The organism is Streptomyces sp. NBC_01283 (assembly GCF_041435335.1).
Lineage (GTDB): Bacteria > Actinomycetota > Actinomycetes > Streptomycetales > Streptomycetaceae > Streptomyces.
The window spans coordinates 1-57,671 of record NZ_CP108430.1 but is presented as its reverse complement, the minus strand read 5'-3'; the positions used below and the strand labels follow the sequence as shown (position 1 = coordinate 57,671).

The following is a 57,671-nucleotide window of genomic DNA, read 5'->3' as shown; positions in this document are numbered from 1 at the left end:
ACCAGGACGAGAGCGATCGTCACAGAGTCGGACAGAGTGCGGCCGGTGAGCACCGCGCCGCGTGCCATCGGCAGCGAACGGAACCGGTCGACAAGTCCCTTGCGCATGTCATCGGCGATGCCCGCGGCGGTCGCGATGACCGAGAAGATGACGGTCTGGGCCATGATGCCGACCACGTTGAACTCGCGGAATGCCGCGCGGTCGGTGGTGCCGCCGATGTTCACCGAGCCCGCGAACACATAGGTGAACATCACGATGAAGATGGTCGGCTGGATCAGCATGAACAAGATCATGCCCGGAGCGCGCTTGACCCTGATCAGCCCGCTCTTGGCGATGATGAACGAGTCGCGCACGGACTGGCCGACGGCGCCCCCGGTGGGCGGCCGGACGGCGGGTGGCGGTGCCAGGGCGGTCACTTGGCGGTCTCCTTCACTCGAAGGTCCTCACTGTCCTTAACGGTCTCGGCAGCGCGACCGGTAAGGGAGAGGAATACGTCGTCCAGGGTCGGACGGCGCAGGGCGATGTCATCAAAGGGAATGCCCAGCTCGTCCAGTCGGCGAATGATGCCGCCGAGCGAGCGGGAACCGTCCGAAACCGGCACGATCAGTTTGCGGGTGTGCTCCTCGACGGATACCTCGCCCCGCCCCTCCGAGGCCATCACCAGACCGGCGCCGGTGAGGTCCTCGCCCTCGGGAAGGATCATCTCGACCCGCTCGTTCCCGACGCGTGCCTTGAGTTCGTCACTCGTGCCGTGGGCGAGCACCCGGCCGTGGTCGATGACGCAGATCGAATCGGCGAGTTGGTCGGCCTCTTCCAGGTACTGCGTGGTCAGCAGGAGCGTGGTGCCTTCGGCGACCATCGCGCGGATGACGTCCCACAGCACCCGCCGACTGGTGGGGTCCAGGCCCGAAGTCGGCTCGTCGAGGACCATCACCGCCGGCTTCATGAGCATGGCCGCCGCGAGGTCGAGACGGCGCCGCATGCCGCCGGAGTAGGTCTTGGCAGTTCGGTCGGCGGCGTCGGTGAGGTCGAACAGCGTCAACAGCTCATCGGCGCGGGCTGCCGCGTCGCGTTTCCTCAACTGATAGAGGCGGCCGATGAGTTGCAGATTCTCCCGCCCCGTGAGGAACTCGTCGACCGCGGCGAATTGCCCCGCCATGCCGAGCGAACGGCGCACCGTGTCCGGGTCCTTGACGACGTCCGCTCCGAGTACGGTCGCATGCCCGGCGTCAGGCATGAGCAGGGTGGTCACTATCCGTACGATGGTGCTTTTGCCGGCGCCGTTGGGGCCGAGCAGGCCGAGCACGGTTCCTTTGGCGACGTCCAGGTCGACACCGTCCACCGCCCGTACGTCGCCGAAGTGTTTCACCAGGCCCTCAGCATGGATGGCCTCTGGCATAGAGCACTCCTGTGGTCAAAGGGTTGGGGACGTGTGTGGGCACTCGGCGACACAGGCTGGACAGGTACCTGCGGCCGAACCCTGTCCTCGGACTGTGGCACGCGATATAACGCGTGTCAACCATTGAGATATATCTTGATTGGCCGAATCTCTCCGGGCATCCGGCGGCGGCCGGGCGTACATGCCGGAGGGGGCTGCAGGTGGCGGTGCCGTCAGCTGGTAATCGGACACCTCCGGGGTGGCGGGCGGGTGTGGCGGTGCCGCGGATATGGAGTGCCGGTGGACTGACGGTGCGTCAGATCGCTTGCCTGGTGGCGACGAAGGCGAAATCGGGCCATGCCGCGCCCTCTCAGGCGAGCAGGTCTCGCGCCGGGCGCCGCGAGACGAAGGCGGACACGTCCCGCAGAATGCTCCGGGCCACGTCCTGCACCTGGTCCTCGATGTAGAAGTGGCCGCCGTCGAAGACCTGGACGGTGAATTCCGCCGTCGTGTGCTCGGCCCAGCGGAGGAAGCCGTCGTGCGGCACATGCGGATCGTGGTCCCCCACGTAGCCGCTGATGGGGCACCGGACCGAGCTGCCCTCCGGGTGGCGATACGTCTCCAGCGCCGTGAAGTCGCCACGCAGGGCGGGGACGATGGTGGCCAGGAGCTCCTTGTCCGCCAGCACGGCCGGCGGCGTACCGGCGAGGTCCGACATCCATGCCATGAGTTCCTCGTCGTCCAACCGGTGGACGCCTTGGTCCCGCTCGACCGACGGTGCCATGTTGCCCGAGACGATGATCCCGGCCGGACCGGGGCCCGGTCCCCGCTCCAGTCGTTGTGCGACCTCGTAGGCCACGACGGACCCCATGCTGTGCCCGAACAACGTCAACGGGCGGCCCGTCCAGGGCTCCAGAGCCGCGACGGCTCCGTCCGCCAACTCCCCCAGATCCGTCAGCGCGGGCTCGTCCAGGCGGTCCTGCCTTCCGGGGTACTGCACGATCAGCACCTCGGCTCCCTCGGAAAGGGCAGCCGACAGGGCGAAGTAGGCCGATGCGGAACCCCCGGCGTGCGGGAAGCAGACGAGGGTGGGGGCATCGCCCCTCGGGGGGTGGTACTGGCGTATCCAACCGCCGCGGGCGGCGGCGCCTCGGCTGCGCGTGTTCGTCACTCCATGCTCCTTCTTCGGCCGATGGATTCGGGGCCATTGCGCAGATCTCAACGTCACGCGATCGAGTCGTTCTTGGTCTTCCGGCGCCACGGGGCCGGATCCAGCGCGTCGATCATGGGAATGAGCTGATCGTCCAGCAGCCTGCGGACGGCGACACGTTCAGCACCCGGCACTCGCAGAGGGCGCTCGCGAGGCTCGTCGGGGCTTTCGTGGTGCTGGTACTTGCTCGCGAAGCAGCTTAGACCGACCGGCAAATGGATCACTTGGGGCGGCGTGTGGTGGGACGCCGATCTCAGCGGTAGTGAATGCTGGCGTGGCGGATCAGTATGCGGAGAGTGACGAGTGCTGCGGCCAGGAGGAGGCAGAACTCGACGACGGTGCTGTTCTTCTCGGTGCAGCGTCGTAGTTTGCCGTAGCTGTCCATCCACGAATGCGTTCGTTCCACGACCCACCGCTTGCCGACCTGGATCGGGGCGGGCACGCCCTTGCGGGCGATCTTGCCGGTGAAGCCCAACTCCCGGAGCGGAGCGCGGGACGTGGTGCTGCCCGGCCCCGTTCGAGGTCGACGTTCACGTCGTCCGGCAGGGGCCCGACCGGTCCGTGGCCGCTTGGAGAGCCGGTCCGAGCAGGGGCGAGTCGTGGCGGGTGGCTCTCGCCACGACCAGGCCGAGCGGGACGCCGCGGGTATCAATGGCCACCGAGCGTTTCATGCCCTGCCTCCCGCAGTCCACCGGAGGGCAGCCGCAACTGTGGCCGCCACAGGGGGCCTTCGTGATGCGCCATCCACGTCGGGGACACGACGGCGGTGACAGCCAACTCGGGTGGCCCGCAGCGAACTCCTCCCGAGCGGGCGGAAGTGCCACGAACTGCGCCCAGAGCAGGGGAGATGGCAGCGCGGGCAAGGCGGCCCTTCGTGATCACCGGGCGTAGAGAACTCCGTGATCACGTGGACTCGTGGTCGTTCCGATGCCCACGCCACGCCCCGGGCCGCGATGGCCGCTCGGTCTCCAGCAGGGTCAGCCCGGAGCGGATCACTGATGTGCCGCATGTGATCGTCAGCCTCAATCGGCATGAGGCGCTGTCCTGTCGACTGGACAGCCCCAGGGAGCCCCCGAGATGCGGCTGCAAAGGCTTCACGTTGCCGATCGGGAATCCCGATTGACAGCGGCTGGCTGAAGTTCCCACGTACGGCCAGTTGCAGAGTCACGCTCTGTTGCCCTGCGGCAGGGTTGGAGGCTTCCCCCTCGGCCGCGGCATCCGAGGGCAGGCATCGCTCACTCTCCGAGCGCGTAAGTGATGCAGATCACGGCGAGGGTCGCGCTATGAGCAAGATCATCCACTTCGTCCACACTTCGCTGGACGGCGACGTGGAAGGCGCCAACGGCGAGTTCGAGTGGCCAGCCATGGGGCCGGAGCTGTCCGCCTGCTGTTCGGCCTGATGGAGCGCGCCGACACCCTCCTGTACGGACGTCCGCCTGGGAGATGACGGCCGGCTTCTGGCCGAACGCCGAGTCCATGTCCGATGGCCCGCACGATCTGTAATTCGCCCCGATCTGGCGCAGTACCCCCACGGTGGTGTTCTCCCGAACTCCGGCCGAGCCCGGCTGCGATGGGCGGCGCATCCTTGGCTGCCAGCCCGCCTCACCATGACGTAGCCGCAAGAACGTCCACGCAACGTCACCGCTGGCGGAGTTGCAGGGACGGGGCCGGCCGATCGAGGAGAAGCCGCGCCGGTTCACATTGCCCGCGCATCCGGACAAGAGACTGGCGCCGGGCTCCGAGAGTGTCGGTCAGCAAGTGCCGCTTGCGGCCGTTGACCTTCATCCTGACTCGGCCGTTGTCGACGAGGCAGCGCACCGCGTCGATTCGACAACAGGCCCCTTGGTTCTCGCTGGACTCGACATCCGCGAGTTATCAGAGGCCCTTCCTTCATGCCTCCACACCGATCAACTCATCCGATCCAGGGACCCGTTCGAAGCAAGCCGAGCACGTGCGGGGGCGGTCAGCGCGTCCACGCCCCGGCCGTGGGTGAGGAACGGCGCGGCCTACGGCGCTTCGCGCGGGGGCCAGGGCAGGGCAAGATACAGGTCATGCAGGAGGGGCTCGTGTTGTTTCCGCCCGGGCCGACCGATCATGCCCGGGCGTCTCACCTGACGATGTCAGGCAAGCCCTTGCCCGGACACAACCCATTGGGCTCTACTTGTCCATCGTCTAAAGGCGTCGCGCCAGGCTGGAACACGTTTGAGTCGCATGTTTCAGCGCGGCACGGGATTCACCTGACTCGCACGCAGAACGTTCGGTAGGGGGAATGGAATGTCTATTTCGCGATCCGATACCAGAACCACGTTACGTCGCCAGAGCGATGCCGAGACGGTCGTCGGGCAGCGGGGGCCCATCGACAGTCCGCATCGCAGCCAGGTACTGACGACGAATGTCGGCCTTCAGATCCCTGCCGGACTGACCTTCGAGAACTGGGAGAACACCGGAAGAAGGCTTTCGGGAATCATAAATTCCTCTTCCTGGTGGCTCGGGGACTGGCTCATATACGGGAAGGACCACTACAGCGATCGTTACGAGCGAGGAATTCGCACTGTCGGTCTCCGCTATCAGACGCTTCGTAACTACGCCTGGGTATCCCGTCGTTTCGCCATAGACCGGCGACGGGCCGCACTCAGCTTTCAGCACCATGCCGAGGTGGCCTCACTGTCGCTGGCGGAACAGGATCACTGGCTCGACCAGAGCGAGGCGGGCGACTGGAGCACCAAGCAATTGCGCAAGGCCGTGCGTCTTGCGCAGGAGAACGAGATCGCCGGCGAGGACCAGGACACCAAACCGACCGAGCGGCTCGCCGTTCCGATCGGCCATATGCGGCGGTGGCACAGCGCCGCATCGCACGCGGGGATCGATCTCGAGGAGTGGGTGCTCGTCACGCTCGACAGCGCGGCCGAAGAGATCCTGGCGGGGTAGACACCGCACCGGAACCGGCGTGGGGCCTGTGGCCGGCGAGGATGGGTGCAGATTCTTTGAAGTGACGGTCGGAACCTGGGCAGAGGCGTTGGTGGCTGCCCAGGTCCCGGCCTCGCGGCTGCCGACCGGGTGGAGCAGGAGGTGCGGGCGGAAGCGGCGGGCGGCTTCGTTCTGGATCAGGTCGACCACTTCTGCCCCGCTTTCGGGCGTCCGCGCGCAGGGCTTCGGGGCGCATCACCACGCCCTTGCCGTCGACCTGGATGATCAGCCGCAACTCGCAAGTGCACGGAGTGGGGATCTTCACCGTGCAGTAGGCGGCGTTGTCGACAGCGCAGGCGAGGACTAGTTCTTTGAGGCGGCGCCTGCCAGGACCTTCCCGTAGCGTCGCTCGACCGCGGCGGCGGCCTGGTCGAAGGAGCTGCGGACCGCTTCGAGGCCGCGAGGCGGGCCAGGCCGCGCGAGTGCCGGCCGACGGGCAGCGACAGCTGGGCATCGGCCAGGGACACGTTGGTGACACCCCGCCGCGATGGCCGATCCGGCTCACCCGCACCGGACCGAACACGCAGGTCAGCAGGCGACGATGCCCCGTCTCCCGCCAGGGGCACGGCTGCTGTCCTGCACCACCTGCCGCAGCACCTCGCACCCCAACTGCTTGATCTGCACGTCGAGTTCGTCATGGCTCAAGGCGGCGGCTAGCCAGTGTCGAGACGAGGCGTTCGAAGCGGCTGTCCTCTCTTCGCCTTGCCTTGGCGGACGTTGAGCATGCCGTACCGGCCGAACTGCGGCGCCAAGCGGGTTCCGCCCCCCCGTCGGTCACGTCCAGCTTCGACGTATCGGTCCGCCGCGGCCCCCACGTAGATGGTCGCATCCCGATACGCGGCCCAGGCCTCCTCGCGGGTGAACGCCTTGCCTCAGGGCTGCCCTCGCAGCCCTGCAGGTGCACCAGGGCGTTCCACTCGTGGGCGATCGCCACCGGATAGGCGCCGAACGCCTCCTCGCATGCTGGCACCCAGCCGTAACGGCCGAGGGCGCTGCAGCAGCGGGCTGCGGCGCTGATAGCGCACGGTCAGCCCCTCCACCTGCTCAACGAACGTCCTCCGACCACGGTCCGGGCCGTCGCAGAACAACCGCCGCGGCCGCAGACAGCGCCATCGGCCGGCGTGCGGCAATAGCGACTGTGCGTCCGCGCGGAACCGCGACCGGAGTCCGGACAAGCCACCACGTGGGGACGTCTACGCGGGCAGACCGCCAAGAGGCCCCGTGACCGCCGCCCGTTCTCCCGGGCCCGCGCTCTGGCGACGCTTGAGCGGTTCCCACCAGTCGCGGTTGTCGCGGTACCAGGCGAAGGTCTCGGCCAGCCCGGATTCGAAGTCGTGGCGCGGACTGTAGCCCAGCTCGGTCCGCATCCTGGTGCAGTCGATCGCGTAGCGCCTGTCGTGGCCCTTGCGGTCCGGAACATGGAGCACCTGTGTCCAGTCCGCGCCGCAGGCCGCGAGCAGCCGGTCGGTCAGTTCACGGTTGCTCAGTTCGATGCCGCCGCTGATGTTGTAGACACGGCCCGCGCCGCCGCCGGCACGGACCAACTCGATGGCCGCGCAGTGGTCCTCGACGTGCAGCCAGTCGCGCCGGTTCAGCCCGTCGCCGTACAGCGGGACGTCACCACCGTCGAGCAGCGTCGTGAGGAACAGCGGGATGATCTTCTCGGGGAACTGCCGCGGCCCGTAGTTGTTGCTGCACCGGGTGACCCGCACGTCCAGGCCGTGGGTGCGGTGGTACGACAGGGCCAGAAGGTCCGAGGCCGCCTTGGAGGCGGCGTAGGGCGAATTGGGGTCGAGGGGGTCCTGCTCGGTGCGGGAACCGCTCTCCACCGAGCCGTAGACCTCGTCCGTGGACACGTGCACGAAGCGGTCGACGTTGTGCCGCAGCGCGGCGTCCAGCAGGGTCTGGGTGCCCGTGACGTTGGTACGGACGAAGGCGTCGGCGGAGGCGATCGAGCGGTCCACGTGGGACTCGGCGGCGAAATGTACCACCTGGTCGGCCTGTTCCATCAGCTTGTCGACGAGGGGGGCATCGCAGATGTCGCCCTGGACGAACGTCAGCCGGGGATCGCTGAGATCGAGGTTGTCGAGGCTGCCGGCGTAGGTCAGGCTGTCCAGCACCGTGACCCGGGACACCCCGGAGTCCTGCGCTGTGTCGGCTGCGAGCAGCATCCGTACATAAGCGGAGCCAATGAATCCGGCGGCGCCGGTGACCAGCAGATTCACAGCGCCTCCAGAGGGAGCGGGGGCAGCATGCCCGCCTTGCAGAGGCGGGCCCGCTCCATGACGTAATCGCCGTAGGGCGAGTTGCCCATGCGCGACCCCAGCGCTTGGCAGTCGTCCGGGTCGATGTACCCCATGTGCATGGCGATCTCCTCGATGCAGCCCAGCCGGATGCCCTGTCGGCGCTGCGTGTCCCTCACGAATGTGCCTGCTTCGAGCAGGGACTCATGGGTGCCCGTGTCCAGCCACGTGACGCCCCTGCCCAGCCACACCAGCTCGGCGGTGCCCATCTTCAGATAGACGCGCAGCAAGTCTGTGATTTCCAGCTCGCCCCGGGGGGACGGCTCCAGGTCTCTGGCGATGTCCGTGACCTGGGCGTCGAAGAAGTAGATCCCCGGGATGGCGAGGTTCGAGCGCGGCTGCCGGGGCTTCTCCTCGATGGAGACGAGTTCGCCCAGCGAGTCGATCTCGGCGACGCCGAACCGCTCCGGGTCGGCCACCTCGTGGCCGAACAGCACGCAGCCACCCATCTTGAGCGCGGTGCGCCGCAGCATGGTGGGCAGGTTGGCACCGTGGAAGAGATTGTCCCCGAGGATCAGCGCGCACTGCTCGCCGCGGATGTGGTCCTCCGCTACAAGGAAGGCGTCGGCGATGCCGCGCGGCTTGTCCTGCGTGGCGTAGTCGATGGACAGCCCCAGCTGCCGACCGTCACCCAGAAGGGCTTGGAACGCGGGGAGGTCGGTCGGACGCGTGATGATGAGGATGTCCTGGATGCCCGCCAGCATGAGCACGGAGAGCGGATAGTAGATCATCGGCTTGTCGTAGACCGGAGCGAGTTGTTTGGAACTCGTGAACGTGAGGGGCTGCAGGCGAGTGCCGTTGCCGCCCGCGAGAATGATGCCTTTCATTCGCTCTGCGCTCCCTCATGGTCGGTGTTCCCGCATCTTGGGGGGCCCGTCCAAAGCCGTTCTAATGCGCTTCTTGGAGGAGCCGGCCCGATGCGGAGAGCGGTGGGCACCGGGAGTCGGGCGGCGGGGCCGGCACAGGGACCTCGAGTGTGCCGCCCGGATCCGGGACATCAAGAGAGGGCCAAGACCGGCTCAAGGTGGCCGGGTGAGGGTCTCCTGTGTCCGGCTGGGTGCGGAGTTCCTGAAGGGGCTGATCGGCTTGAGAATCCTGTTCACCTGTATTCCTTGGCGGTCCCACTTCCAGGCTCTTGTGCCGCTGGCCTGGGCGCTGCAGGCGGCGGGGCACGAGGTCCGGGTCGCGAGCGGCCCGGAGCTGACGGACGCCATCACCGCCTCGGGTCTGCCGGCGGTGCCCGTCGGTTCCGACGAGCCGGTCATCGAGAAGCTCGACGCGCTTCTGGTTCCGGAGGTGATGGCGAAGGTCCAGGAACTCGCGGAGCGGGGCGACCTTTTGACCGACCTGGCGGAGAACCGCGAGGAGGAGCTCACCTGGGAGCGCCTGCGATGGGGATATCAGATGACGCAGCGGACCCAGGCGGCCATGAACGATGCGATGGTCGAGGAGCTGGTGGAGTACTGCCGCTGGTGGCAGCCGGACCTGGTGCTCTGGGACTGGCTGAGCCACGCGGGCGCGATCGCGGCCACGGCGGTCGGAGTGCCGCACGGGCGCACGCTGACCGAACTCGACGTGGTGGGCCGTATGCGCCGGCATTTTCTGCGGGTGCGTCAGGAGCAGGCGCCCGAGGACCGCGAGGACCCGTTGGGGGACTGGCTGGGGGAGTGGGCGCAGAAGTTCGGTGCCGAGTTCTCCGAGGAGATGGTGACCGGGCAGTTCGCGATCGAGCAGATGGTCGGCTCGATGCGGCTGGAGTCGCCGTCGCCGCATCTTCCGCTGCGCTATGTCCCCTACAACGGGCCGTCGGTGGTGCCGCATTGGGCCCGACGCGACCCGGCCAAGCGGCGCGTGCTTGCCACCTACGGACTCAGCCTGGAGCAGGCCGAGAGGCATCAGGCCACTTCCTTGGAGCAGATGCAGGGGATGCTGGATGCGCTGGCTGATCTGGACATCGAGCTGGTGGTGACGCTGCCCGAGCAGTTCCAGCGGGAGCTGGAGCGGGTTCCCGGCAATACCAGGCTGGTGGAGTTCGTTCCGCTGCACGCCGTCGTCCCCTCGTGCTCGGCTGTGATCCACCATGGCGGCGTGCCCGGGTTCCTGGAGGCGATCGCGCACGGGGTGCCGCAGCTGGTGATCGGCCGCGCCGTTCCCGATATCGGGGAGCGTGGCCCGCGGCTGGAGCGGTCCGGGGCCGGCCTGTGGATCCGGGGGGACGCTCCGGAGGACCTGGACGGGGGGCGGGTGCGGGAGCAGCTGGTGCGGCTGCTGGAGGAGCCGTCGTTCGGGGAGGCCGCCGGACGGCTCGGCCAGGAGCTGGCGGCGCAGCCGTCACCCGCCGAGGTCGTCCGGGAACTGGAACGGATCGTGGACCGCTCCGGCTCGCGCTGAGGGGTGCCACGTAAATGATTTCCGCCGGGTCGGTGACGCGGATGCCCACCGGGCATGTCGTTCACCCAGCCTGCGAGAGGCGGATGCCGTCCACGATGACGAAGAGCGGAGCGTGCCGGTGCAGCGTCAAGTTCACGCGCCGGCACGCCGCGACCAGGACGGCTCAGACGCCGTGATCACACCAACCGCACCAAGATCATCTCGGTCACGGCCAGGCAGTACGGGGCGTCCCTCGGCCGGCACGGCCGTCCGGGGCCGGTCAGTGGCCGTTGTCCATCAGAATCGAACGCTGGATGTCCTTCAGCGCCGGGCCGGGTTCGACGCCCAGCTGTTCCCGCAGGGTCCGGCATGCCTGGTGGTAGGCGATCAGGGCGTCGCCCCGGCAGTCGCTTCGATGAAGCGCCAGCATGAGTTGCCGGTGGAACACCTCTCGCAAGGGGTGCTCGGTACTGAGGAGGTAGAGGTCACCGACGAGCTCGCGGTGGTGCCCGAGGGCCATGTGCGCCTCCATCTGGCCCTCCCGGCACTCCAGTTGGATCTCGTCGAACCATGCCTGGAACCCCTGCAGGATCGGGCCGCGTGCCGCAGTGGGCAGCGGCCCCCGGCACAGTGCGAGCGCCTCTTCGAAACTGCTGACCGCATCCTCGTGCTCGCCGTTCCTGAGCCGGACCCGGCCTTGTTTCACCAGGCGGGTGAGGTCGTGGAGGTCGAGTTCGCCCGGACCCAGCGTCAGCATGTATCCGGAGGGACTGGTGACGACGGGGCTTGCCGCCGCCCCGGGATGGCGCAGAAGCTTGCGGACCTGGGAGACGTACACATACAGGCCCCCGATGGCGCTGCGCGGCGGCTCGTCGCCCCAGATTTCGGTGATGAGCTGGTCGACGCTGACAACCTGACCGGACCGGATGGCGAGAGTCGCCAGCAGAATTTCGACCTTCTGCGCCCCTATGGCCTTGATGGTATTTCCGTTAGCGACGCGGACCGGTCCTAAGATCTCAAGCCGCATACTGTGAACTCCTATTTCTTGGAACGGTGAAAGGAGTATAAATACTGGTCGAAGGTGATGCGGTGAAATGTACTGCGGATGCGCCTGAACATACCTCACGTTCCCGGGCGGTGAGTCAACGGGAACTGGTCTTCGGTGTCCTGTTGGCGGGACACCTTCGCCGTCCAGCGGCCAGTCCAATCATGGTTGACACGATATTAGGTCGACGTGGTTACCTAATGTGTGTTCCATTGGCTCGCGAACAGGCGGCCTGCGGAATCGGGGTGAGGGAATGTCAACTACTCAGGAGATCAATTGCGTGTGAGCGGGTGAGTGCCGCGTTTCTTTGTCGAAGAGGTCGCGGAGGGGGTTGGCGTTGTGCCTTTACCGTCCGCGGGTCTCGTCGGCCCGCTTTCCGGTGAACGGCACCAGGCCGGCTTCGTATGCCGCGTGCCTGCTGCTGTCGATGGAGTCCTGAACCAGCCGCCGCTCGACCGCCCGGGCCTGCCCGGCAACCAGGTGCCCAGGGCGTCGCACCGCAGGCGACGCTCGGCGAGGCCCGCCGACAGACCGGCGAGCGAACCACATCCAGGTCACCCAGGGATCTGAGTACCCAAAGAAAATGTTTGCATGCGCAACTTGTGATGGATCGACCCTGCCCGTGGACCAGATAAACAGGAGTGCTGAGTCGTGATCCCCTTGTCTTTTGCACAGCGGCGCCTGTGGTTCATCGACAGGATCGAGGGGCCGTCGGCGATGTACACCGTGCCGTTCCTCATCCGGCTCACGGGACGGGTCGACACCCCGGCGCTCACCGCCGCGGTGCGCGATGTGGTGGCCCGCCACGAGAGTCTGCGGACCTTGATCGTGGAGAGCGCCGAAGGCGTCCCCGCCCAGCAGGTGGTGCCGGCCGAGGAAGTGCGGCTGGACATCGGGCTGATCGAGATCGCCCCGGACGAGTTGGACGAAGCGGTGCGGGAGGCCTCCGCGGTCACCCTCACACCGTTCGAGGAGATCCCGGTACGCGCCGTCCTCTTCCGTACGGGCGCCGAGGAACACCATCTGCTGCTGCTGATCCATCACATGGCCTGCGACGGCGAGTCCATCGCCCCGCTCGTCCGGGACCTGAGCGCCGCCTACACCGCACAGGTCGAGGGCCGTACCCCGGACTGGCCCGAACTGGCGGTCCAGTACGCCGACTACACGCTCTGGCAGCGCGAACTGCTCGGTGACGAGAACGACCCGGACGGCCTCCTGGCCACCCAACTCGACTACTGGCGCGACGCGCTGGAGGGTATGCCGCCCTCGACGCGGTTGCCCATGGACCGGCCGCGCGGCCCGTTGCCGAGCCGCCGCGGCGATGTCGTCGAAGGCACCGTCGACGAGGAGCTGCTGGCCAGAGCGGAGGCGGCGGCCAAGCGCACCGGGTCGTCGGTGCCGATGGTGTTCCAGGCCGCCCTTGCCGTACTGCTGCACCAGCTGGGCGCGGGTGAGGACATCGCGCTCGGTTCCACCGTCGCCGGCCGCCAGGACCCGGACCTGGCCGACCTGGTGGGCTTCTTCGCCAACACCTGGGTCCTGCGCACCGACCTGTCGGGCCGGCCGACCTTCGACCAACTCCTCGCACAGGTACGGCACAAGGCGCTGACGGCGTACGACAACCAGGACGCGCCGTTCGAGCGCGTGGTGGAGGCACTCAACCCGGAGCGCTCCAGCGCCTACCACCCGCTGTTCCAGGTGATGTTCACCTGGTCGACCGGTGCCCGCCTGGAGTTCGGTCTGCCGGGTGGCGTGCGGGCGCGTATCGCTCCGCTGTGGACGTCGATGGCCAAGTTCGACTTGGAGTTCAGCTTCTTCAACGAGCCCGGCACACCGGGCCTGTCCATCTGTCTCGAGTACGCGACAGACCATTTCGACCGGGCCACGGCGCAGGGATTCGTGGCACGCCTGGTACGGATCGTCGGCGATCTGCTCGACGAGCCGTCCCGCGCCGTTGCGCTGGCGGACGTGCTGACGGACGGCGAACGGGAGTGGGCCCTGCGCGCCATCGAGGGCGCGGCCGCCGACACCCCCGAGCTGACCGCCGCCGCACTGATCGAGCGTCAGGCGGCGGCGACCCCGCACGCCACGGCCGTGGTCGACGGCGGGCAAGAGCTGAGCTTCGCCGAGCTGGACGCGCGGGCCGAGCGACTGGCACGGGAGCTGACCGCCCGCGGGATCGGACCGGAGCGCCTGGTGGGCCTGGCGCTGCCGCGCTCGGCCTCCCTGATCGTGGGCATGCTCGCGATCTGGAAGGCCGGTGCCGCCTACCTGCCGATCGACCCCCGGTACCCCGGAGCACGTCTGGGCCACATCCTGTCCGACGCGGGCCCGGACCTGGTACTGACCGACACCGCCGGCGCGAAGGTGCTCCCGGCGGCGGACATCCCCCGCCTGTGCGTCGACGAGGTGGACTTCAACGCGGCCGGCCCGGCGGCGGAACCGGCCGTCGGCCTGCCCGCGCACGCCGCCTACGTGATGTACACATCGGGGTCGACCGGCACGCCGAAGGGCGTGGTGATCACCCATCGGGATGTCGTCAACGGCGTGTTGCGGCTCGCCGACGTCGTCGGTATCGGTGCGGGCACGCGCGTTCTGGCCGGTACGTCGGTCAACTTCGACGTGTCCGTCTTCGAGGCCGTGACCACCCTGGCGCGGGGCGGCATCCTCGAGGTGGTGCGCGACGTCCTCGTCATCGGCGAACGGGGCGGCTGGTCCGGCGGCGTCATCAGCACGGTTCCCTCGGTCTTCACCGAACTCCTCGACCAGGCAGGAGGGATGATCCGGGCCCAGACAGTGGTCTTCGCCGGCGAGGCCCTCCCGGCCGCGCTGGTGAAGCGGACCCAGGACGCCATTCCGGGCGTGCGGGTGATCAACGCCTACGGCCAGACGGAGTCGTTCTACGCCACCGCCTTCACCGCCGGCGAGGCGTGGACGGCAACCGCGGCCACCGCACCCATCGGCGTCCCGCTGGCCAATATGGGCGCCTATGTTCTTGGCCCCGGCCTTCAACTGCTGCCCCCCGGCGTCGTCGGTGAGCTGTACGTGGCAGGAAACGTGGCGCGCGGATACCTCGGCAGGGCCCGGCTGACCGCCGAACGGTTCATGGCTGATCCCTTCGGCCCGGCCGGTGCACGCATGTACCGCACCGGTGATCTCGCCCGCTGGGGGGCCGACGGCCAACTGGAGTGCGTCGGCCGTGCCGACGAGCAGGTCAAGGTGCGCGGCTTCCGCATCGAGCCGGGCGAGGTGGAGGCCGCGCTGACCGCCCACCCCGCGGTGGCCCAGGCCCTGGTGACCACCTGCCGGCACGAAGGCCGTGACCACCTGGTGGGCTATGCGGTGCCGGCCGCCGGGCGGGAGCCGGGACAGTCGGCGGTGGAGAGCCTGGGAGACCTCGACATCGACCTCACGGCCACCGTCTCACCGCGCGACCTGCGCACGTTCCTGTCCGCCAGGCTTCCCGAGTTCATGGTGCCTTCGGTCTTCGTCATGCTGGACCGGCTGCCGCTGGCCCCCAACGGCAAGCTGGACCGCAAGGCGCTGCCGGCACCGGAGTTCACCGGCTCGACCTATCGCGCCCCTGCCACGCCGGGTGAAGTGATACTCGCCCGTGTCTACGCCGACGTGGTCGGCCTGGACCGGGTCGGGGTGGATGACGACTTCTTCGCGCTCGGCGGCGACAGCATCCGTTCCATCCAGGTCGTCGCGCGGGCCAGGACCCAGGGCATCGAGGTCACTCCCCGGCAGATCTTCGAGTGCCGCACCGTCGCAGAACTCGCCCGCGTCGCCACGAGCGAGGGCCGCACGCAACCGGAACTGGAGGAGCTGCCGGGCGGTGGCGTGGGCTTCGTGCCCCTGCCGCCCGTCGGCCACTATCTGGAGGAATTGGGCGGGAACGCCGACCGGTTCACCATGGCGATGACGGTGGACCTCCCGACGGGGATGGACCGGGACGGCCTGGTGGCGACGCTGTCAGCCGCCTTCGACCGGCACGACATCCTGCGCTCCCGGCGGATCGCCGGCCGGGCACCGGGGCTGGAGGTGACCGCGCCCGGAACCGTCGACGTGCAGCCGCTCATCCACAGGGTGGCGAGCGAGGGAACGTGGGACGACGCCTGGCGGCAGCGGGCGCAGAGCGAACTCGACGCCGCGGCAAGCCGGTTGGACTCCGCGAACGCAGTGATGGCGCAGTTCGTGTGGTTCGACACGGGCACCGGCACCCCGGGACGCCTCAGCATCCTGCTGCACCACCTCGTGGTGGACGGCGTATCGTGGCGCATCCTGCTGCCCGACCTCGCCGCCGCCTGGCGGACGATCCGCGACGGCGACACCCCGCAACTGCCCCCGACCGCCACCTCGGTCCGCCGCTGGACGCATGCGCTCACCGAGGCCGCGACCGGAGAGCGGGCGGCGGAACTCGGGCTGTGGCGCCGGATGGTCTGCGGACCCGACCCGATTCTTGGCGCCAGGCCGTTCGACCCGGCCGTGGACACCATCGCCACGGTCGAGCGGGTCCGACTGGACCTGCCGATCGAGACCACCAGGGTCCTGCTGACCACCCTGCCCGCCGCCTACCGCGGCGGCGTCAACGACGGCCTGCTGACCGGGCTCGCCCTCGCCGTCGCCGCCTGGCGCGGGCGGCGCGGCCTCGACGAGCCCTCGACGCTGGTCCGCCTGGAGGGCCACGGGCGCGAGGAGGACGTCGTCCCCGGCGCCGACCTCTCCCGCACGATGGGCTGGTTCACCAGCATGTACCCCGTCCGCCTCGACGTGTCCGGGATCGACCTCGACCAGGCGCTCGCGGGCGGTGCGGCGACAGGCGCCGCGGTCAAGGCCGTCAAGGAGCAACTGCTCGCCGTCCCCGACAAGGGCATCGGCTACGGCATGCTGCGCCACCTGAACGCCGAGACCAGGGCAGACCTGGAGCGCTACGGATCCGGGCAGATCGTCTTCAACTACCTGGGGCGCTACACGGGTTCGGCCAACATGCCCCAGGACCTGCACGGCCTGGGCTTCACCCAGGTCGAGGACACCGTCACACTGACGCCCCCGCTGGACGGGGACATGTCCGCCCTTGCCACCCTGGCCGTCAACGCGCATGTCGTCGACACCGAGCAGGGCCCGCGGCTGGAGGCGAGCCTGGACTACCCCTCCGGGCTGCTGGCCGAGACGGATGTCCGCGAGCTCGCCGACCTGTGGCGGACCGCCCTGGCGGGCGTGGCCCGGCATGCCGGGCAGTCGGATGCCGGCGGCCTCACGCCTTCGGACGTTCCCCTGGTCACGGTGGGTCAGGGCGAGCTCGACCGCTGGCAGGAGCAGTACCGGGGCATGGCCGACGTGTGGCCCGTGACCGCGATGCAGGACGGGCTGCTCTTCCACGCCGAACTCGCCGGCGCGGCCGTCGACGTCTACCAGATGCAGTTCACGTTCCACCTGACGGGCGAGGTCGAACCGCACAGGATGAGGGCGGCCGGACAGGCGCTGCTCGACCGCTATCCCAACCTGCGGACAGCGTTTGTCACCGACAGCGCGGGCGACCGGGTCCAGATCGTCCGGAACGGAATCGAACTGCCCTGGCAGGAGCTGGACCTGGCCTCCCTGCCCCAACCACAGCAGGAGGAGCAGCGCAGGCGCTTCCTCGCCGCGGAGCACAGCACCCACTTCGACCCGGCCCGGGCGCCGCTGGTGCGGTTCTCGCTCGTCAAGCTGGCAGCCGACCGCTGGGACCTGGTCCTCACCGCCCACCACGTCCTCTTCGACGGCTGGTCGGTCCCCCTGCTCATGCTGGACCTGCTGCGTCTGTACCGTTCAAACGGCGACGCCTCCCAGCTGGGCAGGGCGCCCGCCTACCGCGACTTCCTGACGTGGCTCTCCCATCAGGACCGTACGGCGACGGCCCGCGCCTGGGAGCGGGAGCTGGAGGGCGTCGACGAGCCCACGCTGTTGGTACCCGACGCTCCCGCCGCGGACGGCGAATCCGTCGGAGTCGGCCAGCTGGACGTGCCGCTCACCCCGCAGCAGTCCGACCGGCTCTCCCGCCGCGCCGGCGAGCTGGGCCTGACCCTCAACACGCTGGTCCAAGGCGCGTGGGGCATGCTGCTGTCCGGCCTGACCGGACAGCGGGACGTGACCTTCGGCGCCACGGTCTCGGGGCGTCCGCCGCAGGTCGAGGGCGTGTCCGAGATGGTCGGCACGTTCATCAACACCCTTGCGGTCCGCATGGACTGCGCCCCCGGCCACTCCCTGCGCACTCTTTTGACCGGACTCCAAGAACGGCAGAGCGCGCTCCTGGACCACCACCACTTCGGCCTCCTGGAGATGCACCAGCTCACCGGCGTGCGCACGCTCTTCGACACCCTGGTGGTCTACGAGTCGTACCCCATCGACAGTGCGGCACTGGACGACGCCTACGCGGCCGCCGGAATCCGGGTGAGCGGGCTGAGCCCGCTCAGCAGTACCCACTACCCGCTGGTGGTGATGGCGTCCGCCGAGCCGCATCTGGCCATCGCCCTCCAGTACCAGCACCACCTCGTGCCCCCGGAGCAGGCCGCTGTCATCGCCCGGCGCCTGGGACGCATCCTCGTCCGGCTGGCCGAGGACCCGGAGCTGCCGTTCAGCAGCATGGACCTGCTGGATCCCGCCGAGCGCGAGCGCATCCTCGTCGACGTCAACCGGACCGCCGCCGAGACTCCCGACGCGACCATCCCCGACCTGTTCGAGCGACAGGCCGCAAAGACACCGGACCGGTCCGCGGTGACCTGCGGCGGCGTCACGCTGACCTATGCGCAGCTCAACGCCCGCGCCGACCGTCTCGCCAGCGCGCTGGCCGCACGGGGCGTCGGACCGGAAACCGTCGTCGGCCTGGCGATGCCCCGCTCGGCCGACCTCGTCACTGCCATGCTCGGCATCTGGAAGGCCGGCGGCGCGTATCTGCCCATCGACCCGGAAAACCCCGGTTCCCGGGTGGAGCACATGCTGAGCGTCACCCGGCCCCAACTGCTGCTCACCCGGTCCGGCACCGCCGACGCGCTGCCGGGCACCGATGTTGCGACCTTGCTCATCGACGACGTCGATCTCGCCGCCGACGGCCCGCTCACGGGGCAGGTGAAGGGACTGTCACCACAGCACGCCGCCTACGTGATGTTCACCTCCGGCTCCACGGGCGTGCCCAAGGCAGTGGTGGTCAGCCACGCCAACGTCGTCAACGGGGTGACGCGGCTCGCCGAGCGGGTGGGGGTGGACGCGGACACCCACATGCTCGCGGGCGCCTCGATCAACTTCGACGTATCCGTCTTTGAGATCGTCACCACGCTGGTTCACGGTGGCCGTGTCGAGGTCGCCGGGAACGCCCTCGTGCTTGCCGAACGCGAGGCGATGACGGCGAACGTGATCAGCACCGTCCCGTCGGTCTTCGCCGCGCTGGGCGGCCGGATACCTGCCCTTCCCGACCGGGCCACCCTGGTCTTCGCAGGGGAGAAGCTGCCGACCGGGCTGGTGAGGCGCATCCGGCAGGAACGGCCCGAGGTCCGCATCGTCAACGCCTACGGGCAGACCGAGTCGTTCTACGCCACGACGTTCGGCGTCCCGGCGGAGCAACCCCGGTGGGACAGCGGCAGCGTCCCGATCGGGACGCCGATCGGAAACCTGCGCACCTATGTCCTGGGGCCCGCCCTCGCGCCGGCCCCGCCCGGCGTGACGGGCGAGTTGTACGTCGCCGGGGACATCGCGCGCGGCTACGCCGGCCGGGCCGCCCTGACCGCTGAGCGCTTCGTCGCCGACCTCTACGGCCCCGCGGGTGCGCGGATGTACCGCACCGGAGACCTGGCCCGCTGGACGGCCGACGGACAGATCGAGTACGTCGGCCGCGACGACAACCAGGTCAAGATCCGTGGTGTCCGCGTCGAACCCGCCGAGATCGAGAGCGCGTTGGCCACCCACCCGGATGTCACGCAGGCCGTGGTCATCGCCCGCAGCACAGCCGAGGAAGGGGACCGGCAGCTCGTCGCCTACGTCGTGCCCGCCACCCCGCACGCCGACGGCACGGACCTGGCCGCCACCCTGCGCGGCTATCTGCGCGAGCGGCTGCCCGCACACCTGGTGCCCGCCGCCGTCGTCGCCCTCGACTCGGTCCCGCTGACCGTCAACGGCAAGCTGGACCGGGAGGCGCTGCCCGCACCGCACTTCGCCGCGGCGGCCGCGGGCAGCGATCCGCGCACTCCTCAAGAGGAACTGCTGTGCGAGCTGTTCGCCGAGGTCCTGCATGTCGACCGGGTGGGTGTCGACGACGACTTCTTCGCTCTCGGCGGCCACTCGATCATGGCCATCAAGCTCGTCAACCGCATCCGGTCCGTGCTGCGCACCGAAGTGGAGCTGCGTACCCTCTTCGCCGCTCCGACCGTGGCCGAGCTCGTCCCGCATCTGGACCGGTCCGGGGCGGCCCGCGCACCGCTGGCTCCTCCCGCGACGCTGCCCGCGCGGCTCCCGCTGTCCTTCTCCCAGCAACGGCTGTGGTTCCTGCACAAGTTCGAGGGCCGCGCGGCGACCTACAACATGCCGATCGTCCTCCGGCTCAGCGGGGATCTGAACGTGCGAGCCCTGGAGGAGACAGTCAATGACCTCGTGACCAGGCACGAGATCCTGCGCACCGTCTACCGCGAGACCGACGGGCGGCCCTACCAGCACATTCTCGGGCCGCAGGAGGCCCGCATCGCCCTGCCCGTACGCCCGGTCGCGGACGCGGACAAACTGGCCGGGGCCATCGTCGCGGTCGCCCGCCACCCCTTCGACATCGCCTCCGAGATTCCGCTCAAGGCCGCACTGTTCGGCACCGGCCCGGACGAGTTCACCCTGGTCCTCGTGATCCACCACATCGCGGCCGACGGATGGTCCGCGACCCCCCTTGCCAAGGACCTGGCCACCGCCTACGCGGCCCGCGCCCGGGGCGAGGCCCCCCAGTGGGCACCACTGCCGCTGCAGTACGCGCATTACGCCCTGTGGCAGCAGGAGCTCCTGGGCCGCGACGCCGACCCGGACAGCCTGTTCAGCAGGCAGTGCCGCTACTGGTCCCAGCAGCTGGCGGGGCTGCCCGAAACGGTCACCTTCCCGACCGACCGGCCGCGCCCCGCGGAGCTCGACCGCAGCGGCGACCTCCTCGAGTTCGCCCTGGACGCGACCCTTCACGAGGGAATCGTCTCGCTTGCCCGGGCCACCAACACCACCCCCTTCATGGTGCTCCAGGCGACCATGGCCGCCCTGTTCACCCAGCTCGGCACAGGTACCGACATCGCGCTCGGCAGCGGCATCGCGGGTCGGATCGACCAGAACCTGGACGACCTGATCGGCCTCTTCGTCAACGTGCAGGTCATGCGCATCGACACCTCGGGCGACCCGACCTTCGTCGAACTGCTCGACCGCACGCGCCGGACGAGCCTGGCCGCGTACACCCATCAGGACATCCCCTTCGAGGCTCTGGTGGAGAAGCTCAACCCGGAACGCTCGGCATCGATCAATCCGCTCTTCCAGGTCGCCCTGATCCTGCAGAACACCGAGGACGCGGACTTCGAGCTGCCCGGTGTGCGGGTCACGAGCGAGGGCACGGGCACCGGCACGTCCCGCTACGACGTGACACTGAGCCTGACCGAGAGGTTCCACGACCGCACCGCGCCGGATGGCATACACATCGCCGTCGAGTACTCCACGGAGCTCTTCGACGCCTCGACGATCGAAATGGTGATCGCCCGCTGGGAACGGCTGCTCGCCGCCGCCGTCCTGGACCCCGCACAGCACATCGGCGGGGCGGGTGAACTCACCGCCGAGGAGCGCGGCACCCTGCTCGCGGGCGAGCAGCGCACCGGACAGGAGGTGGCAGCGGCCACCTTCCCGGACCTCTTCCGCGAACAGCTGCTGCGGGCCCCGCAGGCACCGGCGGTCGAGTTCGGCGGCCAGGTGTGGTCGTACCAGGAGCTGAATGAGCGGGCGAACCGCATTGCGCACTGGCTGATCGCGCGGGGCATCGGCGCCGAGCAGCCGGTCGGCGTCGCCATGCCGCGCAGCGCCGACCAGGTCGCCGTGGTCCTGGGCATCTTCAAGGCGGGCGCGGTATTCCTGCCGGTCGATCCGGACTATCCGTCCGATCGCATCCGGTTCATGCTCGATGACGCCGCTCCCGCCGTCCTGCTGGCCACGGCGGGCATCGCGACGGGGCTGCCGGCGTGCCCGGGCACCGATGTGGTGGCCGTCGACACCCCCGAAGTGGCCCAGGCCTGGCGGGACGGTCCGGTCACGGACCCGGACGTCGCCCTGGCCCCCGCGCATCCCGCGTACCTCATCTTCACCTCCGGCTCGACCGGACGGCCCAAGGGCGTCGTCGCCACCCACGCCGGTATCGCGGCCCTCAGCCGCACCACACAGGACCGCCTCGCGCTGAGCCCGGACTCCCGTGTCATCCAGGTCGCCGCGCCCAGCTTCGACGCCGCCTTCTGGGAGTACGTGCAGACCCTCACGACCGGCGCCACCCTGGTGGTCCCACGTGAACAGCGCCTCGTCGGCGAGGACTTGGCCCACAACCTGGCCGAACTCGACATCACCCACGTCATGCTGCCGCCCAGCGTGCTCGCCGCACTCCCGGCCGACGCGCCGCGCACGCTGACCGGACTGCGCACCGTCACCGTCGGTGGCGAGGCGTGCCCACCGGCGCTGGCCGCCGCCTGGTCGCCGGGACGCCGTTTCGTCAACGCCTACGGCCCCGCCGAGACCACCGTGTGCGGCGCGGTCAGCGCCCCACTGGGCACCGGCCGCATACCCATCGGCACCGCGGTGGACGGAAACCGGCTGCGGGTGCTCGACGACCGGCTCGCCCCGGTCGAACCGGGCGTCCCCGGCGAGCTGTACATCGCCGGACCCAGCCTGGCCCGGGGCTACCTGAACCGCCCGGATCTCACCGCCGAGCGCTTCGTCGCGGACCCGTTCGGCCCCGCTGGCACCCGCATGTACCGGACCGGGGACATCGTGCGCCGCAGTGCCGACGGGCAGCTCGACTATCTCGGCCGCAGCGACGACCAGGTCAAGATCAACGGGCTGCGCATCGAGCCCGGCGAGATCACCGCAGCCATGGAACAGCACCCGGGCGTCGGACAGGCCGTGGCAACGTCCTACCGGGGCAAGGACGGTCGGCAGCGCCTGGTGGGCTATGCCGTGCCCGCCACGCCGGGGAGCCGCGGCCCGGACGCCGACGACCTGCGCGCCTTCCTGTCCCAGAGGCTGCCGGAGTTCATGGTGCCCTCGGTGTTCCTACTGCTGGACAGTCTGCCGCTGACGGCCAACGGCAAGCTCGACAAGGCCGCCCTGCCCGCGCCGCCGACCACGACGGCGAGCAGCTACCGGGCTCCCGAGACCAAGGCGGAGAAGACGCTCGCCGCGATCTTCGCCGAGATCCTGGGGCAGGACCGGGTCGGCGTCGACGACGACTTCTTCGTGGTCGGCGGCGACAGCATCCGCTCCATCCAGGTCGTCTCCCGAGCCCGCGAACAGGGCGTGGCGATCACGCCGCGGCTGATGTTCAAGCACCGGACCGTGGCCGCCCTCGCCGAGGCCGCCGAGGCCGCCGCGGCCGGCGGACGGCCCGGCACGGACCGCCGGGAGCCTGCCGGGGGAGGACTCGGCTGGATGCCGCTGCTTCCCGTGATGCGGCAGATAAACGAACACGTCGGAAACCACGACGGATTCACGATGTCGACGGTGCTGCAGCTGCCGACGGGCATCGACGAGAGCGGACTGGTCGCGACCCTTGCCGCGGTCGTCGACCATCACGACATGCTGCGCTCCCGCCTGCGCACCCACGCCGGGGAGCAGGGCCTGGACGCGGCCGCGCCCGGCACCGTCGACGTGGCGTCGCTCATCCGCCGCAGGCACTGCCCCGGCGACTGGAGCGACCCCGCCTGGCGGCAGGAGACCAAGGCCGAGGTCGCCGCCGCCGCCCGTGAACTGGACGCGGAAGCAGGCCGGATGGCCCGCTTCATCTGGTGCGACGCGGGCCCGGACACCGCCGGGCGGCTGATCGTCGTCCTGCACCACCTGGTGACCGACGGGGTTTCCTGGCACATCCTGCTGTCCGACCTCGCTCAGGCCTGGGACGCCGTGCGACAGGGCCGCTCGCCGCAGCCGGCCGCGGTGCCCACCCCCCTGCGCAGCTGGTCATACGGCCTGGTGCAGGCCGCCGCGGCACCCGATCGGGTCGCTGAACTCGACCTCTGGCGGGACGTGCTGGACCGGCCCGAGCCGCCGCTCGGCGCCCGGCCACTGGACCCGGCCGTCGACGTCCGCGCGACCGTGGACACGGTGCGGGTCACACTGGACCACCAAACCACCGAAGCACTCCTGACCACCCTGCCCGCCGCCTTCCACAGCGGTGTCGACGACGGCCTGCTCACCGCACTCGCCCTGGCCCTGGCCGGGTGGTACCGGACACGGGGCATCGACGAACGCTCGGTACTGATCCGCCTCGAAGGACACGGCCGTGAGGAGGGCGCGGTACCCGGCGCCGATCTCACCCGCACCATCGGCTGGTTCACCAGCATCTATCCCGTCCGCCTCGACGTCGGCGGCATCGACCTGCAGGACGCCGTCGCAGGTGGCCGCACCGCCGGGTACGCCGTGAAGACGGTCAAGGAACAGCTCCACGCGATCCCGGACAAAGGCATCGGCTACGGCCTGCTGCGCCACCTCAACCCGAAGACCGCCGAGATCCTCAAGGGGTACGGCGACGGACAGGTCGCCTTCAACTACCTCGGCCGGCTCGGCCCGGTCGCTTCCGCACAGCAGGACAGCGACGCGGGCTGGACGATGGCCGACGACCTGGGCGACCTCGCGCCGCAGCCCAACGCACCGGCCCTGGCCGCGGTGGACATCACCGCCTTCTCCGCCGAGACCGCGCAGGGCCCGCAGCTGACCGCCGACTTCGCCTTCGCCACCGGACTGCTCACCCGGGAAGAAGCGCGAGAACTCGCAACCCTGTGGCGCACGGCCCTGGAAGGCCTGGCCCGGCATGCCACCGCTGCGGGGGCAGGCGGCCTGACGCCGTCGGACGTGCCGCTGGTCCGGGTACGCCAGCGGGACCTGGAAGTCTGGGAGGAGCGCTACCCGGACATGGTCGACGTATGGCCGCTGACCTCGCTGCAGTCCGGCCTGCTCTTCCAGAGCCAGCTGGACGGCGCCGAGTTCGACGCCTACCAGGTGCAGCTGGTCTTCCACCTGACCGGACGGGTGGACCCGCAGCGGATGAGGGCGGCCGGCCAGGCTCTGCTCGACCGCTACGACAGCCTGCGCACCGCATTCGTGACCACAGCCGCCGGCGAATCCGTGCAGCTACTCCTCGACCGCGTCGAGCTCCCCTGGCACGCCATGGACTGGAGCGGCCTGCCCGAGCGGGAGCAGGAGGAGAGACTGCGGGACCTGCAGGACCGGGACCGGGCCACGCCCTTCGACCCGGCCGACCCGCCCCTGCTGCGCCTGACCCTCGTACAGCGGGGGCCCGAGCGCCACGAGCTGGTGATGACCGTCCATCACATCGTGTACGACGGCTGGTCGTCGCCGCTCGTGCTGCAGAGCCTGCTGCACTTGTACGCCACCTTCGGGGATGCCGGACGACTGAACCGGGTGCGCCCGTACCGGGACTTCCTCGACTGGCTGTCGCACCAGGACAAGGAGGAGGCGGCACAGGCGTGGCGGGCCGAGCTGGACGGCCTTGACGAGCCGACGCTGGTGGCTCCCCGGAGCCAGCAGCAAGAGGGAGGCGGCCACTGCAGGACGCCGGTCGAGCTGGACCGCGACACGGCGCGCCGCCTGTCACGGCGCGCCGCCGAACTCGGCATCACCCTCAACAGCCTGGTGCAGGGCGCCTGGGCACTGCTCATCGCAAGCCACACGGGCCGCCAGGACGTAGTGTTCGGCGCCACGGTCTCGGGGCGGCCGCCACAGGTGGCGGGCATGGACGAGATGGTGGGCCTGTTCATCAACACCCTCCCGGTCCGGGTGCGGACGACGGCCGGACAGAGCGCGGCCGACCTGCTGCTCGACCTCCAGGAGCGGCAGGCCGCGCTGATGGACCACCACTTCCTCGGCCTCGCCGAGATCCACCAGGCCGTCGACCTGCCCGTGCTCTTCGACTCGGTGGTGGTCTTCGAGTCCTACCCGGCCGGCGGGGACGACCTCGACGAGACGCTGAGCGCGGCCGGCATCGCGATCACCGGAATGGACTGGGAAGCGGCGGTGCACTACCCGCTCGCCCTGTTCGCCACCGCTGACCCGGATCTCCAACTGATGCTGGGCTACCGTGACCATGCCTTCGACACCGAGACCGTACAGCGTCTGGCGCACCGCCTGACACGGATCCTCGGCGACCTCGCGGCGGACCCCGCCATCCCGGTGAGCGGGATCGATCCCATGGCACCGGCCGAGCGCGAGCTCGTGCTGACCGGGTTCAACGACACCGTCTCCGAGGTCCCCTGGGCCACCGTGGCCGCACTGTTCGAGCAGCGGGCCGCCCGACGTCCCGACGCGGACGCCGTGCTGTGCGGTGACACCACCCTCACCTACCGGGAGCTCGACGAGCGGGCCGACCGGCTCGCACGGGTGCTGGCGGCGAGCGGTGTGGGCCAGGAGTCGCCGGTCGGGCTCGCCCTCCCGCGCTCGCCGGAGTACATCGTCGCCGTGCTGGCCATCGCGAAGGCGGGCGGCGTGTATCTGCCCCTCGACCCGGCCTACCCGGCCGAGCGGATCGCCTTCATGCTGAGCGACGCCAAACCCGCTCTTCTGGTGACCGATACGCAGACCTCGGCCGGGCTGCCCGAGAGCGACTGCCCGCTCCTGGTCATCGACGGGCCCCAGGCCGCCCGGGAGATCGCGGCGGCGGAGCCGCTCGCTGCAGGCCCGGACGGGCATCCGGACCAGCTCTGCTACGTGGTGTACACCTCCGGCTCCACGGGCCGGCCCAAGGCGGTGGGCATCTCCCACCGGTCGCTGGCGGTTCTGTCGGCGGACCGCGGCTACGACGAGAGCCGCCTGGAGCGCGTTCTCATGCACCACACACAGGCGTTTGACACCTTCACCTACGAACTGTGGGCCGCCCTGCTCCGCGGCGGCGCAGTCGTCATCCTCCCGTCCGGCCGACTGGATCCGGCGGGCCTCACGCGGATGATCGTCGAACAGGGCGTCACCGGACTCATCATGCCGGCGGGCCAGTTCATGGCCTTCGCCGATGAGGCACCCGAGGCGTTCCGCGGCGCCCGTGAGGTGTGGACGGTCGGCGACGTGGTGACCCCGGCCGCCCTGGAGCGGGTGCTGTGCGCATGCGCCGACCTGACCATCGTGAACGGGTACGGCCCGACCGAGACCACCGCGGCCACCACCATGCACGTCATCACCGGCAGGGACGACCTCGGCGAGGCCGTACCGATCGGGCGCCCGATGGACAACACCCGCCTGTATGTGCTGGACGCGGCGCTGCGACCGGCGCCGGTGGGGGTTGTCGGGGACCTGTACGTCGCCGGCGAACGGTTGGCCCGCGGATATCTGGACCGGTACGGCCTCACCGCGGAGCGCTTCGTGGCCTGCCCCTTCGGCGGGCCGGGCGAGCGGATGTACCGCACCGGCGACCTGGCAGCCTGGACGCCGGAGGGCCGCCTCCTGTTCCGGGGCCGCGTCGACAACCAGGTCAAGGTCCGGGGCTTCCGGATCGAACTCGGTGAGGTGGAGGCGGTGCTCGCCGACCATCCGCAGGTCGCGCAGGCCGTCGTGATCACCCGTGACCAGCCGGGCATCGGCAGGCACCTCGTCGCCTACGTCACCCCGGCCGAGGGGGAGCGGCCCGACCCGGACACCTTGCGGTCCTTCACCGGGCAGCGGCTACCGGAGCACATGGTGCCCTCTGCGGTCCTGGTCATGGAGAGTCTGCCGCTGGCCGTGACCGGGAAGGTCGACCGCAGGCTGCTGCCCGTACCCGAGTTCCTCAGCCACACCGCCTACCGGGCTCCCCGCAACGCCCAGGAGGAGCTGCTGGCAAGCGTGTTCGCGCAGATTCTCGGCGTGGAGCGGGTCGGCATCGACGACGACTTCTTCGCTCTCGGCGGCCACTCGCTCCTCGCCACCAGGCTCATCAGCCGGATCCGCACGGTGCTGAGCGCGGAGGTCCCGATCCGCAGCGTGTTCCAGGCGCCGACCGTCGCCAAACTGGTCGAGCACCTGACCGGGGGCCTGCGGGACCCCGGCGACGGCGGCCCCTTCGACACGCTGCTGCCGCTGCGGACCGGCGGGAGCCGAACGCCCCTGTGGCTCCTCCACCCCGGATTCGGACTGTGCTGGTCCTACCTGGGGCTGGCCACCCAGGTGGGGGACCGCCCGGTGTACGGCATCCAGGCGCGCGGCTTCGACGGCGCACCGCTGCCGGCCGACTTCGCGGCCATGGTCACCGACTACACGGAACAGATCCTCGCCGTACAGCCGCACGGCCCGTACCAGCTGGCCGGGCACTCGCTGGGCGGCTCCCTGGCCCACGCCATCGGTGCCGAACTCCAGCGCCGCGGCTACGAAGTGGCCCTAGTGGCGCTCCTCGACGCCGTTCCGAGCAGCGGGTTCGCACAACTGGCGGAGGCCCACCTCACCCGGTCGGAGGCGCGCGACTTCCTGGACGACTACCTGCCGGGCACCGCCGATGACGACGACCGCCGCAACATCGTCGAGAACGGTGCCACGGTCATCGTCGAACACTCCCGGATGGTCGCGGAATTCACCCAGCCCACCTACCGCGGCACCGTGCTGTTCTTCAGCGCGACACAGAGCCCCGAGGTGCGGCCCGCCCCCTGGGAGCCGCACGTCGACGGCGAGCTGCTCACCTTTGACATCGACGCCACGCACTTCGGACTGACCGAGCCGAAGCCCGCAGCCGAGATCTGCACCATCGTCAACCGCTACCTCCGTGACTGAGGAGACCGCGTGACCACGAACCCCTTCGACGACGAGAACGGCACGTTCTACGTCCTGGTGAACGACGAGGAACAGCACTCCCTATGGCCCTCCTTCGCACACATCCCGGACGGCTGGCGGATCGCCTTCGGTCCGGAGGACCGGCCGAAGTGCCTTGCCCACATAGAGGAGAACTGGACCGATCTGCGGCCCAGGAGCCTGCGCCTCGCCATGGGCGAGTAGCACCTGCGCCCGTACCAGCGCCCGTACAGAACGAGAAACAGGAGGGATGGAGATGACACAGCTCGCCGACCGCTGGGGAGTGAACCCCGCGTTCTTCTGGATGTGGGGTCACCGACCGGAGCAGCCCGTCAAGGTGGACGAGAGCGGGGTGTTCCATGTCTACGGTCACGCCGAGATCCTGGAGGTCTACGGCGACCCGCAGGTGTACTCGTCCAATGTGGAAGCCCTGCTGTTCGGGGCGCCCGAGGGCGAGACCCTCAGCGAGGGCGCGCTGAGCGCGGCCGACCCGCCCAAGCACACGAAGCTCCGCAAGATTGTCAGCCGTGCGTTCACCCCAAAGCTGGTGGCCGATCTCGAACCGCGGATCGCTGAGGTCACTGGTCAGCTCCTGGACGAGGCGGCGGGCCAGGGGCGCCTGGAACTGGTCGGGGACCTGGCGTATCCGATGCCGGTGATGGTGATAGCCGACATGCTCGGCGTGCCGCGCAGCGACCGCGACCTTTTCAAGCAGTGGGTGGACACCATCCTCACCGCCGCCGGCGAAGTGAACGTGGAAGACGCGGTCAAGGACGGCGCGGGCACGCAGCGCGAGGACGAGGACGTCGCGGCCGCCATGGGGCAAGTGCCCGAACTGATGGAGTACTTGCGCACGCATGCGGCCGAACGGCGCGCCAAGCCGCGCGAGGATCTGCTGACCAAGCTGGTCCAGGCGGAGGTCGACGGCGAGCGCCTGACTGACAACCAGGTGGTGAACTTCTCCAGGGAACTCCTCGTCGCAGGACACCTCACCACCAGCGCGACGATCGCCAACATGCTGCTGTGCCTGGATGCCCACCCGGAGCAGTTCGCCCGGCTGCGGGCGAACCCGGACCTCATCCCGGGGGCCGCCGAGGAAACCCTGCGGTTCCTCGGTCCGCTCGCGGCCTCCGCCCGCGCGACGGCCGAAGACACCGAGCTGGCCGGCGTCAAGATACCGAAGAAGAGCTTCGTCCGGCTCTGGCTCGGCGCCGGCAGCCGGGACGAGCGGGTGTTCGACCGGCCCGACGAGTTCGATCCCGGTCGCGACCCCAATCCGCACCTGGGATTCGGCCGCGGAATCCACTTCTGCATCGGCGCGCCACTCGCCCGCCTCGAGACCAGCATCTGCTTGCGGATGCTCCTGGACCGGTATCCCGGATTGCGGGCGGCCCCGGACGAGCGGCCGGAATTCTTGCCGCTGGATGACCTGCTGGCAGTGTCGAAACTCGAGATGCTCACCGCTTAGGCCGTTGCTGGAACAGCCTGCGAACCGTGGATGAGTTCGCTTCGAAGGAGGAAAGCGCCATGCGCGTCCTGTTCGTAGTCTTTCCCTGGCGAACCCACCTGCAGCACATGGTGCCGCTGGCCTGGGCACTGCAGTCGGCAGGCCACGAGGTCCGGGTCGCGAGCGGCCCGGAGCTGACGGACGCCGTCACCGCCTCGGGTCTGCCGGCCGTACCTGTAGGTCCCGAAGAACCCGTTTTCGGGAGGGTCGAACGCGAGCAGGGGGAGGTGTACCAGAAGCTCGTCGAAGCCCACGGCGAGCAGAACGACATCCTCGTCGACGTGTGCGAGGACCGCGAAGAGATCCTCACCTGGGAGCGCCTGCGGTGGGGGAGCCGGTTCCTGGCCGCCACCTCCCGGGCCTCCAATGATGCGATGGTCGAGGAGCTGGTGGAGTACTGCCGCTGGTGGCAGCCGGACCTGGTGCTCTGGGACTGGCTGAGCCACGCGGGCGCGATCGCGGCCACGGCGGTCGGAGTGCCGCACGGGCGCATGCGCACCGAGTTGGCCGTCGAGGACCGCGCCCGCCGGCATTTTCTGCGGGTGCGTCAGGAGCAGGCGCCCGAGGACCGCGAGGACCCGTTGGGGGACTGGCTGGGGGAGTGGGCGCAGAAGTTCGGTGCCGAGTTCTCCGAGGAGATGGTGACCGGGCAGTTCGCGATCGAGCAGATGGTCGGCTCGATGCGGCTGGAGTCGCCGTCGCCGCATCTTCCGCTGCGCTATGTCCCCTACAACGGGCCGTCGGTGGTGCCGCATTGGGCCCGACGCGACCCGGCCAAGCGGCGCGTCCTGGCCACCTTCGGACTCAGCCTGGCAACGGACCCGGCGACGGCCGCGTCCTCCTTGGAGCAGCTGCAGGGGATGCTGGATGCGCTGGCTGATCTGGACATCGAGCTGGTGGTGACGCTGCCCGAGCAGTTCCAGCGGGAGCTGGAGCGGGTTCCCGGCAATACCAGGCTGGTGGAGTTCGTTCCGCTGCACGCCGTCGTCCCCTCGTGCTCGGCTGTGATCCACCATGGCGGCGTGCCCGGGTTCCTGGAGGCGATCGCGCACGGGGTGCCGCAGCTGGTGATCGGCCGCGCCATGACCGATATCGGGGAGCGTGGCCCGCGGCTGGAGCGGTCCGGGGCCGGCCTGTGGATCCGGGGGGACGCTCCGGAGGACCTGGACGGGGGGCGGGTGCGGGAGCAGCTGGTGCGGCTGCTGGAGGATCCGTCGTTCGGGGAGGCCGCCGGACGGCTCGGCCAGGAGCTGGCGGCGCAGCCGTCACCCGCCGAGGTCGTCCGGGAACTGGAACGGATCGTGGAACGCTAGTGCTGCGTTCCTCGAAGAACGTTCCGGTAGCGGCATCGCCGGGGGCGGGACGGGGTGTCGCGCGGCCCTAGATCCAAGGTCGGGCGCGGGTGTTGAGCTGAGCGGTGGCCATTGCGGTGGCCTTTGGCGATGCCGTCCGGGCTGGCGAAGGACCGGCCGGCCAGGGCCGTCTCGCGGAAACAGGCGCCACCAGCCTTCTTGGAGGCTGAGCCAGCAGGCGCCGACGAGGGTGACGTGATGGTGCCGGCCCCGCCGGCACCCCGTCCCAGGCGTAGTGGCCTCCGCCATGTTCCTGGGCATGGCGGAGGGACTGTTTGCCCGCCGGCTGGATTTCAAGGACGGCGAAGCGAGAGCGCATGCGGCCTTGCCGCCAGGACACCTCGCTGAACACGCCGTGCTCGGCTGCCGGTTGAGGCAGTGTTACCGGCCGGGTGCGGTAGCGGGGCAGGGGCGCCGGGCCCAGCCCGCCATAGGCCGGTCCCACACAGCCAGGCGATCCAACAAGTCCAGCGCGAGCTGGGTCTTGGCAGCAAAGGTGACGTACTGCGGGACGCCGGCTCTGCGGCGCTGGGCCGCATCGCTGGTCCACTCCCCGGGCAGATACAACTGCCGCTCCAGCGGGCCGGACCTCCTCGCACAGCCGTCGCGCGATCCGTTGCCGCATGTTCCCGTCCGGCAGCCGCTCGGCCATCGGCTGGATCGGCCTACGCCGTCCCTCCAGCATCAGGAGGGGCCGCGCAAGCCGACGCCATGCCTCTGGCCAGGCAAGATCAGTACACCTGACGAAGCACTACGAGCGATCCTGACGTGCTGTCGGCTGCGGCCCGCCCAGGGGTCCCGCCGGAGCGAGCAGCTCCGGACCCAGGGACCGGGCGCTGCCGCAGCCGATCTGCGTCAGAGCGACGTCGAGCTCGGCGAGCAGGCACCGCAGGACGTGCCGCACGCCGGGACGTCCGTCGAGCGCCAGTCCGTACAGGTAGGGCCTGCCGAGGAGGACGGCGTCCGCGCCGAGGGCCAGAGCCTTGGCGACGTCGGTGCCGGTGCGGACACCGGAGTCCATCAGCACAGGGACGGTGCCGCCGACCGCGGCGCGCACTGCGGGCAGGCAGTCCAGGGAAGCCGCCGCGCCGTCCAGCTGGCGTCCCCCGTGATTGGAGACGATCACGCCGTCCGCCCCGTTGGCCACGGCCAGGCGCGCGTCGTCGGGGTGCAGGACCCCCTTGACGAGAAGGGGAAGACTCGTCCACTCGCGCAGCTGGTTCAGTCGGTCCCAGGTCAGCGACGGGTTGCCGTTGACCCGGGCCCAGTGCCTGACGACCGACTCGGGGCCGGCATCCGGCGGCAGCGCCGCCCGGAACACGGGATCACTCGTGTAGTTGGCGAGCCCGGTGCCGCGTATCAGCGGAAGGTAGCCGTGATCGAGGTCCGCGGGCCGGTAGCCGACGGAGGGATTGTCGACGGTGAGGACCAGCGCCGTGTAGCCGCTCGCCTCGGCCCGGCGGACCAGGGACGCGGCCAGTTCGTCGTCCGAGGGCCAGTACAGCTGGAACCAGCGGGGCCCCGGCCCGGCAGCCGCGGCCACCTCCTCGAGGCTGTGCGAGGAGTAGGAGGACAGCACGAACGGCAGCCCGGCGTCGGCCGCGCCCCGGACGGTGGCGATCTCACCCTCGGGGTGCACGGCAGTCTGTGCGGAGATCGGTGCCAACAGGACCGGTGCGGGCAGGGTCTGGCCGAGGAGGTCCACTGTCAGGTCGCGCCGCGTGAAGCCGCGCAGTGCCCGGGGCAGCAGGCGCCACCGGTCGAAAGCGTCCCGGTTGGCGCGCCCGGTGGCCCCGGTCCCGGCGCCGCCGGCCACGAAGCCGGACACCGCGGGCGGGAGGACCGCACGGGCCGCGTCCTCCAACGCCGTGAGATCGGTGGTGAGTTGACCTTTGCGGCTGTCGGGGCCCGCCAGGTATATCTCGCGCACCAGGTCGGACGCGCTCGTCGGTCCGGCCGGGGCTGCGGTGCGGGTGTGCTCGGTCATGGCATCGGGGTTCCGTTTCCGTTCTCGGTGGTGGTCCGTCCGTCGGACGGCGGCTCCTGACCGAGGACATCGGCCAGGAGCCGGGGGGTCGGCCAGTCGAAGACGAAAGTGGCCGGAAGGCGCAGCCCGATGGTGGCCATCAGCCGGTTGCGCAGCTCCACCGCCCCCAGCGAGTCCATGCCGACGTGGTCGAAGGCGATGTCCGGGTCGATCGCGTCGGCGGAGGCGTGGCCGAGCACTGCGGCGACCTCGGCGAGGAGCCGCTCCAACATTGTGTCGCCGCCTTCCGCGGCCGCGGTGTCCCCGTGGTCGTGCGGCAGCTCGGTCGAGGACGGATCCTCCTCTCCCCCTGGCTTCCCGGCGTCGGCGGGCAGGAGGGACTCCAGGATGCGCGGGAGAGTGCCGCCGCGGTGCTGTGCGGCCAGGGCGCCGCGATCCCAGCGTCCCGCCACAACCACCGGCTCAATCCCGTGCACCGCCGCGTCGAGGAAGCGCAGGCCCTGTTCGATGGGTATCAGCAGGACGCCGACCCGGGCCATGCGGTCGATCTGGGCGTTCGTGAGGGTGCTGCCCATGCCTCCCGACACATCCCACTGGCCCCACACGATGGCCACGCCGGGCTTGCCGGCGGTGTGCCGTTGCTCCATCAGGCCTTCCAGGAACCCGTTCGCGGCGGCATAGGCGCCCTGCCCCGCCGAGTTGAGCGTGCTGGCGACCGAGGAGTAGACGACGAACGCGGACAGGTCCAGGTCGGCGGTCAGTTCGTGCAGATGGAACGCCGCGTCGACCTTGGGACGCAGCGACCGGTCGAGGTCGTCGGCCGTCAGGTCGGTCAGCAGACCTCCTTCGAGGAAACCCGCGGCATGGACGACACCGCCGATGCGGACACCGGAGCGGGCAAGCCTGTCGAGAACCCCGGCCAGTGCCTCGCGGTCGGCGGCGTCACAGGCCACCGTGCGGACCTTGGCACCGAGATCCCGCAGGTCCGCGATGACGCGCTCCGCGTCGAGGCCGGGGGCGCCGCGCCCCATCAGGACCAGCTGCCGCACACCGTGCTGCTCCACCAGGTGCCGGGCGGTGATCCGGCCGAGCCAGCCGAGCCCACCGGTGATCAGCACCGCTCTTGTCGGGTCCCAGGTACATCCGGGGACCGGGGCGCCGGCGGCGCTGGCGAGGGCCGGCCGGTACGCGGTCCCCTCACGCAGCGCGAGCTGGCTCTCGCCGGAGGCCAGCGCGGCGGCGAACGCCTCGCGGCAGGCGGCGGTACCGTCCTCGTCGAGCAGGACGAACCGGCCCGGGTACTCGGCCTGCGCGGACCGGAGCAGTCCCCACACGGCGCGGTGGGCGGGCCGTATGCCGGGGTCCTGCTCGTTCCCCACGGCGACGGCGCCGCGGGTGACCACCACCAGCCGGGCGTCCTCCTCCTGCTCGTCAGCCAGGAAGCCCTGGACCGCGGTCAGCACCTCCAGCAGGGTCTCCCGGACCGCTGCCGGGGTCCCGGCCCTGTCGGTCCGGCACGTCAGCACGGTCGTCCGCGGGAGTGCTCCACCTGCGGCGAACGCCTCGGCGAGGTCGGTCCACGGCGTGTCCGGCGCGACGCCGGCCGGCTCGGAGACCGGCGTCCAGTACGGCACCAACAGGCCGTCGGCCTCCGGCGCGCCGGAAGGACCGGCGTCGGCGGCCGGGACCGGCCGCAGGATGAGAGAGCCGATCGAGGCCAGCGGCCTGCCGTCGGGGTCGGTGAACTCGGCCGAGACCACGTCGTGGCCCGCGGGTGTCAGATGGACCCGCACCCGGGCCGCGGCGCCGGCGGCGGCCCGGACCCGCACGTCCCGCCAGATGTGCGGAAGCAGGCCGGGGCCCGCGGCACCCTCGGCGGCGAGCGGGTGCAGGGCGGCGTCGAGGAGCACGGGGTGCAGGGCGTGCGTGCCGGGCCGCACCCCGTCCGGAAGGGTCACATCGGCGATGGTCTCCGGGCCGGAGCTCCACATCGCGCCGACACCGCGGAACGCCGGTCCGTACGCCAACTCCCGGTCCGCGAGGGTGCGGTAGAGCTCGTGGGGCGGCAGGTCGAGCGGCGCGGCCGCCACGGGGAGGCCGCGCCGCGGCTCGGCGCCGGGCTCCGATCCGAGCCGGGCGACAGTGCCGTGGGCGCACCGGATCCAGGCCGACTCCTCGGTGTCCGCCCGGCGGGCGTGCACGGTGACGGCGCTCCGGCCGTCGGCGTCGGCCGCCGCGATGAAGACCCGCAGGTCGAACTCCGCGCCGTCCACCACGTCCAACGGCTCCTCGTGGACGAGCTCCTCGACCGTGTCGCCGCCCGTCACACGGGCGGCGCTCACCACCGCGTCGAGCAGGGCGGTGCCAGGCAGCAGCGTCCTGCCGGCGACCCGGTGGTCGGCCAGCCAGGGGAGCGTGGCGTGCGAGAGCCGTCCGGTGAACATGACCCCGTCCGGCGCCGGTACCTCCGTGGCGGCGGCCAGGATCGGGTGGTCGAGATCGGTGATCCCGGCCGGGCGGGCAGCTGTGCGCTGCGGCGCGTCGATCCAGTAGCGGCGCCGCTGGAAGGCATACGTCGGCAGCGGGATCCGACGCGCGCCGCGGTCCGCGAACACGGCGGCCCAGTCGACGTCGGCGCCGACCGAGTGCAGCCGGGCGAGCGCGGTCACCAGCGTGGCGGCCTCCGGCTCCTGGTCGCGCTGCGCCGCGACCGCCGTCGGTGCGGCCTGGCCGGCGAAGCAGTCGGCGACCATGCCGGTGAGTTCGCCGGACGGGCCGACCTCCACCAGCCGGTTGCATCCCAGGTCGCTCAGGGACCGCACGCCGTCCTCGAAGCGGAACGTCTCGACCGCCTGGCGGGCCCAGTGGTCGGGGTCGGCGAACTCGTTCTCCCGCATCGCCCGTCCGGTGAGGCCCGAGACCACCGTGAGCTCCGGCTCACAAAAGCTCAGGTTCTTGACGGCCGCGGCTCCGCTTCCCGAAAGCCCCTTCGCCAACCGGCTGTGGGCCACTGCCAGTTCGGCCGCGTCGGCGAGGGAGAGCACGCCGGCGGCATGAGCGGCGGAGATCGCGCCGACGGAGTGGCTGAGGACGGCCACGGGCGCGACCCCACAGGACTCCAGCAGGCGGAACAGGGCGACTTGGTAGGCGAAGAGCGCGAGCTGGGAGTGTTCCGGGCGGTCGAGCAGCGCGGTCCCGGAGCCGAAGAGGACCGTGCGCAGGGGCTGGTCCAGGTGGTCGTCGAGTTCGCGGCAGACGGCGTCGAACGCGGAGGCGAAAGCCGGGAACGTCCGGTACAGCTCCCGGCCAGTGCCGGGCCGCTGGAGGCCGTGCCCGGAGAACAGGAGGGCGGTGCGCCCCTCTGTGGCCCGGCCGCGTATGGCCGCGGCACCATCCGGATCCGCCGCCAGGGCGTGCAGCCCGTCGAGCAGGCCGCCCTCCTCGCTGGGCAGCAGGACCGCGCGGTGCGCGAGGTGGCTGCGGGTGGTGGCAAGCGAGAAGCCGAGGTCGACAAGGTCCGCGGGGGCGGCCGACGCAGTGGTCAGCGAGTCGAGGACCCGGCGGGCCTGGGCCTGCAGCGCGGCCGGATTGTGCCCGGACAGAAGGACGGGGACGACGGGCAGCGGCCCCGCGTCCTTGTCCTTGTCCTTGTTCTGGTGGGTGGTGGGGGTGGGGTGGTTGTTCGAGGATGAGGTGGGCGTTGGTGCCGCTGAGGCCGAAGGAGGAGATGGCGGCTCGGCGGGGGCGGTTGTGGTGGGGCCAGGGTTGGGTGTGGGTGAGGAGGTTGAGGTGTCCTTGGGTCCAGTCGATGCGGGGGGCGGGGTGGTTGGTGTGGAGGGTTTTGGGGAGTTGGCCGTGGTGGATGGCCATGGTCATTTTGATGATGCCGGCGACTCCGGCTGCTGCTTGGGTGTGGCCGATGTTGGATTTGATGGTGCCGAGGTGGAGGGGGTGTTGGGGGTTGCGGTTGGTGCCGTAGGTGGCGAGGAGGGCGTGGGCTTCGATGGGGTCGCCGAGGGCGGTGCCGGTGCCGTGGGCTTCGATGGCGTCGATGGTGTCGGGGGTGAGGTGGGCGTCGGTGAGTGCGGCGCGGATGACGGCTTGTTGGGAGGGGCCGTTGGGGGCGGTGAGTCCGCTGGCGGCGCCGTCGTGGTTGAGGGCTGAGCCTTGGATGACGGCGTGGACGGGGTGGCCCAGGCGGTGGGCGTCGGAGAGGCGTTCGAGGAGGAGCATGCCGATGCCTTCGGACCAGGCGGTGCCGTCGGCGGTGGCGGCGAATGCTTTGCAGCGGCCGTCGGGGGCCAGGCCGTGCTGACGGCTGAACTCCACGAACGACACCGGTGTCGCCATGGTCGTGGCCCCTCCCGCCAGGGCCAGGGAGCATTCGCCCCGGCGCAGTGCGGTGGCGGCCAGGTGGACGGCGACCAGGGAGGAGGAACAGGCCGTGTCCACGGTCATGGCAGGACCTTCGAACCCGAAGCCATGGGAGATACGCCCGGAGGCGAAGCCGCTCGCGCTGCCGAGGGCCATATAGCCCTCGTACTCGACCGGCGACGGCAGGACACGGTAGCCGTAGTCGTCGTACATGGTGCCGACGAAAACGCCCGTGCGGCTGCCGTGCAGTGCCGACGGCACGATTCCCGCGTCCTCGAACGCTTCCCACGCGGTCTCCAGCAGCAGCCGGTGCTGCGGGTCCATCGCATGCGCCTCGCGCGGCGAGATCTGGAAGAACTCGGCGTCGAAACCCGTGGCGTCGTCGAGGAATCCGCCCTCCTTGACGTACGACGTCCACGGCCGTTGCGCGTCCGGGTCGTACAGCGAGGACAGGTCCCAGCCGCGGTCCTCGGGGAACGGCCCGATCACGTCGCGCTCGTCCATCACCAGCTGCCACAGGTCCTGCGGGGACTCGACTCCGCCGGGGTAGCGGCAGGCCATCCCGACGATGGCGATCGGGCCAACGTCGTGCTCCGCCTTCGTGGCCGCGGCACGAAGCTGCTGATTGTCCTTCAGGGCCGCCCGCAGTGCGTCGACCAGTTCGTCGTGCGATGCCGTCATCGGGACTCTCCGTCGATCTGTGTCGGGGTGCGTTCACCGCGGTCCGTCCCCAAGGCCAGGCGGACCAGCTCCTCGCTGCTCATCGTGTCCAGTGAGGTGTCCTCGGACGGCGGTTCGAGGTCCGGCTCAACCGGGCTTTGCTCCTCGCCGTTCTCGGCGGCGAGCTCCGCCATCAGGCGATCCGCGAGGGCGGCGGGGCTGCGGTGGTCGAAGACGGCTGTCGAGGCCAGTCGCACACCCGTCACCGAGGTGATCCGCTGCTGCAGTTCGAGCGCGGTCAGGGAGTCGACGCCCAGGTCCTGGAAGCGTGCGCCGGCCGGCACCTGATCCGGAGCGGAGAGCTCAAGGACGGCGGCCACTTCGGCGCGTACCGCCTCAAGGACGAGGTGCTGGCGTGCCGTACGGGGCGCATCGGCCAGGCGGCGGCGCAGCGCGGCGGATGCGCCCGGGGCCGACGGGGCGGGCGCCGAGCGGCGGGACTTCGTGGCGGCGGGGACGAGCGCGCGCAGGAGGGGCGGGGCCGACTCCGCCGTCAGTTCCCGCGTGTCGAGGCGGGCGGGCAGCAGGACGGTCGCGGTGTCCGCGGCGGCGGCGTCGAAGAGGGCCAGGCCGTCCTCGACCGACAGCGCGGCAGCTCCGTGGCGGGCCAGGCGCTGCAGCTCCGTCGTGCCCAGCCCGCTGCCGAGACCCTCTCCGGCATCCCACAGCCCCCAGGCCAGTGACGTGGCCGGCAGCCCTTCGGCACGGCGCTTCAGCGCCAGAGCGTCGAGGTAGGCGTTGGCCGCCGCATAGTTGCCCTGCCCCGGTAGGCCGAGCGTGCCGGAGAAGGACGAGAACAGGACGAAGGCGGACAGGCCCGAATGCCGGGTCAGTTCATGAAGATGGACGGCCGCGTCGGCCTTTGGCCGCAGGACGGCGTCCAGGCGTTCGGGGGTCAGCCGCTGCACGATGGTGTCGTCGAGGACGCCGGCCGCGTGCACCACCGCGGTCGGCGGCTCGTCGAGGCCGTCCAGGATGGCGGCCAGGGCGGCGCGGTCCCCGACATCGCCTGCCGAGACCGTCACTCGCACGCCGGCGGTCTCGAGGTCGGAGGCGAACTCCGCCGCGCCGGGTGTGTGCGGGCCGCGCCGCCCGACCAGCACCAGCTGGCGGACTCCGTACCGGTCCACCAGATGACGGGCGACCAGTCGTCCCAGGGCGCCCAGGCCGCCGGTGACCAGGACACGGCTGTGCCGGTCGAAGGGGGCGCGGCCGGAGGGGGACGGGCGGTGAGGGCGCAGGCGGGGTGAGAGGAACCGGCCGCCCCGGAGGGCGAGTTGGGCTTCCTTCGAGGCGGCGGCCCTGAGCAGGCCGCGGACGGACTGCGGGGCGCCGTCGCCGTCGATCAGGGTGAATCGCCCGGGGTGTTCCGACTGCGCGGCGCGGACCAGGCCCCACACTGCGGCGTGCTCTGGGTCCGAACGGGTGTCGCCGGGCGCGGCCACCGCGTCCCGGGTGACCAGGGCGAGCCTGCCGGCGGCCAACCGGCTGTCGGAGAGCCACTGCTGGAGGAGACCGAGAACCTCATGGGCGGCGGCCCCGGTCGGCCCGGAACCGCCGGGCGGGGAAGCCGTGACGAACGCGAGGACGACCTCGGGGACCGCGGCGCCCCCGTCGACGGAGCGGAGCAGGGCGTCGAGACCGGTGTGGACGCGTGCCGCTGTCCCGTCCGCCTGCACGAGCTCGGGCAGCGCCTCGGCGCCCGGGCCCACCGCAGCCCACGTGCCGCTCAGCAGCGGCGTGTTGGGAGCGAGATCGGTCCAGTCCAGGGCGAACAGCGCGCAGTCGCTCGCCGCGGACGGGGCGGGTGGCTTGAGCTCGCGCAGGACGAGCTTGTCCACACTGAGGACCGGGGCACCCGTGTCGTCGGCGACGAGCAGGGAGCAGGAGTCGTCCGCACCACGCCGCAGACGGACACGGAGCGGGCCGTTGCCGGGCCCGTGGAGCGTCAGGCCCTGCCATGCGAAGGGCACGAGGAGCCGGGACGCGTCCCCGTCGGCGGCGGCCAGCGCGTGCAGGGCCGCGTCCAGGGCGGCGGGATGCAGTTGGAAGCCGTCACGGCTCGCCTTCGCGCGCGATGCCACCACCGCGTAGAGATCGCTGCCGTCGCGCCAGAGCTCGCGCAGCCCCCGGAAGGTGTAGCCGTAGGCGTAACCGCGCTCCGCGAGCCGCGGATACAGGTCGTCGACCGCTACCGGTGAGGCCCCGCTCGGCGGCCATGACGGGAGTTCGGCCACCTCTGCCGCTCCCGCGTCCGACAGCGTTCCGCTGGCGTGCCGGGTCCACGCGGCACCGCGGGTGCCCGCCGCACGGGAGTAGAGCGCGAGCGGACGGCTGCCGTCCTCGTCGGGAGCGCCGACGATCAGCTGTATGTCGGTGGGCCGGGCGACCGGCAGGACCTGTTCCAGGGTGAGTTCGGCCACCTGCTTCGCACCGGCCCGGCGGGCGGCACTCAGCGCGAGCTCCGCGATGCCCGCGCCGGGCAGCACCGGGATCCCGGCCACAGTGTGGTCGGCCAGCCACGGCATGTCCTCGGCGTCCAGACGACCCGTGAACACCAGCCCGCTTGCGTCGGCCGGCTCCAGAGCCTCGTCGAGTACCGGGTGGGACCGGGCAGTGCCGTCGCCCGCAGCCGGGGTGCTCAGCCAGTAGTGCTGACGCTGGAAGGGATAGGTGGGCAGCGGGATCCGGCGGCCGCCGGGGAAGGAGGCACCCGGATCCAGCCGGGCACCGTTCAGAGCCAGCCGGGCGAGGGCCGTGGTGACGGTACTGACGGGGTCGTGGCCGCGGCGCACCAGGGGGGTCACGATGCCGGGGGAGTCGGGGCCCTGGCTGCGGCGCGCCAGGACGGACAGGACCCCGTGCCCCATCTCGACGTACTCGGTGACACCCCGGGATTCGAGGAAGCGCACGCCGTCGTGGAAGCGGACGGTGCCGCGCAGTTGGCGCACCCAGTAGTCCGGGTCCGTCAGCATCGCCCCGGTGGCGACGCGACCGGTGAGATTGGAGACAACCGGTATACGCGGTTCGCGGAACGTCAGCCCGGCGGCTACGTGACGGAAGTCCTCCAACAGGCCGTCCATGTGGGGGGAGTGGAAGGCATGGCTGACCTTCAGCTCGGTGGCCCTGCGGCCTCTGGCGCGCCAAGCCTGCGCGAGTTCCTCGGCGGCCTCGGCGTCGCCCGTGACGACCACGTCCCGCGGCCCGTTGACGGCGGCGAGATCCAGCCGGCCTGCATACAGGGCGAGAGCCTCGCGGATCTCCTCCTCGGTGGCTTCCACGGCCACCATGCGGCCGCCCGTCGGCGCGGACTGCATCAGGCGGCCCCGGTGGGCGACGAGGGTGCAGGCGTCCGCCAGATCGAGGACACCCGCCACATGGGCGGCCGCCAACTCGCCGATGGAGTGGCCCAGCAGCAGGTCGGGGGCGGCCCCGTGGTGCTCGAGGAGCCGGAAGAACGCGACTTCGAGGGCGAAGAGCGCGGGCTGGGTGTAGGCGGTCTGGTCGAGCAGCGCGGATTCCGGGGTGCCGGGCGCGGCGAACAGGACGTCCTTGAGGGCGTGTTCGAGGTGCGGGTCGAGATGGGCGCAGGCCTCGTCGAAGGCGCGGGCGAAGGCGGGGAAGCGGCCGTGGAGGTCGCGGCCGGCCCCCGGGTACTGGCTGCCCTGGCCGGGGAAGAGGAATGCGGTCGCGTCGACTGCCGAGGTGCTCGTACGGGTGAGGACCTGAGGCGCTGCTTCCCCCTGGGCCAGGGCTTGGAGGCCGCGCAGGGCCTCGGTGCGCCCGGTGACGAGGACGGCAGCGCGGTGGGTGTGTGTGGTGGTGCGGGTGGTCGCCAAGGAGTGGCCGATGTCGGCGGTGGCCAGATCCTGGTGGGCGGTGAGGTGGTTGTGCAGGTGCGCGGCCCGGGAACGCAACGCCTGTTCGGTCTGACCGGACAGCAGCCAGGGAAAGGAGCCGTCCTTGTCGCCGGTGGTGTCGCTGTTGTTCTGGTGGGTGGTGGGGGGGTGGGGTGGTTGTTCGAGGATGAGGTGGGCGTTGGTGCCGCTGAGGCCGAAGGAGGAGATGGCGGCTCGGCGGGGGCGGTTGTGGTGGGGCCAGGGTTGGGTGTGGGTGAGGAGGTTGAGGTGTCCTTGGGTCCAGTCGATGCGGGGGGAGGGGTGGTTGGTGTGGAGGGTTTTGGGGAGTTGGCCGTGGTGGATGGCCATGGTCATTTTGATGATGCCGGCGACTCCGGCTGCTGCTTGGGTGTGGCCGATGTTGGATTTGATGGTGCCGAGGTGGAGGGGGTGTTGGGGGTTGCGGTTGGTGCCGTAGGTGGCGAGGAGGGCGTGGGCTTCGATGGGGTCGCCGAGGGCGGTGCCGGTGCCGTGGGCTTCGATGGCGTCGATGGTGTCGGGGGTGAGGTGGGCGTCGGTGAGTGCGGCGCGGATGACGGCTTGTTGGGAGGGGCCGTTGGGGGCGGTGAGTCCGCTGGCGGCGCCGTCGTGGTTGAGGGCTGAGCCTTGGATGACGGCGTGGACGGGGTGGCCCAGGCGGTGGGCGTCGGAGAGGCGTTCGAGGAGGAGCATGCCGATGCCTTCGGACCAGGCGGTGCCGTCGGCGGTGGCGGCGAATGCTTTGCAGCGGCCGTCGGGGGCCAGGCCGTGCTGACGGCTGAACTCCACGAAGGGCGCGGCATTGACCATGACGGTGGCCCCTCCCGCCAGGGCCAGGGAGCATTCGCCCCGGCGCAGTGCGGTGGCGGCCAGGTGGACGGCGACCAGGGAGGAGGAACAGGCCGTGTCCACGGTCATGGCAGGACCCACGAGTCCCAGTACGTGGGCGACGCGGCCGGACAGCACGCTCGGCAACCTGCCGGTGATGGCGAACGCTTCCTTCTTGTGGGTCCCGTACTCGGCGTACATGAGGCCGCAGTAGGTGCCCGTCAGGGTGTCACGCAGCGCGGTGGGGTCGATGCCGGCGTGCTCGATGGCCTCCCAGCAGGTTTCGAGAACCAGACGCTGCTGGGGATCCATCCTGACGGCTTCGCGGGGGCTGATTCCGAAGAGGGTGGGGTCGAACTCGGCGGCGTCGTAGAGGAATCCGCCCTCGCGTGTGCTGGAGGTGCCGGGGTGTTCGGGGTCGGGGTGGAAGAGATGGTCGAGATCCCAGCCGCGGTCGCGCGGGAACGGGCCGATGGCGTCGACACCGTCGGCGACTAGCTGCCACAGGCCGTCAGGCGAGGTCACGCCTCCGGGAAAGCGGCAGGCCATCCCGACGATCGCGATCGGTTCGCGCCGCGTGCCGCTCATCGGGTCCGGTCCGGGGACCCCGCGGGTGTCCGTGACTGACATGCCTTCCCTCATTCGGAGTCGACCAGCAGCCGTGACAGGCCGCGTATGCCCAGGCCGTCCTTCCAGACAACCGGTTCCGGAACGTCAGCCAGCCGCAGCGCCGGGAAGCGCTGCGGGAGCCGTTCGAGGACGATGCGCAGCTGGAGTCTCGCCAGTGGTGCGCCCAGGCAGCGGTGCACGCCGTGCCCAAAAGTGAGAGGTGGGGAATCGTGGCCGGAGCCGAGGTCCATGGACGCCGGCTCGGCGAACACCCCGGCGTCGCGGTTGCCGTGGAGCAGGGCCACCACGACGCCCTCGCCCGTCTGCACGGTGACGTCGCCCAGCTGCACCGGTTCGGTGGCGATACGAACGAAGGTCAGCGGGGTGGCCGGGGCCAACCGGATCAGCTCCTCCGTCGCGTTCCCGACGTACTCGGGATGTGCGAGGAGCTCTTCATAGGCGCTGCGGTCGGTCAGCAGCGCCAGCAGCGAGAGGCCGATCTGGCCGGTGGTGGTCTCGTAGCCCGCCATCAGAAGGGTGAGACCCAGGGTGAGTAGTTCGTTCGTGGAAAGTTCGCCCTCGTCCTGCGCGATGGTCAGGTCACTGAGCAGGTCATCGCGTGGATCGCGGCGCTTGCGGTCCAGCAACTCCGTGATGTACTCGATGAGTTCGATGCGGCGCCGGGCCTTCTCGCGGAGGCTGGTGACCTCCAGGTCGAAGAGCACGTCCACCCACCCGCGGAAGCGGGGAGTGTCCTCCTCGGGAATGCCGAGCATGGTGGTGAGTACGGACAGCGGCAGCGGCCGGGCGAGGTTCTCGATCAGGTCAGCACCGTTGCCGATCTCGGCGATCGCATCCAGCCGACGGTCGGTCAGATCCGTCACGAAGGCGCTCATCTTGGCCATCCGGCCGGTGGAGAACGCGCCGCTGACCAGGCGCCGCAGACGGGCGTGCCGATTGCCGTCCATGCTCATCATGGAATCCGCCGCCGGCTGGGCGTCATTGAACGTCGGGGCGCCGGGCCGGAGCGCGGCGGCCCGGCTGAACCTCTTGTCCGCAAGGACCGACCGCCCCAGTGCGTAGCTGCGTACGAGCCAGAAGGGGTGGCCCGTGCCGGCGACCACACGCACGACATCCTCGGGACCAGGACGCAGGATGTCGGGAAGCGGGCCCAACTGGTCGATCGTGGATTTGGTCATCGGGATACCTCGTCACTGGCCGGACGGCCGGAAGCTGCGGACTCGGCGCTCCACCTCGTGCAGCAGCTCGAACTGCCGGTTGAACGCGATGCGCACGTACTGAGCACCGCGGACGGGATCGGCGAAGGAGGGGGCCGCCGGGACGACCACGACCCCGGTCGCGTCGAGGAGTTCGAGGGTGAAGGCACGGCCGTCCATGCGTCCCCCGGTGAGCGGGCCGATGTCTGCCAGGAGGAAGCACCCGCCCTCCGGGGGAGAGATCTTCATGCCCATGCCCGTGAAGATCTCCAGGGCGAAGTCGCGGCGGCGGCTCATCTCCTCGGATGCCGTCCTCAGGTCCGCGGAGCCGGCCGCATGGCCGACGGCCAGCTGAAGTGGGCCAGGGGCGCCGTTGGTGGTGAGTTCCTGTACGCGCCGCATCGCCGTGGTGCGCGTGGCGTCCGCACGCAGGAAGCCGAGCCGCCACCCGCTGATCGCGTAGCTCTTGGAGAGCGAGCCGACCAGCACGCTGCGCTCCGCGAGGCCGGGCACCTCGGCGATCGAGGTCTGCTCCCGGCCGTCGAAGACGAAGCTGCTGTACACCTCGTCACAGATGACCGTTGCGTCCCACCGCTCGGCCAACTCGGCGACCTGCTCGAGCTCCTGACGGGCCAGCACACGGCCCGTCGGGTTGCCGGGCGAGTTCAGGAGGACCACACGGGTACGGGAGTTGAAGGCGGATGCGAGTTCGTCGGGGTCGAACCGCCAGTCGGGCGCGTGCAAGGGGACATGCCGGGGCACGCCGCCCGCGAAGGCGACCGTCGACCTGAACTGCTCGTAGCCGGGATCGAGCAGGACGACCTCGTCACCGGGGTCGATGAGCGCGTGCAGGGCCAGGAAGAGGGCCTCGGTGCCTCCGACGGTGACGGTCAGCTCCGTCTCCGGGTCGGTCGGCACCGGGAGGGTGGCGGCGATGTGCTCCCGCAGCTGCAGATCACCCGGGGGGAAGACATACTGATTCTTCCCCGCACGTATCGCGTCATTTGCTGCCCCGATGATGTCGACAGCGGTCTCGGGATATCCGGGCGTGCCGAGCGCCATATCGATTCCTTGGCGTTCGCGCGCCATGAGGAATATTTCCCCCAGGCTATTGCCCTGCAGTGCCGCAACCCTCGTCGATATCCGCGGACCATGGTCTGTGGGATGCGTCATGCCACTCCTCCGCCTGCCCTTTTCATCTGCCCGTTCTGGGAAAGCCGACCCATGAGCTCCGCGGCTTCCTGGTGTCGACTGCAGGCGCGCTGGCTGAATGACTGCTTTACCCGTTCGCGGACCTCGGGGGACTGCTCCTGACTGAGCTTGAACATGCCCTCGGCGCCTGTCACGGTGACGCGGAACGCCCCGACACCGGAAACGATACTGCGGAAGTAGTCGATCGATTCTGACTGATCCCATCCAGAACCGAAACTGCTTTCAAAGGTCCGTGCCGTGGCCCGCACGACTTCGAGCGTCTCCTCGAGCGAGTCAATCTTCTCTATCACACCGTGCACATGCACCGACGTGAAGTTCCAGGTCGGTGCGGCCGGCGTCACGTCGTACACCGCAGGCGACACGTACCCGTGCGGACCGGTGAACACCAGGAGGACTGCATCGCCGGTCCGCAGCGCGCGCCAGTGGGGATTGGCCCGGTTCAAGTGCCCGAGCAGGACGGTGCCATTCGGGCTGTCCGACCAATCGATCACCGTACCGTGATCCGGGATAATCGGGAGATGAGTGGCCAACGGCCCGTCGTCACCGCCGTTGGTCACTGCCAGGGACAATGGATTGTCGCGGATCAGATCGCTCATCCAAGAACCATCGGGTTCGCGGTAATGGCGGGGAACGAACATGCGGATATGTCACCCCTCGAAGTCGAGTAGCCATGGCATCGGAATGGTGGGATTCCTGTCCCGTCGGCAGGACAACCGATGGGCGGACAGGGCCTCTTGCGTGCGCCTCAACGCTATCAACCTTGACGCACCGCAGGTCTTCAATGCAACGTGATTACGCAAGCATGCGGGGTCGAAGTCAAACACGAAAGACCTACGTGGAACAGCCCGTCGAAACGTAATTGCTCAGAAGCTTGATTGTGTGTGAGCGGGTGGGTGCCAGAGGCTTCGCCGAAAAGGACCGCCCCCAGGTCACACAGGGATCTGGGCAGTCACGTTGCAGCCACGCTAGCGGAAGAAGTGTTTCCATGGGTGTCAATTCAGCTGAGATATACGATGTCGTGGGAGTTGGATTCGGGCCGTCCAACCTGGCGTTCGCCATTGCTCTGGAAGAGAACGGGGACGACGCTTCTGCGGGCCCAGTCACCTCCGCGTTCTTCGAGCGGCAGTCCTCGTTCGGCTGGCATCGCAATATGCTGCTGCCGTCGGCGACGATGCAGGTGTCGTTCCTGAAGGACCTGGCCACACTCCGCAATCCGGTCTCGCGGTTCGGATTCGTCTCCTTTCTTCACGCCTCCGGCCGGCTTGAACAGTTCATCAACACCCAGACATTCTTCCCGACCCGGGAGGAGTTCCATCAGTACCTTGACTGGGCACAGGCGCTGTTTTCCGGCCAGGTCTCGTACGGATCGGAAGTCGCGGGAATTCAGTTGCCCTCGGAATCTGCTTCCGCAAATGCCCAGTACCTTCAGGTCAAAGTGCGTGACAGTGACAGGGGCGACATCAGGACCGTCGCCGCCCGCAATGTCGTGATCTCCACAGGTCTCGTCCCCCAGGTGCCGGACGGCGTGGCATCCGACGAACGGGTCTGGCACAGCTCCGAATTCCTGGAGAGGTTCAAACAGGCCTCCCCAGACACCTTGAAGAAGGTGGCAGTCGTAGGGGCCGGACAGAGCGGGGCCGAGATCGCCAGATTCCTGTACGACAGCCTTCCACAGGCTGAGATCTACGCGATCATTCCGTCCTACGGATATTCGATCGCGGACGATACCCCGTTCGCCAACCGGGTGTTCGACTCCGCGGCGGTCGATGACTACTATTTCGGTACGGAGCGTTCCCGGGAAGCCTTCTGGCGCTACCACAAGAACACGAACTATTCGGTTGCCGACGACGAAGTCATCCGGGACCTGTATCAGCGTGTGTACATGGACGAACTGCGTGGGACCAATCGCCTGCACATCCTCAACATGGCTCGGGTCACGAATGTCAAGCGAATGGGGAACGAGTCGCGCGTCTCCATGGAGTCGCTGCTCGACGGCGGTTCCCAGGACCTCGACGTGGATGCGCTCGTCTTCGCCACCGGCTACGACTCCATGGACCCGAGCGGCGTACTGGGCGAACTCGACGGCTACTGCCTGCGTGACGGCGCGGGAAGATACCAGGTCGGTCGCGACTACCGGCTTGTGACCACACCGGATGTCTCGTGCGGCATCTACCTCCAGGGCGGCACCGAACACACCCACGGACTGACGTCGTCCCTCCTGTCGAACATCGCCGTGCGCGGCGGCGAGATCGCGGATTCCATCCTGCAGCGGCGGTCCGTCGACGGGCCGGCGACGTCCGGACTGACCACCTCTGCCTGATGAGGACTGACTATGGCCGCAGCACAAAGTCCATTGCGCGTCGGCGTGCTCGGCTGCGCGGACATCGCCTGGCGCCGCACTCTGCCGGCGATGACTGCCTGCCCTGACATCGAGGTCACCGCCGTCGCGAGCCGCGACGAGGCAAAGGGGAGGCGCTTTGCCGCGGCCTTCGGGGGCCCCCGGGTACTGGGCTATGAGGAACTTCTCGCCGCTCGTGACATCGACGCGGTCTACATACCGCTGCCGACGATGATGCATGCGGACTGGGTCGCCAAGGCACTGCGGGCGGGCAAGCATGTGCTCGCCGAGAAACCGCTGACAGGGGATGCAAAAAGCACGGACGAGCTGTTGGCACTTGCCGAATCACGGGACCTGGTGCTTTTGGAGAACGTCGCTTTCCCGCATCACTCGCAGCACGTCCGTGCCCGGCAAATCCTCGCTGACGGAGCAGTCGGCGAACTGAAGGACTTCGCGAGCGTGTTCACGATTCCGCCGCTGCCGGATGAGAACATGCGCTATCGCCCGGATATCGGCGGCGGCGCCCTGCTCGACATGGGCATCTATCCGATCCGTGCTGCGCTGTACTACCTTGGCTCTGCTCTTGAAGTACTCCATGCCGTACTGCGGATTCGTTCCCGCACGGGTGCCGTGGTCTCCGGACGTATCCTCGCGTGCACGCCCGGGGGAGTGACGGCCGACTTGGTCTTCGGAATGGAACACTCCTATCGGACCGGCTGCGCGTTCGCCGGCAGCAGCGGACTGCTGCTGCTCGACCGGGCGTTCACGCCGCCGCCGTCATTGCAGCCGGTGCTGCGCATCGAGCGGCAGGATCACCGTGAGGAGATCACGTTTCCGGTGGATGACCAGTTCGGCAATATCGTGCGGTACTTTGCGAATGCGGTGCTGACGGGATCGAACATGCTCGATCAATCAGAGATGAGTCGGCGTCAGGCTCGAATCATTGACGACGTGGAACGCGTCGCCGTACGGATCGAGATCCCTTAGAACGGCCAACACCATGACCGGAGTTGTCGGCGGGAGTACCTCATCGTGTCAGCCGTTTTCAGCGGGCGCCACTTCAAGTCGAAGAGGACAGAGAAGGTGATGACCTCGGAGTTCCTCGTCGGGACCCTGCACACCAAAGTCCTTCTGATCGGTGGCACCGGATTCCTCGGTCGGCATGTCCTCAACAGGCTGTCCACGGCCGGCATGGACGTCACCGTGGTGACCAGGCGGCCGGCCGCCGTGCCCGCGGGGCACGGGGTGGCCGAGCTGGACGACAGAGGTCCGCGACGAGCTCAGTTCGCCTCGATGATCAACCGGTTCACCCCGGATGCCGTGGTCAACACCGCCGGTGAAATCTGGCGGAACGACGCCTCCTTGCTGCAGGCAGCCAATGCCGAGCTCCCGGAACAACTGGCGCTGGCGATGGCCGACATCGGCAGCACCGCCCGGCTGGTGCACCTCGGCTCATCTTTGGAGTACGGATCATTGCCTCACCCGCACGCGACCGACGAGAGCTGCCCGCAGGAGCCGCGGTCGGAGTACGGGCGAAGCAAGCTGCGGGGCACCCGGAGGATCTTCGAGATCGCCCAACAGGCGTCGCTGGACGTTGTGGTCCTCCGCATCTTCAACGCCATCGGATCGAACATGTCGCCTGCGAGCCTGCTCGGCAGGACCGTGCAGACACTCGACCGAGCACGGCGGGACGGACGCCCGGCGCGGCTCACCCTGTTCGACCTGAGACAGCACCGCGACTACGCCGACGCCCGCGATCTGGCGGAGGCGGTCCTCCGGGCAGCCGTGTCGCGGCGGCTCGTGGGCGTACCGGTGCTCAATCTCGGCACCGGGCGGGCCGGCAGCGCCTACGACCTGGTCCGCGGGCTCGCGTTGGTCAGTGGAGTGGAGTTTGAGATCGACGTGCTCCCGGCGCCCGAGGGCGGCGGGCGATCACTGGCCGCCGGCTGGCAGATTGCCGACCCGACTCTGGCCCGGCATCACCTGGACTGGTCGGCTGCTCGGACGCTACCGGAGACCCTGCGCTGGATCTGGCGGACCGCCGGAGAGGGCCAGGCCCAACCCATTGCTGGCTGCCCCGCGGAAGGTACCCGATGAATGACAACCTCAAGGACGAGATCCTCTCACTGGTCAACGAGTACCATCACGCGGCCGGGACCGAGACATCCACATGGGTGCCCGGCGAGAACCGGGTGCTGGCCTCGGGCGCCGTACTGACGGCGGCGGACCGGATGGCACTGGTCGAAGCGGCACTGGACCTGCGGATCGCATCCGGGAGCTATGCCATCCGGTTCGAGCGGGCCCTGGCCGGCTACTTCGGATTGCGCAAGGCTCATCTGACCAACTCTGGGTCCTCGGCCAACCTGCTGGCGCTGTCGGCGCTGACCGCACCGGAGTTGGGCGACCGCGCGCTGCGCCGCGGCGACGAAGTGATCACGGTGGCGGCAGGGTTCCCCACCACTGTCAACCCGATCATCCAGAACGGAATGGTGCCGGTCTTCGTCGATATCGACCTGAGCACCTACAACACCACCACAGAGCTGGTGGAGGCGGCGATCGGCCCCAAGACGAAGGCCATCATGATCGCGCATGCGCTCGGCAACCCCTTCGAGGCCGCCGAGATCCGGGAGCTGGCCGACCGGTACGGGCTGTGGTTCGTGGAGGACAACTGCGACGCCGTCGGCTCCACCTACCGCGGCAGGAAAACGGGAACCTTCGGGCACCTCAGCACCGTCAGCTTCTACCCGGCTCACCATCTCACGATGGGCGAGGGCGGCTGCGTCCTGACGGGCAGCATAGAACTCGCGCGCCTTGTCGAGTCCTATCGAGACTGGGGGCGGGACTGCTGGTGTGAACCAGGAGAGGACGATCGATGCAATAAGCGTTTCGGCTGGCAGCTCGGCACGCTTCCCTCCGGCTACGACCATAAATATATATTCTCCCATGTGGGATACAACCTGAAGGCGACCGATCTGCAAGCGGCCCTGGGGTTGTCTCAGTTGGAGCGGCTGTCCGAGTTCTGTGACAGCCGACGCAAGAACTGGCTCCGCATGAGATCGGGGCTGCAGAATGTTCCAGGCCTTACATTGCCCGAACCCGCCCCGAACAGTGATCCAAGCTGGTTCGGGTTTACGCTGACGGTTGAAGATTCAGCGCCGTACTCCCGCCGGGACCTGCAACTCTACTTGGAGTCAAAACGCATCAGCACCCGGCTGCTGTTCAGTGGAAACCTCACCCGTCATCCCGCTTATGAACGCGTCGAGTACCGGATATCTGGCAGCCTGTCCAACAGCGACAAGGTCGCCAACGACACCTTGTGGATCGGCATTTACCCCGGCGTGACCGACGAAATGATCGACTATGTGGTACGCGAAATCTGGTCGTTCGCGAAAGGGTGTCCGCGCTGAACCCTGACGTGCCTTCCTCGAACGCACTGACAAGACCCGCTCCACCCGACACCTCTGGGTCTCCCCTATGAATGACCAGGCCGAGCCCACGAAAAAAGGTTAGAGAGGTAAGTACTCATGACCATCGCGGAGTGCCGTGTGTGCGGCAATCGGACACTGCTTCAGGTGCTGGATCTGGGAGAACAGGCACTGACCGGCGTATTCCCTCGCAGTCGCACGGAAGTCGTGCCGACCGCCCCACTCGAGCTCGTCAAGTGTTCGCCGGACGGATGCGGCCTCGTCCAACTCCGGCACACCGCCGACCTCAGCCTGATGTACGGCGATCAATACGGATACCGCTCGGGTATCCGCCCATTCATGATCAACCATCTTCGCAGCAAGGTGGACGAGCTCACCAAGCTTGTCGACATCGGCCCCGACGACCTGGTCCTGGACATCGGAAGCAACGACGGGACCTTGCTGTCCGGGTACCCGGCGGATGGCCGCACTCTCGTCGGAGTGGATCCGACGGGCGAGAAATGGCGAGAGTTCTACCCCGAACACATCGACCTGATCCCGGACTTCTTCTCCCGGGAAGTCTTCGCCGCTCACTACGGCTCCCGCCGGGCCAAGGTCATCACCTCGATCGCAATGTTCTACGACCTGCCCGACCCGCTCCGGTTCATGAAAGACGTGAAGGCGACGCTCGCCGACGACGGTGTGTGGATGCTGGAGATGAGCTATCTTCCGGCAATGCTCAAGGCGACCGCCTATGACGTGATATGCCACGAGCACCTGGAGTACTACGCACTCAGTCAGATCGAGTGGATGGCCGAGCGCGTCGGCCTCGACGTCGTGAGAGCAGAGATCACCGAGGTCTACGGCGGCAGCCTCTGCGTCACGCTCGCCAGGCAGGGCTCCGGGCATCGGCGTGACGAGGCGGCACTGAACCGCTTGCGTGCCCGGGAGGCCGGACTGCGGCTCGACACCATGGTGCCCTTCGAGTCGTTCGGCGAGCGTGTTCGCGAACACCGCGAACACCTACGTGACTTCCTCGACACCTCGCGCAAGGACGGCAAGCTCACCCTGGGCTACGGCGCCTCCACCAAGGGAAACGTGATTCTCCAATACTGCGACATCGGAGAGGACAGCCTGCCGTGCATCGGAGAGGTCAGCCGGGAGAAGGCCGGCCGATTCACCCCGGGCACCCAGATCCCCATCGTCTCCGAGAAGGAGGCCCTCGCACAACGACCTGACCAGCTGCTGGTGCTCCCATGGGTCTACCGGGACGGATTCATCGAGCGGGAAGGCGAATTCCGCTCCCGCGGCGGCAAGCTGGTCTTCCCGCTGCCCGCGCCACTGAGCATCGTGTAGCGGCGGCTGTCCCTCGGTATCGTCCGCGGCCGCCCGGCACTGTCCGGGACGGCCGCCGAGGGCGAGTCGGGGCGCCAATGCACGAGGCTGAGGGTCCTTCACGATCAAGACAAGTGCACGCGCTGAAGGCTGAGGTGCATGCGGTCGACCGCGCTCTGGTTCAGCAGGCGCTCGAAGATGAAGACGGGCGAGCCGGATTCGCCGTCCTGGTAGCGGCCGGGACCGGCGAAAGCATCCCATGTGCGGATGAGGCTGTCGATCGACCGCTGACCGAGGCCGGCCTATGCGGCGGACGGGTGCTGGGAGATGAGCATGCGCGCCAGGGGCGTGGCGACCTCCCGCGCGCCCGTGCTCAGCGCGGCGAGGATGCCGGACTCGTCAGGGTCGGTGCGCAGCGTGAAGGCCGAGTGCATAGACAGAGTGGCCGCCCGTCGTGACCGGTGCGGGCCGAAGGCTCCGATGCTGATCATCGAGGTCTTGGATACGGATGTCGCCACAACGATGCTCGTACTGGATGATGTTCAGCGCGCCGGTGAACTGCAGCAGCTCGGTGAGCTGTTCAGGCAGCGCGACGGGATCCAGGATCGAGCCGAACCCACCCCGGGAGAGCGAGGCCCCCGGACGGTCAGCTGTCCGCTCCTGTAGAGGCGGACCTCCGCCAGCTCTCCGTGCTGGGGCTGGTCCCAGGGCTGGACACGGCTTGCATGCTCACGGCCAGGTGCTCGGCGGACTTCGACGGGGTGAGAGCGCACTGAACGACCGAACGGTCAGACACCCGGCCCTCCCGGCGGATTTCCCTACCAAGGACCCTCCGAGAGGGAAGAAAACCTGTCCGGGCGGCCGCACTGCGTGCAGGAGGATGAACACCTATAGCTCCAACTCCCGCCCCCTCGCCTCCTGAGGATCCTTGCTCGAATGCCGTCCGAATCCACTCCCGCTACCCCACCCCCTCACAACAACCGCCGTAACCTGCGTGCGGATCAGCAAGCCGCGGTCGACAGCGCGGTACGCGGACTCAAGAACCCGGGCTCGCGCGGACACCTGGTCTCCGCGTGTGGGACGGGTAAGACGCTGATCGCGCTGCGTACCGCCGAGGCCCTCAACATCAACCATCTACTGGTGGCGATGCCGTCCCTGGACCTGATCGGCCAGTGGGCGGCAGCGGCCCGTGCAGACGGACGCCGCGAGCCGCTGCTCGCCATCTCCTCACTCCAGGCCGACAAGCACCCACTGCTTGCCGGTGCGGGAGCAGTGAGCACCGGCTCGGGGGACTACCTGGCGTCCTGGCTGTCACGCCACAAGAAGGCGACCGTGTTCACCACGCTCGATTCCCTCCCGCGGATCGAGGAAGCCCAGCACAGCATCTTCCCCGCCCCTCTCTTCGACCTTCTGGTCGTGGACGAGGCACACCGGACCGCGGGCTCCTGGGGCAAAGAGTGGACGATGATCCACGACAACAACCGCGTCCCGGCCGCCCGGCGCCTCTATGTGACCGCGACACCGTACGCGTGGCAGGCCCCGCGCCTGACCGAAGTCCCAGACACCCGCCCACACCCCAAACACACCGCGTCGGCCACCCCGGCCTGGGAGTCCCCATCCCTCATCGCGTCGATGGACGACCCGAAAGTCTTCGGCCCTCGTCTCCACACCTACTCCCACGCTGACGCGATCGACGACCAAGTCCTGGCCGACTACCAACTCCTGGTCCCCACCGTCACCGACACCGACCTGAGGGCCCTCCTTGCCGACCCCGACGGCGCACACACCGGTTTCGCTCCCACAGCCCGCCGCACGACCGCTCTGCACCTGGCCGTCCTCAAAGCCATGACCGAGCACGACCTGCACCACGTGATCGTCTACTTCCAACAGGTCGCCGACGCCACCGATTTCACCCGCCAATTCCCCCACACCCTGCGCACCCTCCCAACCGAGCAACGCCCGCCCTGGGCCGCCACCCTGGCCGTCTCATCCATCAACGGCACACACACCCCCGACCAGCGCGCGAAGATCCTCGCCCGATTCGCCGCCGCCGACCGCGCGGTGATCACGAACGCTCAGGTGTTGTCCGAGGGAGTGGATCTACCGACGGTAGACGCCATCGTGTTCGCGGACCGCACGGGCAGTGTGCGACGGATCGTGCAGGCCCTGGGCCGCGCCCTGCGCAAACCCCCCACCATCGAGGTCAAGACGGCAAGCCTGGTCATCCCCGCCTACATCCCGCCCGGCGCAGACCCCACCAACCTCCTCGACACCCCCTACGAAGCCCTCTGGCTCATCACCGCCGCGCTGCGCCGCCACGACCAGTCAATCGCCGCCCGCGCCCCGCGCAAGAACACCAAGCACCGCCTGGACCGCGACACCCACCGGCTCCTCGCGCGCCGATTCCGCTTCGACTTCACCCTCGACCCCGCCCACATCGCCCGCGCAATGGACCTCCTAGCCTGGCCCTCGAACACCGCTGTGCTCTCCGCACCCCGCCGCGCCGGACTGGCCGCAGCCACCCGCTTCCACACCGAGTACGGCCATCTCCAAGTCCCGGCCGATTACGAGGACGCCTTCGGCTACCGCCTCGGCCAGTTCATCACCAGCCAGCGCACCGCCCACTCCCGCGGCCTGCTGGAAGAGGACTGGACCACGGAACTCGACGCGCTCGACATGGTCTGGGACCACCACGAGGCCATCTGGCAGGGCCAGTTCACCACCGTCACCGCCTATCACCAAGAGCACGGCCATCTAGCCATCCCCACCGACACGCCAGGCGGCCAGTTCCTCATCGACCAGCGCGCCGCCGCACGCAAGGGCCGCCTCGCCCCCGACCGTGAAGCCCAGCTCACCACCCTCGACCCCGACTGGCTTCTCCCGCACGGCGCGGACTGGCACCGCAAATACCACCTCCTGCGTCGCCACCTCGAAGCCGGCCATGATCCCGCAACGCTGCGCCGTGACACAGCCATCGAGGGCGTGAAGATCGGCAGCTGGCTGCAGCGCCAGCTCACCACCTTCACGATCCTGGAGCCCGCCCAGCGTGCTCTGCTGTCCCGGATCGGGGCCGACCCTGCCCGGCTACGGCTGCCGATCGGCAAGCGTGCCCGTCGTTCCTTCGAACAGAACGCGGAACTGCTGAGGGCATTCACCGAACGTCAGGGTCGGCTGCCCGGCGCGCGGGAGTGGATCGAAGCCGACGGGGCACGCGTTGAGATCGGTTCCTGGCTTCGCAGGGTCCGAGCCAAGCAGAACGAGGGACAGCTCACGGAAGAACAAGATCGCCTGCTGTCCGAGATCACCCCGGCCGATCCATCGAGTCCGCCGGACCGCGAAGAGGACCGGGCCTGAACTTCAAACAGTTCAGAGTTTTCACTACATTAGACACAGCCCCCCGGGCAGAGTCAGACCACGGGGATGCAGGAGAGATGATCAACTCCAGCCACGCCGGCACTCGCACCCCGGCCTCCGACTCCCGGTGCCGGGGAGAGGACCGAAGCCGACGGCGAGTGCATGCTGTTGGTCCGTGGCTGCGCAAAGCGCGTACACGACACAGGACCGGTCAACATCCCCCAGAGCGATGGAAGTTGACGCAAGGGAACCTCCGGGAAGCCCGACCCGGAGCCTCCGCACTCCAAGAGAGGATTCGAGCCACCTCCCGGAAGTCCCACCGAGCAGAGAGCCTGATAGGCCGATCCAACAGGCAGTACGGCAAGCGTGAATTCTCCAACAATGGCCGCTCACCATCGGCCCAAAGTCCCGCGAAATAACCGGAGTTACGGTATTATGGAAACCATAGACCATCACAGAAAGGGCCTCTTCTAATGCCGGAAAGGACACATGATTTCGGCCACTACGGGGCCCGAGGAATCAAGGGCAGCGAGGCCGTCGCACGCCAACTCGACCAGCTCGCCGGCTACATCGCCACCCCCATCACCGCGCAGCGCGGTCTGATGGCACGCCTCCACTACCTGACGAAATCCGACCATGCCCGCCAGGCCGCGCGCGAGGCCGGGCTGACCGTCACTGACCGCACCATCAAAGCCTGGTTGGAGGGCAAACGCCGCCCCTCCAACGCCAGCCTCCAACAGATCGAGACCGCTTACCGCACGGTGCGCCGGCGGAACGTGGCCCGTTACCTGCTGCGCCGGCTGAACGGCGGGGGAGGGACAAGGGTGGAGATCCACCCGTTCAATCAGTCCCGGGTCGATCGCAGGTTCCAGCGGGTGCTGGAATACCGCAGCCTCAACATCCGCCAGTGGGACACCCTCATCCGAGCCTGGGCGGCAGGGGACATGAGCGCTCTCGATGATGCCTGGGTGGATGCCATCGTGGACCTCGGGTCCCAATGGGGACAATATGAATACGTGTCAGCCGTCGGATTCGCAGCATAGAACTGAGTGTCTGTCAATTTCTTCAGGGAAGCAAAGAATTGACAGACACTCACCGACCGGACGAGGCACCAGACCCCCTTGCTGCGTTTTTCGTGAAAGCCGCGGAGCGGATTTCACGGGCAGGCCGAATTGCGGAGCAATTCGTGCCGCGGACAACGGAGTTGGCCGCACCGGCGACGGAGTCGCCGGCCTGCCGCGCGGAGCGCGGCTTCCGCCGCGTAGCGGCGGCGCGTCGTGTCTGC

Annotated in this window: 28 protein-coding genes and 3 pseudogenes (1 of these 31 running past the window's edge); 14 read left to right on the top strand and 17 right to left on the bottom strand. The window is 69.2% G+C overall.

Translation table 11 applies throughout. From position 1 onward, the window contains the following. The 4 genes and pseudogenes from OG302_RS00155 to OG302_RS00140 form a co-directional block, all read right to left on the bottom strand. Positions 1–416: the 5' portion of an ABC transporter permease gene (locus tag OG302_RS00155; RefSeq protein WP_371524572.1), read on the bottom strand. 436 nt of this gene lie to the left of the window's left edge; 416 of the gene's 852 nt are visible here — the first part of the coding sequence; its start codon is at positions 414–416; the stop codon falls past the left edge of the window. Next, positions 413–1,399 (bottom strand): ATP-binding cassette domain-containing protein, encoded by a 987-nt coding sequence (locus tag OG302_RS00150; RefSeq protein ID WP_371524570.1) that lies wholly within the window; start codon positions 1,397–1,399, stop codon positions 413–415. The genes OG302_RS00155 and OG302_RS00150 overlap by 4 nt, the downstream gene beginning before the upstream one ends. A gap of 349 nt (positions 1,400–1,748) precedes the next feature. Then, complete coding sequence (locus OG302_RS00145; RefSeq protein WP_371524568.1) at positions 1,749–2,549, bottom strand: thioesterase II family protein; 801 nt, start codon at positions 2,547–2,549, stop codon at positions 1,749–1,751. A 292-nt stretch (positions 2,550–2,841) separates the two neighbouring features. Further along, positions 2,842–3,325 (bottom strand): annotated as a pseudogene (locus OG302_RS00140) (IS5/IS1182 family transposase); the annotation flags it as partial. A 1,537-nt stretch (positions 3,326–4,862) separates the two neighbouring features. Here OG302_RS00140 and OG302_RS00135 point away from each other — a divergent pair. Continuing rightward, positions 4,863–5,516, top strand: a complete 654-nt coding sequence (locus OG302_RS00135; RefSeq protein ID WP_371524566.1) for an LmbU family transcriptional regulator — start codon at positions 4,863–4,865, stop codon at positions 5,514–5,516. A 64-nt stretch (positions 5,517–5,580) separates the two neighbouring features. Here the strand turns inward: OG302_RS00135 and OG302_RS00130 are convergent. The 3 genes and pseudogenes from OG302_RS00130 to rfbA form a co-directional block, all read right to left on the bottom strand. Next, positions 5,581–6,243, bottom strand: a pseudogene (locus OG302_RS00130) (ISKra4 family transposase); the annotation flags it as partial. Between the two features lie 505 nt (positions 6,244–6,748). Further along, positions 6,749–7,780, bottom strand: coding sequence for a dTDP-glucose 4,6-dehydratase (gene rfbB, locus OG302_RS00125; protein ID WP_371524564.1), 1,032 nt, complete (start codon positions 7,778–7,780; stop codon positions 6,749–6,751). Further along, a complete protein-coding gene (gene rfbA, locus OG302_RS00120; RefSeq protein ID WP_371524562.1) occupies positions 7,777–8,685 on the bottom strand; it encodes a glucose-1-phosphate thymidylyltransferase RfbA in 909 nt (302 codons plus the stop codon). Before rfbA ends, rfbB begins: the two co-directional genes overlap by 4 nt. A gap of 205 nt (positions 8,686–8,890) precedes the next feature. Here rfbA and OG302_RS00115 point away from each other — a divergent pair, with 205 nt between their 5' ends. Further along, the gene (locus tag OG302_RS00115) at positions 8,891–10,249 is read left to right on the top strand and encodes an activator-dependent family glycosyltransferase (protein ID WP_371524560.1); all 1,359 of its coding nucleotides are present in this window, start codon (positions 8,891–8,893) and stop codon (positions 10,247–10,249) included. Between the two features lie 259 nt (positions 10,250–10,508). Here OG302_RS00115 and OG302_RS00110 read toward each other — a convergent pair whose 3' ends face one another. Then, positions 10,509–11,255 carry a BTAD domain-containing putative transcriptional regulator gene (locus OG302_RS00110; RefSeq protein ID WP_371524558.1) on the bottom strand — a complete coding sequence of 249 codons (747 nt, stop codon included), beginning with the start codon at positions 11,253–11,255 and terminating at the stop codon, positions 10,509–10,511. A gap of 669 nt (positions 11,256–11,924) precedes the next feature. Between OG302_RS00110 and OG302_RS00105 the strand changes: the two genes are divergently transcribed. The 4 genes from OG302_RS00105 (at position 11,925) to OG302_RS00090 (ending at position 31,091) form a co-directional block, all read left to right on the top strand. Beyond that, positions 11,925–28,253, top strand: coding sequence for an amino acid adenylation domain-containing protein (locus OG302_RS00105; RefSeq protein WP_371524556.1), 16,329 nt, complete (start codon positions 11,925–11,927; stop codon positions 28,251–28,253). A gap of 9 nt (positions 28,254–28,262) precedes the next feature. After that, the gene (locus OG302_RS00100) at positions 28,263–28,475 is read left to right on the top strand and encodes an MbtH family protein (RefSeq protein WP_371524554.1); all 213 of its coding nucleotides are present in this window, start codon (positions 28,263–28,265) and stop codon (positions 28,473–28,475) included. Positions 28,476–28,554: 79 nt separating this feature from the next. Further along, positions 28,555–29,739: a cytochrome P450 gene (locus OG302_RS00095; RefSeq protein ID WP_371524552.1), complete on the top strand. Its 1,185-nt coding sequence runs from the start codon at positions 28,555–28,557 to the stop codon at positions 29,737–29,739. Between the two features lie 59 nt (positions 29,740–29,798). Continuing rightward, the gene (locus tag OG302_RS00090) at positions 29,799–31,091 is read left to right on the top strand and encodes an activator-dependent family glycosyltransferase (protein WP_371524550.1); all 1,293 of its coding nucleotides are present in this window, start codon (positions 29,799–29,801) and stop codon (positions 31,089–31,091) included. 420 nt (positions 31,092–31,511) lie between these two features. Here the strand turns inward: OG302_RS00090 and OG302_RS00085 are convergent, their stop codons facing one another. The 8 genes and pseudogenes from OG302_RS00085 to OG302_RS00050 all read right to left on the bottom strand — a co-directional run bounded on the left by OG302_RS00085 (position 31,512) and on the right by OG302_RS00050 (position 46,593). Next, a complete protein-coding gene (locus tag OG302_RS00085) occupies positions 31,512–31,697 on the bottom strand; it encodes a transposase (RefSeq protein ID WP_371524548.1) in 186 nt (61 codons plus the stop codon). Between the two features lie 184 nt (positions 31,698–31,881). Next, complete coding sequence (locus OG302_RS00080; RefSeq protein ID WP_371524546.1) at positions 31,882–33,117, bottom strand: alpha-hydroxy-acid oxidizing protein; 1,236 nt, start codon at positions 33,115–33,117, stop codon at positions 31,882–31,884. Next, a complete protein-coding gene (locus OG302_RS00075) occupies positions 33,114–36,416 on the bottom strand; it encodes an SDR family NAD(P)-dependent oxidoreductase (protein WP_371749980.1) in 3,303 nt (1,100 codons plus the stop codon). The genes OG302_RS00080 and OG302_RS00075 overlap by 4 nt, the downstream gene beginning before the upstream one ends. Positions 36,417–36,822: 406 nt before the next feature. Then, positions 36,823–38,172: pseudogene (locus tag OG302_RS00070) on the bottom strand (type I polyketide synthase); the annotation flags it as partial. Continuing rightward, complete coding sequence (locus OG302_RS00065) at positions 38,169–43,547, bottom strand: type I polyketide synthase (protein WP_371524544.1); 5,379 nt, start codon at positions 43,545–43,547, stop codon at positions 38,169–38,171. The gene OG302_RS00065 and the pseudogene OG302_RS00070, both read right to left, overlap by 4 nt. Before the next feature lie 8 nt (positions 43,548–43,555). Continuing rightward, positions 43,556–44,725 carry a cytochrome P450 gene (locus OG302_RS00060; RefSeq protein ID WP_371524542.1) on the bottom strand — a complete coding sequence of 390 codons (1,170 nt, stop codon included), beginning with the start codon at positions 44,723–44,725 and terminating at the stop codon, positions 43,556–43,558. A gap of 12 nt (positions 44,726–44,737) precedes the next feature. Further along, the gene (locus OG302_RS00055; RefSeq protein ID WP_371524540.1) at positions 44,738–45,805 is read right to left on the bottom strand and encodes a pyridoxal phosphate-dependent aminotransferase; all 1,068 of its coding nucleotides are present in this window, start codon (positions 45,803–45,805) and stop codon (positions 44,738–44,740) included. A gap of 107 nt (positions 45,806–45,912) precedes the next feature. After that, positions 45,913–46,593, bottom strand: coding sequence for an FMN-binding negative transcriptional regulator (locus tag OG302_RS00050; protein WP_371524538.1), 681 nt, complete (start codon positions 46,591–46,593; stop codon positions 45,913–45,915). A 347-nt stretch (positions 46,594–46,940) separates the two neighbouring features. On the opposite strand from OG302_RS00050, the gene OG302_RS00045 reads away from it, so the two are divergent. From OG302_RS00045 to OG302_RS00025, 5 genes are all read left to right on the top strand, one after another. Next, complete coding sequence (locus OG302_RS00045) at positions 46,941–48,275, top strand: lysine N(6)-hydroxylase/L-ornithine N(5)-oxygenase family protein (protein WP_371524536.1); 1,335 nt, start codon at positions 46,941–46,943, stop codon at positions 48,273–48,275. Between the two features lie 12 nt (positions 48,276–48,287). Further along, positions 48,288–49,280 (top strand): Gfo/Idh/MocA family protein, encoded by a 993-nt coding sequence (locus OG302_RS00040; protein ID WP_371524534.1) that lies wholly within the window; start codon positions 48,288–48,290, stop codon positions 49,278–49,280. A 99-nt stretch (positions 49,281–49,379) separates the two neighbouring features. Continuing rightward, positions 49,380–50,390: an NAD-dependent epimerase/dehydratase family protein gene (locus tag OG302_RS00035; protein ID WP_371749979.1), complete on the top strand. Its 1,011-nt coding sequence runs from the start codon at positions 49,380–49,382 to the stop codon at positions 50,388–50,390. After that, positions 50,387–51,700: a lipopolysaccharide biosynthesis protein RfbH gene (rfbH, locus tag OG302_RS00030; protein ID WP_371524532.1), complete on the top strand. Its 1,314-nt coding sequence runs from the start codon at positions 50,387–50,389 to the stop codon at positions 51,698–51,700. Before OG302_RS00035 ends, rfbH begins: the two co-directional genes overlap by 4 nt. Before the next feature lie 117 nt (positions 51,701–51,817). Further along, complete coding sequence (locus OG302_RS00025; protein ID WP_371524530.1) at positions 51,818–53,053, top strand: class I SAM-dependent methyltransferase; 1,236 nt, start codon at positions 51,818–51,820, stop codon at positions 53,051–53,053. Between the two features lie 281 nt (positions 53,054–53,334). On the opposite strand, the gene OG302_RS00020 is transcribed toward OG302_RS00025, so the two are convergent. After that, the gene (locus OG302_RS00020; RefSeq protein WP_371524528.1) at positions 53,335–53,466 is read right to left on the bottom strand and encodes a hypothetical protein; all 132 of its coding nucleotides are present in this window, start codon (positions 53,464–53,466) and stop codon (positions 53,335–53,337) included. Between the two features lie 46 nt (positions 53,467–53,512). On the opposite strand from OG302_RS00020, the gene OG302_RS00015 reads away from it, so the two are divergent. The 3 genes from OG302_RS00015 to OG302_RS00005 all read left to right on the top strand — a co-directional run bounded on the left by OG302_RS00015 (position 53,513) and on the right by OG302_RS00005 (position 57,429). Continuing rightward, complete coding sequence (locus OG302_RS00015) at positions 53,513–53,698, top strand: hypothetical protein (RefSeq protein ID WP_371524526.1); 186 nt, start codon at positions 53,513–53,515, stop codon at positions 53,696–53,698. A gap of 270 nt (positions 53,699–53,968) precedes the next feature. Next, positions 53,969–56,386 carry a Helicase associated domain protein gene (locus tag OG302_RS00010; RefSeq protein WP_371524524.1) on the top strand — a complete coding sequence of 806 codons (2,418 nt, stop codon included), beginning with the start codon at positions 53,969–53,971 and terminating at the stop codon, positions 56,384–56,386. A gap of 473 nt (positions 56,387–56,859) precedes the next feature. Then, on the top strand, positions 56,860–57,429 hold the full coding sequence (locus OG302_RS00005; protein WP_371524522.1) for a transcriptional regulator: 570 nt from the start codon (positions 56,860–56,862) through the stop codon (positions 57,427–57,429). Positions 57,430–57,671 lie beyond the last annotated feature (242 nt).

Coding starts and splice junctions, on each gene's coding strand:
- OG302_RS00150 (WP_371524570.1), bottom strand. CDS start 1,399: ATGCCAGAGGCCATCCATGCTGAGGGCCTGGTGAAACACTTCGGCGAC.
- OG302_RS00135 (WP_371524566.1), top strand. CDS start 4,863: ATGTCTATTTCGCGATCCGATACCAGAACCACGTTACGTCGCCAGAGC.
- rfbA (WP_371524562.1), bottom strand. CDS start 8,685: ATGAAAGGCATCATTCTCGCGGGCGGCAACGGCACTCGCCTGCAGCCC.
- OG302_RS00110 (WP_371524558.1), bottom strand. CDS start 11,255: ATGCGGCTTGAGATCTTAGGACCGGTCCGCGTCGCTAACGGAAATACC.
- OG302_RS00090 (WP_371524550.1), top strand. CDS start 29,799: ATGCGCGTCCTGTTCGTAGTCTTTCCCTGGCGAACCCACCTGCAGCAC.
- OG302_RS00080 (WP_371524546.1), bottom strand. CDS start 33,117: ATGACCGAGCACACCCGCACCGCAGCCCCGGCCGGACCGACGAGCGCG.
- OG302_RS00065 (WP_371524544.1), bottom strand. CDS start 43,547: ATGTCAGTCACGGACACCCGCGGGGTCCCCGGACCGGACCCGATGAGC.
- OG302_RS00060 (WP_371524542.1), bottom strand. CDS start 44,725: ATGACCAAATCCACGATCGACCAGTTGGGCCCGCTTCCCGACATCCTG.
- OG302_RS00055 (WP_371524540.1), bottom strand. CDS start 45,805: ATGGCGCTCGGCACGCCCGGATATCCCGAGACCGCTGTCGACATCATC.
- OG302_RS00050 (WP_371524538.1), bottom strand. CDS start 46,593: ATGTTCGTTCCCCGCCATTACCGCGAACCCGATGGTTCTTGGATGAGC.
- OG302_RS00045 (WP_371524536.1), top strand. CDS start 46,941: ATGGGTGTCAATTCAGCTGAGATATACGATGTCGTGGGAGTTGGATTC.
- OG302_RS00040 (WP_371524534.1), top strand. CDS start 48,288: ATGGCCGCAGCACAAAGTCCATTGCGCGTCGGCGTGCTCGGCTGCGCG.
- OG302_RS00035 (WP_371749979.1), top strand. CDS start 49,380: ATGACCTCGGAGTTCCTCGTCGGGACCCTGCACACCAAAGTCCTTCTG.
- rfbH (WP_371524532.1), top strand. CDS start 50,387: ATGAATGACAACCTCAAGGACGAGATCCTCTCACTGGTCAACGAGTAC.
- OG302_RS00025 (WP_371524530.1), top strand. CDS start 51,818: ATGACCATCGCGGAGTGCCGTGTGTGCGGCAATCGGACACTGCTTCAG.
- OG302_RS00020 (WP_371524528.1), bottom strand. CDS start 53,466: ATGCACTCGGCCTTCACGCTGCGCACCGACCCTGACGAGTCCGGCATC.
- OG302_RS00015 (WP_371524526.1), top strand. CDS start 53,513: ATGCTGATCATCGAGGTCTTGGATACGGATGTCGCCACAACGATGCTC.
- OG302_RS00010 (WP_371524524.1), top strand. CDS start 53,969: ATGCCGTCCGAATCCACTCCCGCTACCCCACCCCCTCACAACAACCGC.
- OG302_RS00005 (WP_371524522.1), top strand. CDS start 56,860: ATGCCGGAAAGGACACATGATTTCGGCCACTACGGGGCCCGAGGAATC.